Annotated in this window: 54 protein-coding genes and 1 pseudogene (2 of these 55 cut by a window edge); 21 read left to right on the top strand and 34 right to left on the bottom strand. The window is 64.5% G+C overall.

Annotation, left to right across the window (positions count from 1 at the left end; all coding sequences use genetic code 11):
• The 16 genes from DD542_RS19190 to DD542_RS19115 form a co-directional block, all read right to left on the bottom strand.
• Positions 1–682, bottom strand: the 5' portion of a protein-coding gene (locus DD542_RS19190) for a conjugative transfer ATPase (protein WP_241559602.1). The gene continues 2,303 nt to the left of window position 1, outside the view; only the first 682 of its 2,985 coding nucleotides appear in the window; the start codon lies at positions 680–682; its stop codon lies beyond the left edge, outside the window.
• A gap of 56 nt (positions 683–738) precedes the next feature.
• Complete coding sequence (locus DD542_RS19185) at positions 739–1,242, bottom strand: TIGR03751 family conjugal transfer lipoprotein (protein WP_241559601.1); 504 nt, start codon at positions 1,240–1,242, stop codon at positions 739–741.
• On the bottom strand, positions 1,229–2,671 hold the full coding sequence (locus tag DD542_RS19180; RefSeq protein ID WP_127806727.1) for a TIGR03752 family integrating conjugative element protein: 1,443 nt from the start codon (positions 2,669–2,671) through the stop codon (positions 1,229–1,231). The genes DD542_RS19185 and DD542_RS19180 overlap by 14 nt, the downstream gene beginning before the upstream one ends.
• A 15-nt stretch (positions 2,672–2,686) precedes the next feature.
• A complete protein-coding gene (locus DD542_RS19175) occupies positions 2,687–3,820 on the bottom strand; it encodes a TIGR03749 family integrating conjugative element protein (protein WP_241559600.1) in 1,134 nt (377 codons plus the stop codon).
• A 53-nt stretch (positions 3,821–3,873) separates the two neighbouring features.
• Complete coding sequence (locus DD542_RS19170) at positions 3,874–4,683, bottom strand: PFL_4703 family integrating conjugative element protein (protein WP_127806726.1); 810 nt, start codon at positions 4,681–4,683, stop codon at positions 3,874–3,876.
• Between the two features lie 23 nt (positions 4,684–4,706).
• Positions 4,707–5,204 (bottom strand): TIGR03750 family conjugal transfer protein, encoded by a 498-nt coding sequence (locus DD542_RS19165; RefSeq protein ID WP_127806725.1) that lies wholly within the window; start codon positions 5,202–5,204, stop codon positions 4,707–4,709.
• A 48-nt stretch (positions 5,205–5,252) separates the two neighbouring features.
• A complete protein-coding gene (locus DD542_RS19160) occupies positions 5,253–5,675 on the bottom strand; it encodes a TIGR03745 family integrating conjugative element membrane protein (RefSeq protein ID WP_127806724.1) in 423 nt (140 codons plus the stop codon).
• Between the two features lie 72 nt (positions 5,676–5,747).
• Positions 5,748–5,981, bottom strand: coding sequence for a TIGR03758 family integrating conjugative element protein (locus DD542_RS19155; protein WP_133156644.1), 234 nt, complete (start codon positions 5,979–5,981; stop codon positions 5,748–5,750).
• Positions 5,982–6,015: 34 nt separating this feature from the next.
• A complete protein-coding gene (locus tag DD542_RS19150; protein WP_241559599.1) occupies positions 6,016–6,375 on the bottom strand; it encodes an RAQPRD family integrative conjugative element protein in 360 nt (119 codons plus the stop codon).
• 104 nt (positions 6,376–6,479) lie between these two features.
• A complete protein-coding gene (locus DD542_RS19145; RefSeq protein ID WP_127807443.1) occupies positions 6,480–7,226 on the bottom strand; it encodes a TIGR03747 family integrating conjugative element membrane protein in 747 nt (248 codons plus the stop codon).
• 5 nt (positions 7,227–7,231) lie between these two features.
• Positions 7,232–9,556, bottom strand: a complete 2,325-nt coding sequence (traD, locus tag DD542_RS19140; RefSeq protein ID WP_127806722.1) for a type IV conjugative transfer system coupling protein TraD — start codon at positions 9,554–9,556, stop codon at positions 7,232–7,234.
• Positions 9,553–10,137 (bottom strand): PFL_4695 family integrating conjugative element protein, encoded by a 585-nt coding sequence (locus tag DD542_RS19135; protein ID WP_127806721.1) that lies wholly within the window; start codon positions 10,135–10,137, stop codon positions 9,553–9,555. Before DD542_RS19135 ends, traD begins: the two co-directional genes overlap by 4 nt.
• Positions 10,134–10,928: a lytic transglycosylase domain-containing protein gene (locus DD542_RS19130; RefSeq protein WP_127806720.1), complete on the bottom strand. Its 795-nt coding sequence runs from the start codon at positions 10,926–10,928 to the stop codon at positions 10,134–10,136. Before DD542_RS19130 ends, DD542_RS19135 begins: the two co-directional genes overlap by 4 nt.
• Positions 10,929–10,942: 14 nt before the next feature.
• Positions 10,943–11,527: an integrating conjugative element protein gene (locus tag DD542_RS19125; RefSeq protein ID WP_127806719.1), complete on the bottom strand. Its 585-nt coding sequence runs from the start codon at positions 11,525–11,527 to the stop codon at positions 10,943–10,945.
• Complete coding sequence (locus DD542_RS19120; protein WP_127806718.1) at positions 11,524–12,444, bottom strand: hypothetical protein; 921 nt, start codon at positions 12,442–12,444, stop codon at positions 11,524–11,526. The genes DD542_RS19125 and DD542_RS19120 overlap by 4 nt, the downstream gene beginning before the upstream one ends.
• Before the next feature lie 69 nt (positions 12,445–12,513).
• On the bottom strand, positions 12,514–13,035 hold the full coding sequence (locus tag DD542_RS19115) for a hypothetical protein (protein WP_127806717.1): 522 nt from the start codon (positions 13,033–13,035) through the stop codon (positions 12,514–12,516).
• Between the two features lie 559 nt (positions 13,036–13,594).
• Here DD542_RS19115 and DD542_RS19110 point away from each other — a divergent pair.
• The 8 genes from DD542_RS19110 to DD542_RS19075 all read left to right on the top strand — a co-directional run bounded on the left by DD542_RS19110 (position 13,595) and on the right by DD542_RS19075 (position 22,250).
• A complete protein-coding gene (locus DD542_RS19110; RefSeq protein WP_127806716.1) occupies positions 13,595–14,134 on the top strand; it encodes a hypothetical protein in 540 nt (179 codons plus the stop codon).
• 133 nt (positions 14,135–14,267) lie between these two features.
• On the top strand, positions 14,268–16,685 hold the full coding sequence (gene mobH, locus DD542_RS19105; protein ID WP_127806715.1) for a MobH family relaxase: 2,418 nt from the start codon (positions 14,268–14,270) through the stop codon (positions 16,683–16,685).
• A 431-nt stretch (positions 16,686–17,116) separates the two neighbouring features.
• Positions 17,117–17,977, top strand: a complete 861-nt coding sequence (locus DD542_RS19100) for a transporter substrate-binding domain-containing protein (protein WP_066160235.1) — start codon at positions 17,117–17,119, stop codon at positions 17,975–17,977.
• A 25-nt stretch (positions 17,978–18,002) separates the two neighbouring features.
• The gene (locus DD542_RS19095) at positions 18,003–18,704 is read left to right on the top strand and encodes an ABC transporter permease subunit (protein WP_127806714.1); all 702 of its coding nucleotides are present in this window, start codon (positions 18,003–18,005) and stop codon (positions 18,702–18,704) included.
• Positions 18,704–19,420 carry an ABC transporter permease subunit gene (locus DD542_RS19090; protein WP_127806713.1) on the top strand — a complete coding sequence of 239 codons (717 nt, stop codon included), beginning with the start codon at positions 18,704–18,706 and terminating at the stop codon, positions 19,418–19,420. Before DD542_RS19095 ends, DD542_RS19090 begins: the two co-directional genes overlap by 1 nt.
• A 21-nt stretch (positions 19,421–19,441) precedes the next feature.
• A complete protein-coding gene (locus tag DD542_RS19085; RefSeq protein WP_127806712.1) occupies positions 19,442–20,563 on the top strand; it encodes a succinylglutamate desuccinylase/aspartoacylase family protein in 1,122 nt (373 codons plus the stop codon).
• A 14-nt stretch (positions 20,564–20,577) separates the two neighbouring features.
• Positions 20,578–21,345, top strand: coding sequence for an ATP-binding cassette domain-containing protein (locus tag DD542_RS19080; protein WP_079365850.1), 768 nt, complete (start codon positions 20,578–20,580; stop codon positions 21,343–21,345).
• Between the two features lie 128 nt (positions 21,346–21,473).
• Positions 21,474–22,250: an EF-hand domain-containing protein gene (locus DD542_RS19075; RefSeq protein ID WP_066160220.1), complete on the top strand. Its 777-nt coding sequence runs from the start codon at positions 21,474–21,476 to the stop codon at positions 22,248–22,250.
• Positions 22,251–22,263: 13 nt separating this feature from the next.
• On the opposite strand, the gene DD542_RS19070 is transcribed toward DD542_RS19075, so the two are convergent.
• Both DD542_RS19070 and DD542_RS19065 read right to left on the bottom strand, forming a co-directional pair.
• On the bottom strand, positions 22,264–24,747 hold the full coding sequence (locus DD542_RS19070) for a penicillin acylase family protein (protein ID WP_127806711.1): 2,484 nt from the start codon (positions 24,745–24,747) through the stop codon (positions 22,264–22,266).
• Positions 24,748–24,814: 67 nt separating this feature from the next.
• Entirely contained in the window at positions 24,815–25,759 is a 945-nt protein-coding gene (locus DD542_RS19065) for an adenylate/guanylate cyclase domain-containing protein (RefSeq protein WP_127806710.1), read from the bottom strand.
• 382 nt (positions 25,760–26,141) lie between these two features.
• Here DD542_RS19065 and DD542_RS19060 point away from each other — a divergent pair, with 382 nt between their 5' ends.
• Positions 26,142–26,474, top strand: coding sequence for a hypothetical protein (locus DD542_RS19060; RefSeq protein WP_066160214.1), 333 nt, complete (start codon positions 26,142–26,144; stop codon positions 26,472–26,474).
• A 19-nt stretch (positions 26,475–26,493) separates the two neighbouring features.
• Here DD542_RS19060 and DD542_RS19055 read toward each other — a convergent pair whose 3' ends face one another.
• From DD542_RS19055 to DD542_RS19045, 3 genes are read right to left on the bottom strand one after another with little or no spacing between them, the layout of a single operon-like run.
• Entirely contained in the window at positions 26,494–27,423 is a 930-nt protein-coding gene (locus DD542_RS19055; RefSeq protein ID WP_127806709.1) for an LD-carboxypeptidase, read from the bottom strand.
• Positions 27,420–28,817 carry a tRNA adenosine(34) deaminase TadA gene (gene tadA, locus DD542_RS19050; protein ID WP_127806708.1) on the bottom strand — a complete coding sequence of 466 codons (1,398 nt, stop codon included), beginning with the start codon at positions 28,815–28,817 and terminating at the stop codon, positions 27,420–27,422. Before tadA ends, DD542_RS19055 begins: the two co-directional genes overlap by 4 nt.
• 34 nt (positions 28,818–28,851) lie before the next feature.
• Entirely contained in the window at positions 28,852–29,427 is a 576-nt protein-coding gene (locus DD542_RS19045; RefSeq protein ID WP_127806707.1) for a 2'-5' RNA ligase family protein, read from the bottom strand.
• Between the two features lie 528 nt (positions 29,428–29,955).
• On the opposite strand from DD542_RS19045, the pseudogene DD542_RS19040 reads away from it, so the two are divergent.
• The 8 genes and pseudogenes from DD542_RS19040 to DD542_RS19005 all read left to right on the top strand — a co-directional run.
• Positions 29,956–30,111 (top strand): annotated as a pseudogene (locus DD542_RS19040) (helix-turn-helix domain-containing protein); the annotation flags it as partial.
• Positions 30,112–30,323: 212 nt separating this feature from the next.
• A complete protein-coding gene (locus tag DD542_RS19035; RefSeq protein WP_241559597.1) occupies positions 30,324–31,025 on the top strand; it encodes an LPD7 domain-containing protein in 702 nt (233 codons plus the stop codon).
• A gap of 10 nt (positions 31,026–31,035) precedes the next feature.
• The gene (locus tag DD542_RS19030; RefSeq protein WP_127806706.1) at positions 31,036–32,274 is read left to right on the top strand and encodes a DUF1173 domain-containing protein; all 1,239 of its coding nucleotides are present in this window, start codon (positions 31,036–31,038) and stop codon (positions 32,272–32,274) included.
• A gap of 179 nt (positions 32,275–32,453) precedes the next feature.
• A complete protein-coding gene (gene hsdR / locus DD542_RS19025; RefSeq protein ID WP_127806705.1) occupies positions 32,454–35,864 on the top strand; it encodes a type I restriction-modification system endonuclease in 3,411 nt (1,136 codons plus the stop codon).
• 11 nt (positions 35,865–35,875) lie between these two features.
• The gene (locus tag DD542_RS19020) at positions 35,876–37,453 is read left to right on the top strand and encodes an N-6 DNA methylase (protein WP_127806704.1); all 1,578 of its coding nucleotides are present in this window, start codon (positions 35,876–35,878) and stop codon (positions 37,451–37,453) included.
• Positions 37,450–38,481 carry a PDDEXK nuclease domain-containing protein gene (locus tag DD542_RS19015; protein ID WP_127806703.1) on the top strand — a complete coding sequence of 344 codons (1,032 nt, stop codon included), beginning with the start codon at positions 37,450–37,452 and terminating at the stop codon, positions 38,479–38,481. The genes DD542_RS19020 and DD542_RS19015 overlap by 4 nt, the downstream gene beginning before the upstream one ends.
• Positions 38,474–40,351 (top strand): restriction endonuclease subunit S, encoded by a 1,878-nt coding sequence (locus tag DD542_RS19010; protein WP_127806702.1) that lies wholly within the window; start codon positions 38,474–38,476, stop codon positions 40,349–40,351. Before DD542_RS19015 ends, DD542_RS19010 begins: the two co-directional genes overlap by 8 nt.
• On the top strand, positions 40,335–42,308 hold the full coding sequence (locus DD542_RS19005; RefSeq protein WP_127806701.1) for a chromosome segregation protein SMC: 1,974 nt from the start codon (positions 40,335–40,337) through the stop codon (positions 42,306–42,308). Before DD542_RS19010 ends, DD542_RS19005 begins: the two co-directional genes overlap by 17 nt.
• A 32-nt stretch (positions 42,309–42,340) precedes the next feature.
• On the opposite strand, the gene DD542_RS24225 is transcribed toward DD542_RS19005, so the two are convergent.
• Positions 42,341–42,889 (bottom strand): ParB N-terminal domain-containing protein, encoded by a 549-nt coding sequence (locus DD542_RS24225; protein WP_277750675.1) that lies wholly within the window; start codon positions 42,887–42,889, stop codon positions 42,341–42,343.
• A gap of 513 nt (positions 42,890–43,402) precedes the next feature.
• Positions 43,403–43,795, bottom strand: coding sequence for an ATPase (locus DD542_RS18995; RefSeq protein WP_066161138.1), 393 nt, complete (start codon positions 43,793–43,795; stop codon positions 43,403–43,405).
• 383 nt (positions 43,796–44,178) lie between these two features.
• Here DD542_RS18995 and DD542_RS18990 point away from each other — a divergent pair, with 383 nt between their 5' ends.
• Positions 44,179–44,499: a YnfA family protein gene (locus DD542_RS18990; protein ID WP_066159809.1), complete on the top strand. Its 321-nt coding sequence runs from the start codon at positions 44,179–44,181 to the stop codon at positions 44,497–44,499.
• Positions 44,500–44,527: 28 nt separating this feature from the next.
• Here the strand turns inward: DD542_RS18990 and DD542_RS18985 are convergent, their stop codons facing one another.
• The 11 genes from DD542_RS18985 to DD542_RS18935 all read right to left on the bottom strand — a co-directional run bounded on the left by DD542_RS18985 (position 44,528) and on the right by DD542_RS18935 (position 54,600).
• On the bottom strand, positions 44,528–44,965 hold the full coding sequence (locus DD542_RS18985; RefSeq protein WP_066159807.1) for a MerR family transcriptional regulator: 438 nt from the start codon (positions 44,963–44,965) through the stop codon (positions 44,528–44,530).
• 357 nt (positions 44,966–45,322) lie between these two features.
• On the bottom strand, positions 45,323–46,591 hold the full coding sequence (gene ccmI, locus DD542_RS18980; RefSeq protein WP_066159805.1) for a c-type cytochrome biogenesis protein CcmI: 1,269 nt from the start codon (positions 46,589–46,591) through the stop codon (positions 45,323–45,325).
• Positions 46,588–47,067 (bottom strand): cytochrome c-type biogenesis protein, encoded by a 480-nt coding sequence (locus DD542_RS18975; RefSeq protein WP_241559596.1) that lies wholly within the window; start codon positions 47,065–47,067, stop codon positions 46,588–46,590. The genes ccmI and DD542_RS18975 overlap by 4 nt, the downstream gene beginning before the upstream one ends.
• A gap of 13 nt (positions 47,068–47,080) precedes the next feature.
• Positions 47,081–47,605 (bottom strand): DsbE family thiol:disulfide interchange protein, encoded by a 525-nt coding sequence (locus DD542_RS18970; RefSeq protein WP_066159800.1) that lies wholly within the window; start codon positions 47,603–47,605, stop codon positions 47,081–47,083.
• A complete protein-coding gene (locus DD542_RS18965; RefSeq protein ID WP_066159797.1) occupies positions 47,602–49,617 on the bottom strand; it encodes a heme lyase CcmF/NrfE family subunit in 2,016 nt (671 codons plus the stop codon). The genes DD542_RS18970 and DD542_RS18965 overlap by 4 nt, the downstream gene beginning before the upstream one ends.
• Positions 49,614–50,078, bottom strand: coding sequence for a cytochrome c maturation protein CcmE (gene ccmE / locus DD542_RS18960; RefSeq protein ID WP_066159794.1), 465 nt, complete (start codon positions 50,076–50,078; stop codon positions 49,614–49,616). Before ccmE ends, DD542_RS18965 begins: the two co-directional genes overlap by 4 nt.
• Positions 50,075–50,248, bottom strand: a complete 174-nt coding sequence (gene ccmD, locus DD542_RS18955) for a heme exporter protein CcmD (RefSeq protein WP_084397547.1) — start codon at positions 50,246–50,248, stop codon at positions 50,075–50,077. Before ccmD ends, ccmE begins: the two co-directional genes overlap by 4 nt.
• Positions 50,245–51,003 (bottom strand): heme ABC transporter permease CcmC, encoded by a 759-nt coding sequence (gene ccmC, locus DD542_RS18950; protein WP_127806699.1) that lies wholly within the window; start codon positions 51,001–51,003, stop codon positions 50,245–50,247. The genes ccmD and ccmC overlap by 4 nt, the downstream gene beginning before the upstream one ends.
• 3 nt (positions 51,004–51,006) lie before the next feature.
• Complete coding sequence (gene ccmB, locus DD542_RS18945; protein ID WP_066159845.1) at positions 51,007–51,672, bottom strand: heme exporter protein CcmB; 666 nt, start codon at positions 51,670–51,672, stop codon at positions 51,007–51,009.
• Between the two features lie 50 nt (positions 51,673–51,722).
• The gene (gene ccmA, locus DD542_RS18940) at positions 51,723–52,346 is read right to left on the bottom strand and encodes a cytochrome c biogenesis heme-transporting ATPase CcmA (RefSeq protein ID WP_206610693.1); all 624 of its coding nucleotides are present in this window, start codon (positions 52,344–52,346) and stop codon (positions 51,723–51,725) included.
• 109 nt (positions 52,347–52,455) lie between these two features.
• Positions 52,456–54,600: a heavy metal translocating P-type ATPase gene (locus DD542_RS18935; RefSeq protein ID WP_066159789.1), complete on the bottom strand. Its 2,145-nt coding sequence runs from the start codon at positions 54,598–54,600 to the stop codon at positions 52,456–52,458.
• A gap of 266 nt (positions 54,601–54,866) precedes the next feature.
• Between DD542_RS18935 and DD542_RS18930 the strand changes: the two genes are divergently transcribed.
• The 3 genes from DD542_RS18930 to DD542_RS18920 form a co-directional block, all read left to right on the top strand.
• Positions 54,867–55,049: a hypothetical protein gene (locus DD542_RS18930; protein WP_066159787.1), complete on the top strand. Its 183-nt coding sequence runs from the start codon at positions 54,867–54,869 to the stop codon at positions 55,047–55,049.
• A 33-nt stretch (positions 55,050–55,082) separates the two neighbouring features.
• Positions 55,083–55,745, top strand: coding sequence for a thioredoxin domain-containing protein (locus DD542_RS18925; RefSeq protein ID WP_066159784.1), 663 nt, complete (start codon positions 55,083–55,085; stop codon positions 55,743–55,745).
• An 83-nt stretch (positions 55,746–55,828) separates the two neighbouring features.
• Positions 55,829–56,213, top strand: the 5' portion of a protein-coding gene (locus DD542_RS18920) for a cation diffusion facilitator family transporter (RefSeq protein ID WP_066159781.1). It continues 260 nt past the right edge of the window; 385 of the gene's 645 nt are visible here — the first part of the coding sequence; the start codon lies at positions 55,829–55,831; its stop codon lies beyond the right edge, outside the window.

Below are 56,213 nucleotides of genomic sequence, written 5' to 3'. Positions count from 1 at the left end.
CTTCGGACAGGCGGGTGAAGCGCTTGTAGACCGCGCAGCGCACGCGCCGCTGCTGCCCGCGCCAAGGTTGGCCGCTGACCAGGGTGTCGGTGAACAGGCCCTGCGGGCGAGACACCAGTGCCAGGTGCTTCTCGAACTCCTTGAGCACCGCCTGGGTGTAGGGCGAACCCAGGATGGCATCGCGCCGCTCGGGGTAGCGCTCATGCACCTGGGCGATGTAGTCGCGCAGATAGGTGTTCAGGCCGCTGATGTCCCGGTCGTCGTTGACGAAGAACTGGACAATCCACGGGGTGTCGGTGGACTCGGGCAGCGCCTGCAGGGCCTCCTGCACCTTGCGGGCCTTGTCGATCAGGTAGGCCGGCGCCTGGGCCTCCGTGGGCACCGCACCCAGCTCGAACAGCGCGCCCAGCGTGGTGCCGTCGCCCAGGACGAAGGTTTTCGCATCGGCCTCATAGCTGACATACGGCAGCAGGTCGGTGAACGAAGGCGGACGCTGGGCCATGCCCTGGCGGCGTCCCACGGTCATGGGCTCGCGCGGTGCAGCGTCTTTGGGCTCTTGACGGGCAGCGCTGGGTTTCTTCGGCTCCGTGCCCGCAGCTTCTGCGGCACCAGCACGCCCCTTGGGCATCAGACCCAGGGCCTGGACCACGGACAACAGACCGAGTTTTTGTGTAGCAGCCATGGGCGGCATCCCTCTTGATGGGCGGGTGGATGAAATCGGTGAGGCCGTTCTGTGGCTCAGCGGGCCGGGATGAATCGGTCGCGCGCCTGGCTGTCTTCCTGCTCGATCTCGCCGGGCAGGGCGTACTCCACCGTCTCGTACATGGGAAACACCGTCACGTAGCCGGGCACGGGGTACTTGCCCTTGGCCAGGTGGGGGTAGACCACCATCACCAGGTCGGGGTTGGGCACGCGGGCAAAGCGCTGCTGCGTCGGATTGAGCGGGTCCCAGTACTTGCTCTGACGCGCATCGCGCCCGTCCACCGTGCGGGCGCGGCTGGCCAGGTGCAGGTTGTCGCGGGCCTGCAGGTTCCGACCCTGTGCGCCCTGACCCGACTGCTGGTCGCGGTAGACCTCGGTGACCGTGGGACTGCCCTCGGTGGCGCCGATCAGGGGCGACTCGCGCGGACCTGCGGCCGAACATGCGGCCAGGGCCAGTGGCAGCAGCACCAGCATGCCGAGCAAGGCCGGGCGCGGCGTGCGGTGATGAACGTGGTGGCGTGGGGTGTCATTCGAGACCATGGTTTCCTCCGCGTTGGGCGTTGCTGGTGTTCTGGGCGCGGTGCGCGATCTTTCGGGCGGCGACGGCCTTGTCCAGGCGCAGCTCCTGATCCAGGTGGATGACCACCTCGTGGCCCGATGGGGTGACCACCGCGTCGAAGGAATTCTTCAGGCGCGAAAGCAGCCAGGCCGTGAACTCGTCGGTGGCGCCGCTGACGGCCTGGCCCATGACGTAGCGGCTGGTATCGGTGATCTGGGTGGTGGTCGAGCCCAGGGCGTTCTGGGTGACCAGCTTGGCGGCGTCGGCGTAGGCCTGGCCTGCCACTCCCAGGGTCTTGGCACCGATGATGTCGGTCAGGTAGGCCGGCGCGTTGGTGACGAACTTGCCGACGATGCAGGGGTTGCCGCGCGGGTCGCTGATGAAGCCCAGGTCGCCGCTCGATCCGGCCGCAGCGCCTCGACCGCGCGAGGAAACCGTGCGGATCGTGCCGTCGTTGAACACGAAGGTGGCCGAGCGGATCTTGCCCTCGGAGCAGGACAGCGCCATGTCGCCGATGGCCACACCCGTGAGGATCATGCCGGCGATGTCCTCGGGCAGCTCCCAGCCGTTGGCCGCGAGATTCTCGCGTCCGACGATCAGCTTGAACTGCATCGGATCGGTCACCCGGCCGTCGATGGGCACACGACCGATGATGGCGGTCATGGCCTTGGCACCCACCAGCGTCGAGTTCTCGGGCAGCGTGAAATAGGCCTCGTCCTGTTCCGCCTCGGCGGCACCTGCCGCGCCCCCGGTGGTTGCGCCGCCTGCACCTGCCGGTTCGGCACTTGTGCGGGCACTGGCATTGGTGCGCACATAGCGTGTCGAGGGTGGTCCCTGATTGCGGTTGCGGGTGTCCTCGAAGGCCGCGTAGCCCATGGGCGCCACGGTCTTGTAGGCCACGGCGCCCGGCGCCGCCTCCTGCTCGCCCAGGTTCAGGTCCGCCGTGATGGGCGCTGCGGCACCACCATTGACCGTGCGACCGACCTGCGAACCCGGCGCAGGCCGCGAAGTCGGCAGGGTGGGCAATGCGCCCAGCATCGATTCAGCGGCCTGGCCAGCGGCGTCCACAGTCGCCCCGAACTCCCCGTCTTTCTGGCCAGACCCCGTGATGGGACGCGCTGCGCCGCGCCGGGCAGCTTCCTCTTCGAGCTTCTTGTTGCGCTCGACGATCTCGGCCACTTGCTTGCGCAACTCGGCGTTGCTGGCCACCACCGTGGCCAGGGTTTCGCCCGCGTTGTCGTTGTCAGCCCCTTTGGTGGGTGGCAGCTCGCTGGGCTGGGGCACCGCCTTCATGGGTGCAGCGGGTGCGCTGCCTTGCGAGCCGCTGAACTGCTGGTACAGGATGACCCCCACGATCAGCAGGGAGAGCACGCCCAGGACAGGCAGCAAGGTGTTCTGTTTGATGGCCATGTGCAGTTCCTCGGGTCAGAGACAGGCGTCAAAGGCGCGGTCACAGATCAGGTACAGCGCCGTGGTGTCCGTCTCGCTGCCAGCCGGGCCGATGCGCCCGTGCTGCGCTGTCACCGCCAGCCAGCGCCCACGCAGGTGCTCCAGCGGCAGCTCGAAGGGCTGTGCCGACTTGTTGGTCACGCGAACCGCCGTGACATACAGGCCGGCCGAGCGCCACTGACCCAGCGGCACCGTCTCGACCAGGCCACCACGCACCAGGCCGGGCACGGGCTTGGTGCTGACCTGCACCTCCGAGATGCCCGGCCGGGTGGTGGCCAGGCGACGTGGCGCATACAGCATGCGCGAGGCAAAGCGCGTGAGTTCGACCATGTCCGAAGCTGGTGGGCCGGCCTCGGTGGCCGCTGCAGCGCCGGTAGAGGCCTCGCGGCTACCGGTCCGGTCTAGGAACACCTCCAGCTCGGCGCTGGCGCCCGAGGTCTGGGCGTTGGCCACCAGGTCCAGCGGGATCTGCCGGCCACCGTCGATCAGCTCGGCCACGATACGGATCGGTGCGAAGGGCACCAGCGCGGTGACGTAGATGGTGCGGTCGATGGCCTCCACGCGAGCCACCGACTCGATGTCGGCGGGCACATGCAGGGCGGCTGGGCCGGGCAGCGTGATCAGGCGCTCGCGCTGGACCGGCAGGCCGACCCGCACCGACTGCCGGTTGAAGACCGCCCGCTCCACGCCGGGGCGATCCGACGCAGCAGCGGCGGCGGACGGCGCACCCGCGCGGTTGGCGTTCCTGGCGGCTGGCTTGGCCCTGGAGATGGGCGCGACCTGACCTGACGACGCCGACGTTCCCGAATCGCGGGCCGCAGCGGCCGCGCGCGCGGCCACGCCCTGGGGCATGGGAGCGGGTGAGGCGCCGGCAGCGACCGTGCCGGCCTGTCCCAGGTCCACATCGGCGACCACGGGTGGGGAGGAGGTGCTCGATGCCGGCGCCGGCTTCTGGCCTGCCGCAGGCAGGGCGATCAGCGGTGGCTGGGCCGCAGCAGGCGCGATGTCCTGCACCTGCTGCGCCAGCGTCGGCACGGCTGCGAACACGGCCAGCGCTGCCAAGCTGGCGCGCAGGGCATGGCCCGCAAGGGTCGGGGTGTGATCAGGCATGGGTCGTCCTTTGGGTGGAATGGCCCGCTGCAGCGCAGCGTGGGTATGGCGTTTCATCGGCTCGCTGGCGCTGCGGAGGGGGCGGGCGCGGGCGCGCCAGTCGCGGTGTTTGCGCTGTCGGCAGCGGGCGGTGTCGTGGTCGGCGATGGCGTCACCGCAATCGGTGCCTGGGCGCTGATCGCCGGCAATGCAGCGGGGGTGAGTCCCTGAGCGGCGCCGATGGCGCTGTCCTTGATGTCCAGCCGAGCGGGTGCGGCAGAGCCGAAACAGTCCACAGCCAGCCTGAACGGATTGCGCTCGCGGTCAACGTCGTAGCGCACCACGCGAACGGGATAGCGGATGAAGGCGTCCTTGACCGCCTGGCCCCGGAAAGTTTCGGTCACCTGCATGTCCAGCAACACCGTCCAGGCCGAGGGACCTTCGCCGATCACCCGGTTGTCCTGGAAACCCAGGCCGGGAATCTCGCTGATCTGGCGCGTGCGCTGGTGCAACTCGCCGGCCCGGTTGCGGTTGTCGATGTCGCCCTGCAACTGCGCCTGGCAGCGCGGGGTCAGGTAGGACTGGAAGTCGTAGATCTGCTTGCCGTAGTCCTTGCCGCCATCGCTCTGCCAGCGGTTGATCTGCTGCCAGACGTAGTAGGCGAAGCTGTACACGTTCGGATTCGGCACGGGCGCCACGCCACCGGTGACCGACACGCGCTCCCCGGCGCGCAGGTCCGGGTTGATGTGCAGGTCGATCTGGCGCGGCCTGGCCCACAGCAGTGCCATCCCGACGACGGCCACCAGGCCGATCACCACCAGGGCCCGGAACAGGCGGGCGTTGTGGGCGCGTTCGGCGGCAAGGGCATCAAGGTATCTGGACATGGTGATCAGCTCGTTGTGAAAACTCAGGATTCATGGGGTGTGCGGCCCGGCCGAGCCAGCCGGCGCCAGAGGGAACGGCCGGCCTGCGGGTCCAGGGGGTGACTCAGCGAGAACGGCAGAGAGCGGCCCAGGGACCACTGCCCGTGATGGGTGAGAAACCGGCTCTTGCTCAGGCCCTTGTGCGCAAACCACAGGTGCAGCGCCTGGGTGTAGTAGCCGTCGGGACGACCGCGCTTGAGGTCCTGCAGCTTGGCCGATCCGAACCACAGGGCGGCAATCGGCCCGAAGATGGCGGGCAGAAGCATCAGCTGCCACAGGCCCGTGAACAACAGCAACACCACACCCAGGAGCAAGCAGACGGGGATGGAGATCGCCGCCATCACCTTGGCCTCGGTCACCGTCATGCCGCGAAGCACAGACGGCTCGACGTTGACGCGGTGGGTCAGTGGCACCCGCTCGGGAGCGTCGCTGCGCTCGGCGCTGCGCTGGGTGTCGTCGGACGCCGTCGGTGTGCCGCTCATGACCTGTTCCCTTGCTTGAGCCTGGATGTGCTTTGCTGCGCTGGCCGATCAGGTCTGACCGATCACCTGGAAGGCGTAGGTCACCAGGATCACGAGGAACACCGTGAGGATCATCCCCATGATGAAATACTCCTTGAGGTCGGCGATCTGCGCGCGGCCGGCCGTGTACTCGCGCCACTTGGACAGGGCACCGCCGACCACGTAGAGAAAGCCCAGGGCGACCAGCACCAGGCCCAGGATGGCCATGCCCGCCTTGAAGTAGGCGCTCATTGCACACATCCAGTCGCCAGCGGCGCAGGTGGCGCCGTTCATGTCCGTGCCCGGCGTCGGCATGGTCGGCAGCGCGGCCAGGGCCGGGCTGCACATCACGGCCACGACCGTTGCCAGCGCCCAGCGCTGCAGGCGGTCGCGCAAATGTTGGAACCCTGAGGCAGCGGCCTGCCGGGCGGGTGGGTGTTGACGCTGGGTCATGGGTTTGCTCCTTGAAGAAGTGATGGAGATGAAGGAAGAAAAACCGGTGGATGGGTCAGAACATCACTCGCGTCACCGGAACACCGCGAAGAACAGAACCGCCAGGATCACCATCACCTTCAGCGCCGACCAGGTGGCCGACATCAGCGAGGCGCGCTCTTCCTTGTAGGCGTTGAAGATGGCCAACATGGCCCAGGCGAAGACCAGCAGGATCACGCCGCTGGCAATGAGCTGGACCGTGGTCCGCAGGGCTGTGGGCGAGACACCCGATCCCGCCTCGAATGCCAGACTCATCGTGGGGTCCATGCAGCAGCTCCTGTGAAAAGTGGAGTGGGTGGGCTCACTGGCGGTAGTCGCCACGCAGCGGCGGCACCGGGCGTGGCTGGCGCGGCGCATCCACATGGGAGGTGATGCCCTCGCGCAACTGGCCCAGGTCGCGCAGCAGCCAGTCGTAGCGGAACTTCACCCGCTCGCCCGTGGGAGCGGTCTGTGCGGCTTCGGAGACCATCACTTGCACGCGCTCGATCTCCGAGGCGATGCGCGCCAGGTTCTCGCGCTCGGTGTCGGCGTCGCCCGCCTGGGCGTTGGTGGCGCTCAGCGCCACATAGAGCACGGCGAGCACCCAGCTGCGGCGCACGCGCGTGCCTGGGGTGACCTGCTGGGGTGCTTGGGACGGGAGCATGGAAACAGAGGTGTTCATCGGGACTCCTTGGGGTGAAACAGGGGTGGTCTGCGCGGCGCCGGGCTCGAAGAGCGACGGGATGCGGTGCGACGTGATTCGGTGGGCTGGGTAGCTGGGCTGCATCAGACGTACTTCTTGAAGGTGGCCACCGTGGTGGACATGGCGAACGCGACCAGCACGGTGAAGACGATCACCATGTGGGACGGGTTGAAGTTGCCGAACGGCCAGGCCAGGTACAGACCGAACCCACCGGTCAGCGCCCAGGCCGTGTAGCGCTTTGCGTGGTGGTAAACGAAGGAGCTTTCGCGCCCGCCCCCCCAGCGGCGCAGGTCGCGGCGCACCAGGCCATCGACCACACCCACCAGGCAGGCCAGGATGAAGGCCGGGGCGGCAAACGCCGCCACCGACAGGCGCAGCAGCACGTCCTGCAGCACGTACATGGAGGTCACCGCCCAGCGGCTGAGCAGAATCTGCATGGAGCGGTTGGCGCGGGCGGCGTTGTGGCGCAGATCGCCCGAGGGCGCATCCTGCGCGGCCTGGAAGATCGCCTGCTGACGCTCGTACCAGGCAATCACCCCCAGACGCTCGTAGGGCAGGCGCACATTGCGTACCAGCTGCTCGGACCAGGCCACGGTGTCGTGCACCAGCAGGCTGCGCGGCGCCTGGGCGATGTACTCCAGGTCCTGCTCCACGATCTGCTGAGCGTGGTTCTCCTGCAGGTCGCGCCAGAGCGTGAACGAGCCCACGATCTCGATCATCATCCCGATGAACCAGGCGAAGAGGGTGATGAACAACAGACCAAAGCCCATTTCCAGACCCAGCTCGACCGGACCACGTGCGCGCGGCCGGCCCGGCGTCTTGGCCACCATGGCACTCATTCCAGCACCCCCGTGGCGTTGGCCGAGCTGTTGAAGTCCATCTCGCGCGGCTCGGTTCGCGTGGCCAAGCCGTCATCGCCGTCCGAGTCTTCCTGCTCGTCCTGGACCTGGTCGCGCAGCGCCAGTGCCGTGTCGATCACCCCGGCGCCGGCCAGGCCGATGGGTTGGTTGCCCAGCCAGTCGGTCTCGCGCGCCCACTGCTCGGAGGTCCGGTAGCGCGCCTTCATGTCCAGCGCCACCTGGCGGATGGACTCGGGCACGAACGGGTCGGCATCCTTCCTGGGCAGCGGGATGCGAAGCTTGAAACGCCGGTTGCCTTCGAGCAGGGCGAAGGCCTGACCCTGGGGCAGACTCAGGATGTCGGCCGGCTGGATCATCGGCACCTTGGTGCTGGTGACGATGTCCACGTTGCGCGAGGTGAAGTCCACGCCGCTGCCATCGGCCGCGCTGTCGCTCACGCCGGTACTGGGTGTGATGTGCACCACGTCCACCTGCGGTACCTGCTCGGCCAGCAGGTTGGCCGTGTTGACCGAGCGCACCCGCAGCATCACCAGGTGGTTGAAGTTGTCTAGGATCTGGCCGGCCTTTGCCTTGTCGCCCACCTTGGCCTCGATGTCGAACATCGACTGGGTATAGGCCGTGATCCGAAAGCCCGAGCCACCGAGCTTGTTAACCATGGGCACGAACTCGGGGCCGGCGATCTCGTTGACCTCGTCGAAGTGGCAGCAGATCGTGGGCAGCACGATCTTGCCCGTGGGGTGGTGCGGGTCCAGACCGGTCTTGTAGAGCTTGCCGCCGACGCTGACCAGATCGGCCAGCATGCTGTTGCCCACGGCCGAAGAGACCACCGAGTCGGTCAGCGCGTCCAGCCCGCAGTAGACGATGCCGCCCTGGCGGATGACGCTCATCCAGTCGAAGATCGGGCGCTTGTCGTGGGGGTCGAAGTAGTCCGGGCTGATGAGCTTGCCCACGGCGCCGGAGGTCAGCTTCTCCAGGAACGGGCCGAGGCTGGCAATGATCTTCTCGTAGAAGGACCGCTCGTAGGACACCGCTGCCGCAAGGCCCGTGAGCACCTTGTCCGGCACCCGCAGCTCCTTGATCAGCGAGATCATGGCCACCAGCGGCGGATCGCGGTCAGACAGCGCCCGCGAGACTGGGTACTTCTTCTTTTCGATCAGGCCCTCCAGATGACCCAGCCGGTCCTGGTAGTCCGTGTACTGACCCTCAGACGCCTTCTGGCGAAACACCATGTGGGCATAGTCCATGAACAGAGGGTCGATACCGGTGACGTCGGCCAGCAAGCTCTCGTAGGTCGGCACGCGGCCGAGTGCGACCTGGGCCTGCGCCACCAGGTTGGTGAAGCGCCAGGAGAACTCCTTGAACGCGGCCGAGTTGCCCGAGGAGGGCAGGGCGTTGGTGGCGCGTGCGGCCACCTCGGTGATGCGGGAGAAGTTGCCGATGCCGTTGTACCGGGCAGAGATGTCGGGATAGCCCAGGTGGAACAGGTAGAACTGGTTGCCACGCCCCGCACGGTGCGCTTCGGCGTACAGCCGCATCATCAGATCGGCGTCCCCCTTGGGGTCGATCACGATCACCACATGGCCCGCGTGAATGTCCTGCGTGGCCAGCACTTCGAGCAGCCGCGACTTGCCCACGCGCGTGGTGCCCAGCACGATCATGTGGCCCGTGCGCGAGGCCTGGCGCATGGTGATGGGACGCTCTTCCATGGTGCCCACGCCATGGAGCACCGGCGAGCCGCCCAGGTCGTCATAGGCCTTGAGCGGGTTGAGCCAGTGGTCCCACTGAACCATCTGGGCGGTCAGGCCCGCCACACCCATGCGGATACCGGTGAACTTCGAAGGCGGGGCCTGATCGGCGGCGGCAGCCGCTGCGGCCTCCTCGCTCCAGGCGGACAGGCGTGTGCCCAGCTGACGCAGGGCTTTTTCTCTCGCTTGCGGCTTGACGAAGCGCTCGGCGTCCGGCCGGCTGGCCTCGTGCTTGCGCTGGGTGTGCTGCTGGGACCACTCGAACCCGTGCCCAAGGTAGAACTGCCCAGGCTCGACGGGGATTTCGTGAGGCACCATGCGCGTCACCGGGTAGTACTTCATCCCGTGCTGGTACTTCAGGATGTGCAGCGCCTGCTTGCAGCGCACCCACCCGAAGTAGCCCGCGATGGCCGCGAGTACCCAGCCCATCCACGGCGGCATCATCAGCGCCCACGGCGCCACGATGGCCACCAGGGCCACGCCCCAGACGGTCATCGTGCTCCACAGCTCCACCGGAGGCCGCAGCAGGGCTTCGAGTGCGTCATCGGGCTTCACCGCCTGGCCTCCTGCATCGGCGCCACAGAGGGCGAGGCGCCCGCCGAGCGAGGGGGAGAGCTGGTCAGGCGCCCATCGGCGAGCACCAGCAGCGGATAGGTCTGCACGCCCGCCCGTCGCAGCGTGGTGGTGAGCCAGTCGCCCACCATGGGGGCCAGCGATGCGCCACCGGCGAGCTGCTGGACCTGCTTGAAAGCGCGTTCGGATTCGGCCTGCACCACAAGACCGGACGCTCCGAGGGCAATCAGGGCCTGACGGTACTGCGACAGCCATTGGCGGCTGAGCGGATCGGTGCCCACCAGGAACACCGGATGAGCCAGCCATTCGGGACGAAACAGCCCGCTTGCGGCCTGAGCCTGTGCTTCGGAGAGCACGCCCGGCACCATGCCCGAGCGGATCGGGAAGCGCACGCCTTCGAGCACACCGGCCTGATCCACACCGACCACCAGGTGACCCAGGTAGGTCCCCATGGGCACGGCGCCGGGACCGGCGTGGATCACCACCGGTTGCGACAGCGCAAACAAGGGTAGAACCGCGCCGATCAGGCACAGGCGGGTGGCACATTTGCGCAGCGCGTTCATGTCGGCCCCCCTGGCTCGGGTGTGCCTTGACCCGCGCTCTGGTAGGCCCTGGCCAGACTGAGCACCCGACGCACGTACTGGCGCGTCTCCGGGTAGTTGGGCACCCGGTGGCCCGCCTTGATGACCGCGCCCGGCCCGGCGTTGTAGGCAGCGATGGCCAGCTCGACATCGCCGCCGAATCGGGCCAGTTGCTCGGCCAGGTACTTGGTGCCCAGCACGATGCTCACGCGCGGGTCGGTCAACAACTGCTCCACCGACAGACCCTGCAAATCCTGCAGTCCCAGATCGCGAGCTGTTGATGGCAGCACCTGCATCAGCCCGATGGCGTTCTTGGGACTGACGGCACGGGGATTGAAGGCCGACTCGGCGTGGATCACCGCTTTCACCAGGTGGGCATCGACTGCGAAGTGATGAGACGCTCGCTGGAGCATCTGTGCCATCTCCGGTGTCATCTGGCGCCCGCGTCTGTTGGCTTGCACGGGCCGCTGCAGCAGCTGCTCAGCCACGGCTGCCGCCTTGTCGGAGGTCGCGGAAGGGAGGGTTTTGCCCACCGGCTCAGGCTCAGAAACACCTCGTGCGGCCGTGTGGCTTTGTGCTGCGGGCTGCTTGCTCATCCGGGGCAGGATCACGCGCTGGTGTTCCGCGCCGCTGATCCAAGCTGCACCCTGCTCGGGCTCCTGCGCATAGGGTTGCGTCACCACCAGGGCCGATCCGACGCACAGCGCCCACGCGCCCAGGTGCCTGAACACTGGGCGGTTCGAGAGGGACGAAAGGTGGTGCTGAGCTTGCATGTCCGTTTTCTGGCTCAGCGGCGAGGTGCGGCCTTGGCTGGCGCCAAGGGACGGGATGGGTCCTTGACCAGCTTGCGCGGGATGCCCAGCAGGTCGGCGGCAGAGGTCGGCCCCTCCACCATGGGAAGGCCCTCGAAATCCACGACCTTCTGGTTCGGGTACAGGCGCGACTGGGCCTGCTGGAACGCGCGGTTCCAGGCCAGCGAGCGCTCCACATCGGCCTGTAGGGCACGGGCAAACATCTCGGCGTAGCGCTGGCGCTCCGCTTCATCGCGTGCGTGGATGCCCAGGGCCTCCACGGGAGAAAGGTTTTCGACGGAGAACGCGGCCCGAGGCCCCTTGAGCAGGACCTTGGCGCGGATCATCTCTTCCTCGCTCAGGCCCCAGATTTGAGCCACCAGCAGATCGTTGGCATCCAGGCGCGAATGCGCCTGGGCGATGCGCTGCGCATTGGTCTGACCCAGTTGCGTCTGGGATTCCTGAATGCGTGTGGTGGCGGTTTGCGCCCCTGCCGGCTGCACCAGCACCCACATCAGCAGGCTTGCGGCGCCCAGCACGCCCACATAACCCAGCACCGGGCGAAGCAGCGGGGTCCTCATGGCTGACGCTCCACGGCGATGCTCACCGAACGGGCACCGTCACTGAACGTCGCGCGTTGGCCAGCCACATCCACCGAGGTAAGCGTCACACCCTGGTAGGAGTCGCCGGGCGAGAGCACGCGCACGTGCGCCGGGTTGCCTCCGACCTCACCGACCACCACCGAAGGCCGGCCGTCCCACATGTCTACGCTGAGCACCTGGTGGGTCGGCCGGGGAGCCACGGCAGCGACCGGGCGGCGCACTGCGGGTTTGCGCGGCGCCGGACGGCTTGCCGCTGGTGATACGACCGGCTGCGGTGCGGCCGGCGGCGGCAGGATCGAGGGGTGAGGCAGGAAGTCGGCCACCTGCAAATCGGCCCCATCCTGACCGGCCCCCTCCTTGATGTAGCCCTGGGCCTTGAAGCCGGCGACCAGCTGGTCCAGGCGCTTCTCCAGACGCTCCAGCTGTTCCTGCAGCTTGGGGTCCTGCGCGGCCGGTGCCGCAGGCACGGCCTCAGCCGGCGCTGTGGCCGGCAAGGCAGGCGGCAGACCTGCGCCGGCCGGCGCGGTGGGGTCAGCCAGCGCAGCCGGTGCGGGCGATGCCTCCTTCTTGCGAGCGAATGGCAATCCGCCTGAGGACCACATCATGAACGCGGCCACCGAGCCCAGAATGAGCAGCAGAACCACGGCACCGGTCAGCACCGGCTTGCCCTTTTTGAGCGGCGCGGCACTCGCAGGCGTGAGGCGCTCAAAGGTCGCGTCGGCGTTGCTGCGCACCGCTTCGGTCGGATCGGGCAACACGCCATCAGTTGGATGGTCAGCAGCCCGTGCGCGAGGCGAACGCGACGTGCGTGTCTGCTCGGCGTCACGGCGTTTGGTGTCCCAGAACTCATCGTCCTGCTGGCGCTGAAACTCCTGCATTTCTGCATCTGGGTCCATGGCGGTCCTCACGGCGAATATGAAAAGTGGTCGAAAGGGAACTGAATGCGCGGCGCGGTGAGCAAAGGCTCAGGGCGAGCCGAATGCATCGGCGTGACGTTCGGCCTCTACGGCTTGCGCCTGGGGTCCGGGCGGTTGAGGCGCCGGGGTGCCCTTGAAAGCCGAGCGGGTGAACCAGACCTGGCGGCTCACCGGATCGCTGTGCAGTTGCCAGGCGGGACCCAGCAAGGTCTTGAGCAGGTCGCTCACACGGTGCGGTCCCATGCGCCGCTGTGACTCGGGCAAGGGCAGGGCAAGGAAGTTGCGTGCGGCTTCATCGAGCACCTCGGCTGGGACCAGCCGAAACCCCGTGCGCACCAGGGTGTGGGCCAGCGCCTCGCCCACGGTGTTGACCGTCTGGCGCGGGTAGCTCAGTTGCGCAAACACCGAAAGCGGGTCGGCCAGGCTTTCGGTGGGCGCGCCCGCCTGCGTGGTGTAGCGCCCCACCTGGACTTGGCTGCCGTCGGGGGTGACGGTCTGTGCAAAGACGGGATGGCCTGCGACGGCCAGCACCGCAAGCATCACCAGGGACAAAAGTGCTTTGAATGACATGGACCCGCCTCTTCACTGGTTGAAATCACTGGACGCGCCTGGGACCTGTTGGGAAGAAAGCGCCTGGTGACCCGCGAGGGCCACCAGGCAAACATGACGCCCCAAGAGATGCGTCGCCAGTGCTGGGCAGTTTCTGAATCGGGCGGGTTTGTCGCCACCGAAAACCTGCCGCAGAAAAGGCAGGTTTTCGCTTGACAGGGCAATGCTTAAGCGGTACCTGCGATTTCCAGTCGTGGCAAAGCGACGAAAGAGGTGCGCTGCCCCGAGGGCGGGGCAGGGACGGGCAAAGGCGGTTTACCGGTTAATGGCCCTACCCAAAGGGCGCACCCCTCCCAAGGCCTCGGGGTGCAAAGGGCTTACTGGAACGGGCAATGCGGGGGATACGGGCACAGGAAGCGCTGCCGCACGGCGGGGCGTGCGGCAGCGCCTGGATGCGGGTAGCAAATCAGCGCGCGGGCGTCAAGCGAAAACCTGCCGCACATGCTGGCAGGTTTTGAGTTGAATGAAAGGGCTGGTGTGCCTAGAGTGATTCGGTCTCTTTTCGCACGGATTCACAACAATGACCACGCGCCAGCCGCTCTCGCCCAAGGTGGGTTTTGCCAACACCCTGCACATGGCCGATGGGCGCAGCGTCCATGATGCTCAGCACGCACCTTATCTGGTGGCGGCCTCGCTGCAAGAGTTGGGCATGGTCGACTGGTTGCCGCGCGTTTTCGGCTTCCTACGCATGTACGACGGCGTGGCACGGTGGATGGAGACTGGCATGCCCGAAGCGGCCTGCATGGCGGATTTGGACCTGCGCGAGGAGGTCATGCGCAAGCGCAGCGGCGCCACCCCACCCGAACAGGACCCCGCGGCGTTGCGGTTCCGGCTCGCCGTGTTGCTGACCAATTCGCCTGTGACACTGTTCGGCGCGCGCTGGAAGCTCGAACGCAGGTTCAAGGATTTGCCCATGGACATCCCGTGGAATCCGCTGGAGCAGCCCTGGCTGACGTTCCTGGGGCAGCACATCGCCCTGCCTGACCACGCCACCTTGCATATCAACCGCAAGGGACGTCAGATCCGCCAACAGCTCATGGCCTACCTGCTGGAGCGCTAAGGCATTGGTCATGATCGGTCACTGCATGCGCTGGATCAAACGCTGGGACCCACGTTCGCCACGTCCGGCATCCGGCGGCGCACCAGCCACCGCCATCCCGCCGCGTGCGGCACCCGATGAGGTGAATCCCCCCATGCCGGTGGTCCGTGGCCACGCCGAGGGGTGGCTGAGGGTTCTGCCTGCGACAGACCTGCTGCGCGTGGTGCATGGCGGCAAGGCACTTGACACCATGTGGCGCCAGTCGCGTCTGGCGCAGATCGTCTGGGAGCGGGACTTGTTGCCAGCGGTCCACCGCTATGCGGAGTTTGTGCAGCTCATGCCCGCTTCCGAGTCGCATCACCACGCCCATGTCGGTGGGCTGCTGTCGCACACGCTGGAAATGACGCTGGCGGCGATGACTTGGCGCAACGGTCACTTCTTCCCGGAAGGTGCGAGCGTCGAGGAGATGGACGCTCAGCGCGACGAGTGGACCTATGTGGTCTTCTTCGCAGCGCTGCTCCACGACGTGGGCAAGATCATGGCGGACCTTCGCATCAACTGGATCTGCACCGGCATCGGAGCGCCGCTGCGCTGGGTCCCGATGTCCGGGCCGCTGACGGCCATGGTGCAGTCGCGGCCTGGCGGTGAGTATCTGGTGGAGTTCACACCGAAGTCGGCGCGAGACTATGCGGCACATTCCCGCTTGGCCACGATCCTGCTGCAGCAGGTGGCGCCGGCCACGGCACTGAGCTTTCTGGCGCACCGACCGCAGGCATTCGAGGCCCTGACGCAGTACCTCTCTGGGAGCGACAGGGCGAGCATGCTGGCCCAGCTGGTGCGCAAGGCCGACCAGACCTCGGCGCAACAGGCGCTGGCCAACGGCAGCCGCGAGCGCTTCACGACCGCCACGAGCATCCCGCTGATCGACCTGCTGATGCAATCGGTGCGCGAGATGCTCGGGAGCGGCACCGCCTTGCCTCTGAATCGTTCCGGTGCCGCTGGCTGGGTCTACGACGGCAGCATCTGGTTCGTGGCCAAGCGATTGGCCGATGCGGTGAGGCTGCACATACGACAGCACCACCCGGATGAAACTGTGCCAGGCGAGAACAAGAATGATCGGCTGTTCGATACCTGGCAGGAGTACGGCTGCATCCAGCCCAACCCGCAAAGCGGACAGGCCATCTGGTATGTACTGGTGCAGGGTTCGGCCGTGGACGGTTCCGAGTCTGTTGCAGCAGTTCCTGTGCAAGGGGCAGGGGAGAACGATGGGGCCTACAGTCACTCACTGACCATGCTCAGATTTCCGCTGGACAAGGTGTTCGAGGAATCAGTGGCATACCCACCCCCGATGCGCGGGCGCATTGTGGTGCAGGTCAAGCGCGGAGCAGCTGCGGTCGAGGCGGCCAACGAGTCTTCTGCTGAGCCAGAGGTTCGACAGGAATCAGGATCTGGAAACCAGTCGGTGCCGAATGATGGTGCAGGCACGCCATCCAACAGAGATCTCGGTCAGGCCACCCGGTTACCCACTCCCGGCGCAAGTCATCAGGAGTTATCTGGCGCGCCTAAACAGGCAAAAGCCAAGACCGAAACACTGCGAGCGCCTGTCTTCAAGCGGCCGGGAAAGCCGGCCGAAGCGACCATGGCGGCGGGCGGCCCCAATCCTGACGGTCCGGTTCAAGGCACACCACGGGCAACAAGCGCCCCCTCGCACACGCCACCGCGTGGTGAGCAGCGCCCGGCCGAATCACAGCACGCACCACTAACCTCATCTCCTGCGGCGGTTGCGAGTGTGGAGCCTCCGCTGGACAAGTGGCTGGACTTCGAGGACGACGCTTCAGCGTTCAAGGACTTACCGAAGCTGCCGCAGCAACCCCTGGAAACGCAAAAAGCCGCACCGCGAGGGCCGTCGGTCGTGACCGCACCGCCAAAGGCACGTGCATCAGCGGCCAAACGTGCATCCAAAGCTGGAGCTGACGCGGCTAAATCGCCCGACACTGGCGCAAACCGTACCAGAGAGGCGCTTCCAAGCCTGCCTCCGCTGCCAGCAGTTCGACCGCTGCTGGCTCGCTCTGGGCAGCCGCCCGAGGTACTTGCCAGGGCGGCTCCCACACAGTTCCAGACTGCGCCAGTCATTCTCAGTCCATTCCTGCCAGAGCTGCCGCACGAAACTGCCAGCAGGCCCAGCGAACCCACACCTGCGGCAGTCGGCTTCATCGAATGGCTGCAGAAAGGCCTGTCCAGCCGGGCCTTGAAGTACAACGAGACGGGCGCGCTGGTGCATTTCGTGGCCGAGGGCATGGCGCTGGTCTCACCGCTGGTATTTCGTACCTACGCCGCAGAAACTGTTGCAGCCAGTGATGCCCAGGTCGACGCACAGGCGCTGCAGGTGCAGCGCGAAGTGATCAAGTCGGGATGGCATCTGATGGGGCCCGGCAAGGTCAACATCCTGAAGTACCAGGTCATGGGGCGCGGTGGCGTGCCCGTAGGCAAGCTCAGCGCCGTGGTGCTCACTCAGCCGGACCGTTGGGTCGTGCCCGTGCCACCGGTCAACCCGGTTCTCAAGCTCGTTTGAACCGCAGGTGCTGGATGGCTGGTAGATCTGACAGGGAGCGTTGAAAAAGTTTGACAGAGTCAGTCATGATGACTACATTGCAACCGTGCATCAGGGGAAACCAACTTGCTTGGGTCCTGCGAAGGGCGTCACATATCAGTTGTGGCATCTGATTAAAAGTTGTGCAGACAGCGTGGAAAGTTGAACGGGCTCAGGCCCGTTTTTACGGCCTTCTCAATATTCCACGATGTATATTATGTTAAGTTATTGAACCATCAAATCCCTGATTCAAGGTTCGGCCCAAATGTTGCTCCTGCCCTCGTGAGCAGCCCCATGCATCCGGGGAAACACCAGCTTGGTGCGCCGGCTAATTGGACTGCCCACACCTACAATGTCGCCCACCGGCAGGAGTCCAATCCGGCCAGTTCCATTCAACCCTCTCAAGGACGTTCATGAAGCATCTGTTTCTGACCCTCAGCATGATCGGCGCCGCCACCCTGGTGGGCTGTGGCAAGACCGAAGCCCCCGCGCCGGCCGCTCCGGCGCCAGCGCCCACCGCCGAAGCACCGGCACCCGCTCCCGCCAGCCAGTGGCCAGAATTGCGCGTGGCCATCGACCCCACCTACAAGCCCTTCACCTACAAGACCGACGCGGGCGAGCCCGCTGGTTTCGACGTGGACGTGGCCAAGGCCCTTTGCGACGAACTCAAGAGCAAGTGCGTGTTCGTCGAGCAGGCCTGGGACGGCATGATTCCCGGTCTGCTGGCCAAGAAGTACGACGCCATCATTTCCTCGATGTCGATCACCGAAGAGCGCAAGCAGTCGGTTGATTTCACGGGCAAGTACTACAACACGCCGTCCTGCGTGGTCGTCAAGACCGCACTGAACCTGGGCGCCGAAGCCGCGGGTTTCAAGGGCAAGAAGCTGGGCGTGCTGAAGGCTTCTACCCAGGAAAAGTACGCCATGGGTGAGCTCAAGCCCGCAGGGGCGACCGTCGTGCCTTACGACGCCCAGGATCAGGTCTATCTGGACATCAAGTCCGGCCGTCTGGACGGTACCGTGGCCGACGTGGTCGAAGTCCAGGGTGGCTTCCTGTCCACACCGGACGGCAAGGACTACAGCTGCGCCGGTGGCCGCATTCCGGTCGAGTTCGACGCCAAGTACTTCGGCGCTGGCGCCGGTGTGGCCATCCGCAAGGAAGACACCGCTCTGCGCGACGCGCTGGACGCGGGCATCAAGGCCATTCGCGACAACGGCAAGTGGAAGGAACTGTCCGAGAAGCATGTCCCTGGCGTGGATATCTGGGGTTCCTGATCACTGAGCTGAACCGCGAGCGCCGATGACGACCTATTTCATCCAGATCCTCCAGGGCCTGCTGGTCACCCTCGGCGTCTCGCTGGGCGCGCTTGTTGTCGCCGCCGTGCTCGGCCTGGCCGGCGCGGCGGCCAAACTCTCGCCTTACCGCTGGCTCAACTGGGTCGGCGACATCTATTCCACCGTGATCCGGGGTGTCCCGGATCTGGTGTGGATGCTGCTGCTGTACTTCGGCGGGCAGATCCTGATCAACGACATCTTTGAAGCCATGGGCTACCGCAATGGCCCGCAGATTAACCCCTTTGTGGCAGGGGTGCTGACCATCGGTTTCGTCTACGGCGCCTACATGACGGAAACCTTCCGGGGCGCCATCATGAGCGTGCCCAAGGGACAGTCGGAGGCCGGCTGGGCCTACGGCATGAACCGGTTCTACACCTTCCGCCGCATGGTGCTGCCGCAGATGGTGCGGTTCGCACTGCCCAGTTTCACGAACAACTGGCTGGTGCTGCTCAAGGCCACCGCCCTCGTTTCGGTGATCGGACTGGCCGACATCACCAACCTCGCCAAGCAGGCCGGCGCGGCCGCTCGCGGCGACATCCCCGGTGCCGCCATCATCTTCATGGCCTTCGCCGGTTTCCTCTACCTCCTGATCTCCACCATCAGCCTGATCCTGCTGCGCAAGGCCGAAGCCCGCTACTCCGTGGGCGTGAAGCGGGGTGAGTTCTGATGGACAAGTTTGCGATCATCTTCCAGCCACAGAACCTCGCGCTGTACTGGACCGGCTTCCTGGCGACCATGGAACTGCTGGCCATCAGCCTGCTGGCCGGTGGGCTGCTGACGTTGCCACTGACGCTGATGCGGGTCTCGCGCAACCGCTGGGTCTCCACGCCGGTCTGGCTGTTCACCTATGTGGTGCGCGGCACACCGCTGCTGATCCAGGTCTATTTCATCTATTACGGCATCGCCCAGCTGGAGTGGGTGCAGGCGATGTGGGACACGGTCTGGCCCTGGACGATGTTCAAGGACCCGTTTTTCTGCGCTGTGGCGGCGTTTTCGCTCAACACCTGCGCCTACACGGTCGAGATGCTGGCGGGCGCCATCAAGGAAACGCCCGCTGGTGAAATCGAGGCCGCACAGGCCGCCGGCTACAGCAAATGGAACATGATGTTCCGTCTGGTGCTGCCCAGTGCGCTGCGCCGCACCCTTCCCGGCTACTCGAACGAAGTCGTGATGATGCTGCACGCCACCTCGCTGGCCAGCGTGGTACCGGCGCTGTACGACCTGACCAACGCCGCCTACGCGATCTACAAGACCTACTACTTGGCCTTCCAGCCGTTCATCGTGGTCGCGGTGCTGTATTTCATACTGACCTTCGCCCTGGTCTACGTGTTCCGGCTGCTGGAAAAGCGCTTCTTGGCCTATCTGCGCCCACGCACTCACTGATCCCGTTTTCTCTTCCTCCGGATGCGACAGCTCCAACACCCCCTGCTCTCTCCGTCGCTTGGCACCCAACGCCAGGTCACCAGCCTGCACTTTGGTCAGGCCACCAATGGCCGTAAGGCCTACATCCAGTCCAGCCTGCACGCCGACGAGCTGCCCGGCATGCTCACCGCGCACAAGCTGCGGGGCCTTCTGGCCGCGGCCGAGGCGGCCGGCGAGATCCCCGGCGAGGTCGTGCTGGTGCCGGTGTGCAACCCGATCGGGCTGGACCAGAGCCTGATGCACCACCAGGTCGGCCGCTTCGAGCTGCTGACCATGGAGAACTTCAACCGGAACTACCCGGACTTCTTCAACCTGGTGAAAGACCGGATCGCGCCGAAGCTCACGCAGGATGCGGAGACAAACAAAGGCATCGTGCGGGCCGCCATGCACGAGGTGCTGCAGGAACAGCCGGTGACCACCGAGCTGGAGAGCCTTCGCCGGGTGCTGATGGGCCTTGCCTGCGACGCCGACGTGGTGCTTGACCTGCACTGCGACTTCGAGGCCATTCTTCATATGTACGTCGAGCAGCCCATGCTCGACCAGATGGCGCCGCTGGCGCGACTGCTTGGCGCCCAGGCGCTGCTGTGGGCGCGGGGCTCGGGTCCTTCGATCTCGTTCGACGAGGCGCTGTCCGGCCCATGGTGGCGTTTGCGCGATCACTTCGCCGACCAGGCGCCGATCCCCCTGGGCTGCGCCAGCACCACCGTCGAGCTGCGCAGCCAGACGGATGTGTCGGACGCCCTGGCCAGCCAGGATGCCCAGGCCATCGTCGGTTACCTGCGCCATGTCGGCGTGATGGCTGGCCCCACCCCTGCCCTGCCCGATCCGCGGTGCGAGCCGACACCGCTGGCCGGCACGGAAGCCTCCCACGCGCCGCACCCGGGCGTGATCGACTTCGTAGCCCAGGTCGGCGAGCGTGTGGCCGCTGGCCAGCTGCTGGCGCGGGTGGTCGACCCGCTGACACCGCGCGAAACCGACATCCGCAGCAGCATCGATGGCATCGTCTACGCCCGCCACAGCCTGCGCTGGGCCACGGCGGGCATGGAGCTTTGCCGTGTCGCCGGCCGAACACCGATCCGCTCCGGCAACCTGCTGAGCCCCTGACAGACCCACGCACCATGACCACCAAACTCGAAGCGATCGACATCCGCAAGAGCTACGGCTCGCACGAGGTGCTCAAGGGCATTTCCCTGACGGCCAAGGCCGGCGACGTGATCAGCATCATCGGCTCGTCCGGTTCCGGCAAATCCACCTTCCTGCGCTGCATGAACCTGCTGGAACGGCCGCAGCAGGGCCGCATCGTCGTGGCCGGCGAAGAGCTCAAGCTGGTCACCGCCAAGGACGGCATGCTCAAGGCGGCCGACGAAAAACAGCTGCAGCGCCTGCGTGCCAAGCTGGCCATGGTGTTCCAGCACTTCAATCTCTGGTCGCACCTGACGGTGCTGGAAAACGTGATCGAGGCGCCCATGCACGTGCTCGGCAAGGGCAAGGACGAGGCCATTGCCACCGCCCGCAAGTACCTGGAGAAGGTCGGCCTGCGCGACGTCGAGGGCAAATACCCGGCCCACATGTCGGGCGGCCAGCAGCAGCGCGTGGCGATCGCCCGTGCGCTGGCGATGGAGCCCGAGGTGATGCTGTTCGACGAGCCGACCAGCGCGCTCGACCCCGAACTCGTCACCGAGGTGCTGCGCGTGATGCGCACCTTGGCCGAAGAAGGCCGCACCATGGTGGTGGTGACCCACGAGATGGGTTTTGCGCGCGAGGTCAGCAACCATGTGCTGTTCCTGCACCAGGGCCGCATCGAGGAACAGGGCAACCCGCGCGAAGTGCTGGTCAACCCCAAGTCCGAGCGGCTGTCCCAGTTCCTCTCGGGCAAGCTCAAGTAAGTCGGCGGCGAGGTTCGCCAATCGGCCGAACAGCGGGGTTTCCGTCCCGCTGTTGGCGGGTTTCTGTGGGGTCCGGATGGGAGAGCATTGCTCCATCCCGGAACCACCCGCCAGAAAGGAACCTCTCCATGAGCACCGTCGACACCAGCAACTCCAGCGCCTGGTCCCAGACCCTGTCGTCCCTGAGTGGCGCCATGTCCAGCTACCTGCAGGACAAGATGCACAAGAAGATGGACGCCGACGGCGATGGTGGCGTCAGCCAGAGCGAGTTCCAGGCGGCGCTTGAAAAGGTCGCTGGCAAGCTGGGCGTCGAAGTCGGCCAGGGCGCCTCGGAGCTGTATGCCTCGCTCGATGCCAACAAGGATGGCGCGCTGAATGGCGCCGAGGTGGGCACCCTGCTGCAGAACCTGTTTTCGTCCGCCTCAAACACCCAGGCGTTTGTCCAGCAGCGCGGCGATGAGGCCCGGTTCGCCGAGCTCGATGCCGACAACGATGGCCAGATCTCGATGGCCGAGTTCGGCATCACACCCGCCATCGAAACCACGGTGGTGCAGACCACGACCGTGATCACGACCACACAGGAAGTGATGTCCGGGGGGGCCGGCTCGCTCGTTGGCGCCACCAACCCCACGGCACCGGCGACCAAGGCTCCCGTGCATGCTGTCACCACGCCGGAAGAAGGCCCGGAGTTCGCCAAAACCGAAGAGGCGACTGCCGAGAGCGAGGACGCTTCCTTGCAGGCCCTCATGCAGACCGTCGACACCGATGGCAGCGGCGACATTTCGGGCGCCGAGCTGAATGCCTACGTGGCCAAGCTGAGCGCCCAGGCCGAAGCCGCCAGCAAGCGCTACAACGACACCACCCTCGCCTCGCTGAGCGGCGGCAGCCTCCACGAATCCGCCTGACGCCTGGCGGCGATCAGGGCTTGAGCTCCAGGCGGCTGCGCCACTGCGCGGGCGCCATTTGCAGTGGCCGGTATTCCACGGCAGCCCAGGCGTCGCTCATGTCGCGGTAACGGCTGGAAAGCGCGTTGCCGCTCTGCCCCGTCTGGTAGATGAACAGCGAGTTCTCCGGCTCCGCCAGGTCGTAGATGGCGCGCAGGCTGGCGGCATGCCGGTTGGCAAACGGCGCATCGGCCTTGTCCAGGTGGTACTGGCCGACGTTCACGGTGAATGGGTCACCGCCCGTTTCCTTTCGCACCTCGAACATGGGTGCCAGCGCACCGACGTTGCTGAACGGACGGTGCACGGAAATCGCCGGGTGGGCCGTGCCCCAGCGCCAGCGCGACACATCCCTTCCCTGCTGCGCACTGATGCGGTCCAGTGCCCGGTCCAGCGCCGCCGTGCTGGCCGCAGCGCAGCCCTGCGGGCCACACCAGTCGTGGTCGTCGCGCTCCAGAATCCCCTCGACCGCGTTGCGGAACAGGCGCTTGCCATAGAGCTTTTCGAACCGCTCCACGCCCAGGCGCTGGCCCACCACACCGCGCGTGAACTCGTCGATCCAGACGCTGTAGACCAGCGGCGCAGCCGCATCGGCAGACATGCCGCCGTTGAAGTCCTTGAGCGAAGCCAGCGCCGCAGCGGCGAGCGGGTGGCTGGACGCGGTCTTGCTCAGGTGGGGCAGCAGGCGCAGCGTCGCCTCCGAATGCAGATCGCCGTGCATGGCGCGGAAGCTGGCCGCGTCGTGCTTCTCCGTCTGAGCCAGCAGGGCCTCGATGCGTTCCTGGCGATACGGCGCCGCCCAGTCCTGGGTCAGAAAATGCGGGTAGTCGGCCGCATGGATGCGCTGATTGGCGGTGGCAATCCAGCCCTTGGCGCCGTCGTCCTGCGGGGTGTCTTCGTAAGGCAGGTAGCCCGCCCAGTCGTAGCGGGCGTCCCAGCCCGGCGAGGGAGCCACACCGCGGATGCGGTTGTCCGGCGACCGCAGGGGCACCTTGCCCACTGCCTTGAACAGGATGCGGCCACTGCGGTCGGCCATCACCGCGTTCTGCATCGGTGCGTGGAAGTGGCGGTACGCCTCCAGCAGATCGTCAACCGAGCGCGCGCGGTTGGAGGCCAGGGTGGCGTCCACATTGCGGTTGTCCGCCTCCAGCGCGGTCCAGCGCAGCGACAGCGCGAAGCGCCCGGTGTCGATGAGGTCACGCGCACGACCCGGTGCATCGCTGAGCACGGGGCCGTGTCGGCTGCTGCGCACCGTGTGCACCACGTCGGGCTCGCCCTTGACGCGGATGGTTTCGACGCGCTCGTCAAAGCGCGCCCAGGCTTCCTGCCCCGCGGGTGCCGGGAGGCGATAGCGGGTCGGGTCGCTGGGGTCCAGCTGCTCCAGGTACAGGTCTTGCACATCGGGGCCGGTGTTGGTGAAGCCCCAGGCCACGTCGGGTGTGCGCCCGAGCACCACGAACGGTGTGCCCGGCAGGGTGGCCCCGATCACATCCATGCCCTTGAGTCCGGGCACGTCGGGCGCCTGCAGGCGGGCGAAGTACCAGATCGCCGGCGCGCTCAGGCCCAGGTGCGGGTCGTTGGCCAGCAGCGGCTTGCCGCTGGCGCTGCGCGCGCCCGACACCACCCAGTTGTTCGAGCCCTTGCCCTCCACTTCTCCAAGGGAGCGGGTCCACTCGATCACCCCCTGTGCCAGGGCATCCGCAGCAGGACTGCTCTCGATGGCGCGGGACTGTTTGCCATCAGCAGCCGGAAACACGCGCATGACACGGTACAGCTCCGCCAGATCGGCCGACGCTGCGGGTGCTTCGCCCGGATAGGGCGGAAACAGCTGCCACAGGGACGGGGTGTCCAGCACCTGCAGCGCGGACAGCCGGGCCAGCTCGTTGCCCCAGTTGCCGCCCAGGTCCAGCGCCATCATCAGGGCCCAGCCAGCGCTGTCTTCGGGCTCCCAGTAGCGGCCGGCGGCCGCCTCTTCCCGTGGGTCGATGCGCAGGATCTGGAACTCGGGCGACAGCGCTTGCTGGCGGCCAGCAAAGAACGCGTTCACGCCGTCGCTGTAGGCCTTCAGCGCTGCACGCCCCTCTTCGCTCATACCAGCAAGTTGCGCCTGGGCCGCCTGCCGGATGCCCAGCGTGCGCATGAGCAGGTCGGTCTCCAGCGTGGAGCGGCCAAACACCTCGGACAGCTGTCCTCGCATCAGGCGGCGGTTGAACTCCAGCTGCCATCCGCGTTCCTGCGCGTGCACATAACCCATCGCCATCCAGGCGTCCCGCGGGTCGGTGGCCAGAATGTGCGCCACATCGCTGCCGTCGCGTTGCACCTGCACGGCACCGCGCAACCCAGGCAGGCTCAGATCCCCATCCGTCTGGGGCTGGCTGCGCCAGGCATAGATCGACAACGCCACTGCTCCGAGCAGGATCAGCAGCAGCAACAGAAAGAAAAAACGGGTCAACCAGCGCATCAGCACCTCCAAGGCTGGAGCGATGGTAGCGGCGTCGTGCCGCTCGTGCATCGGACGTGCGACTGGCTCAGACGCGAGTGCGACCGTGCCCGAGCACCATCTGGCCATCCACCAGGCGGAAACTCACTGTGGGTGCACTGATGTCCGTGAAGGGTGCACCCATCGAGAACTCGCCATCGCTGTGCAACAGGCACTCCTGCCGCCTCAATGCAATGGCATTGTCCGTGCCGGCAAAACGAACCCAGGTGCCGTAGCTGCTGGTGTCTTCAAGAAGGTAGTTGCCCGAGCGGATGTCGATGGAAGCATGCATCCGGGAGACCCGCGGATCGTTCACCACAAAATCGGCCTCGGGCACCCGGCCGATCTTCAACGGCAGGTCCGTGAGATTGAAAGACTGGCTGGTGTCGAGCCAGCCCAGCTCAATGCCCCCGAACACCGATTCGGTGCTTTTTCTCAGGGCGTGCAGGTCGGCTGGAAGCGTCAGGAACTCCGACAGCATCTCGGTCTGCCACTCGATGCGGAAGACCTCTGTGGGCTCCACGCGCCCCTTGATTCGGATCGGCCCGAGGCTGCGGCTGCGCACGTTATGCCCCTTGCCCAGCTTGCGAATCACCAGGTCGTTGACCAGGATCTGCTCCGGCCCTGCCAGATCGCTCAGACGAGACGCCACGTTGACCGCATCGCCGAAGCAGTCGCCATCGACCTGCACCACCTGCCCGCGCGCCATGCCGATCTGCATCATCAGCTTGAGCCGGTTGGGCCACTGGACCACCCGTTGAGAGTGCTCCTGCTGAATGGTGCTCATGCACTCGACAGCAAGCCGGTTGTTGGTGAACGAGAGCAGAACGCCGTCGCCCAGCATCTTGACGACCTTGCCGTTGTGTTCCAGACCCATGGCCCCGATCCACTGGGTCAGCTTGGTCACCGCCTTGGCGGCGCGGTCGTTGCCCAGTGTTTCAAACACGGAGACGCTGCCGGTCAGGTCCACGAAGGCAATCGTCAGTTCGGCCATGAAAAATAGTAGAAATCGGCCTGGGCGAGGCCGGGTGCTGGTGGTGTCAACCGAAGCAAGGACAAGCTGGTGGATGGTAACAAGGTGTGTGGTTTATCACACATCCAGTCATTTGAGCACCAGAAATGACGTGACCCAGGACCGCTGTTGGACGTTTCCACATGGCTGAGCCCAAAGGACCTAAACGAACCGGCCGTCATTGAACACTTTCCGGGGCAATTACTGGCATCGTCACCAGACCTGTACACGCAATATCTTAAACAGTCTTTCTAACCGCTTGATTTGGCTGTTGTTTTCTTGACTTTCCTCAAGCTCAAGGCCTTGCCCGAGGGGCTCCCCGGACGTATCCTGCCCCCATAACTTAATATCGTTGGGATCGCAAATGCGCTGGATCAAACCCACCATTCGCCACAGCATCTCCGCCTTGCTGGGCACCGAGGTGCGCAAGCATGCACCGGAGTCGCTCGAGCCGGTCCGCCAGGCCATGCTGTCTGTTCTGGGTGAAGCAGGGGCCCAGGCCAATCCCAGGCTCAAACACCGCCTCATGTATGTGCACGATGTGCAAGCGCTCTGGTATGCCCGGGCCGAGATGGTGGCCGTACTCAGCCGTCTTCATGGCGAGGCACGGGCGGTCGATCTGGTCCGCAGCGTGACCCCGGTGTTCAATGGACTCCTGCCCAAAGGTCTCCTGGAATCCACCCGCTCGGCACGCTGAGGCGTTTGCGAGCCCAAGCTCATCCCCAGAACATCAGCGCCTCGCGCCCCTGCACCATCACCTCCACGTCCCGGCCCACCGGCAACAACACCTTGGTGGGAACGTGCCCGAACGGCAGGCCCGTCAGCACAGGCGTCCGGGTCTGACTCCGAAGCCAGTCGACCACCGTCTGCAGCTTGAACCCGCGGTCGTGTGGAACCGGCTTGAAGCGGTTGAAACTGCCCAGCACGATCAGCTTCTGACGTCCCAGGATGCCCGCATGCAACAGTTGCGTCAGCTGTCGTTCGATGCGGTAGGGATGCTCGTTGACATCCTCCAGAAACAGCACGCCGCCCTTCACATCGGGCAACCAGGGCGTGCCGACCAATGAACACAGCACCGACAGGTTGCCGCCCCACAGCTGGGCCTTGTGAAGGTGCAGCGACGGGGCTTCTTCCCTGGCGGTCGTGGGCAGACAGGGCAGGTCCTTTTTGGGCAGCACCCAGCCTGCGCCCTCGCCATGTCCATCGAGCAGGTCGTCAAAGCAGGCTTCCATGATGTCGTCAGGCTCTTCGGCGCCAAAGTCCTCCCCCAGTGCCGGGCCCGCCCAGGTCACGGCGCCCGTCTTGGCCAGCAGCGCGCATTGCAGCGCGGTGAAGTCGCTCAGTCCCACGAACTGCGTGCCCTTGCCGATGGCTTTCGCGAGCTGCTTGTAGGGCAATTCGGGCAGAAGGCGCGTGAGGCCATATCCGCCGCGTGAAATCAGCGCCACGTCGGCACCGCTGGCCGCTGCACGGCCGATGGCCGCGATGCGGGTGGCGTCGTCGCCCGCAAACCGCATGTGGCTGCTGAGCGCAGCCTCGTCGATCTCGACCTCGTGGCCGAGTTGCTGCAGCCGTTTCACCCCGCGCCGGAAGGCGGCCTTGTCGCGCACGGCGCTGGAAGGAGAGTAGATGTAGATGTGGCTCATGGCTCGTTGAAAGAAACGGGATAGTTGGAAAAGTGTTGACAGGCCGCGCGTGCAATCTGCTCGCCCCGCTCGGGAACGAAGTGCCCTGCGTCGGAAATCAGCCAAGGTGGCGGGCAGCCCCGGATGTTGCGTGCCAGGGCTTGCATGACAGGCTCACCCAACACGGGGTCGCGTGCTCCGACCACCATCAGCGTCCGGCCCTGCCAGCGCTCTCGCCAGAACAGCAGGGCCTCGCGGGATATGGCTGCGCCTTCGTCTTCGGCGTGCTCCGGCACCAGATTCGGAAAGGCGCGCAGTGCGGCGCGATGGCCCGCGTCGGGAAACGGCGCGTTGTACGCCTCGCATTCGGCGGCATCCAGGTGCGGGTTGCCGCGCGCGAGCAGGCGGCCGACGTCGTACAGCGGCTTCTCTGCGCACATCTTGCGCCACGCCAAGAACCCCGGAGACAGTGTCTCGCCGCCAGTGGCCAGCAGGGTGTTCATGACGAGCAGGCCGGCGTAGCGCCCCGGTGAGGCCATCGGCAAGGTCAACCCGAGCAGCCCACCCCAGTCCTGCACCACCAGCACCACGTTGCCCAGGTCCAGCCGATCAACGAACTCGAGCAGCACGTTGCGGTGCCAGTTGAAACGGTGGAACGCGTCCTTCTTGGGTTTATCGCTCTTGCCAAAGCCGATCAGGTCGGGCGCCACCACACGATCTCCCGCCTCGGTGAAGACTGGAATCATTTTGCGGTAGAGATAGCTCCACGCCGGGTTGCCGTGCAGGCACAGCCAGGTGCGCGGCGCGTCCGACGGCCCTTCGTCCAGGTAGTGCAGGCGAAGGCCGCCCAGCGACGGGAGATCGCTCAGGTAGTGCGGCGACCAGGGGTATCCCGGCAAACCGTCGAAACGGCGTTCGGGCGTGCGCAGCGCGTCGTCTCGCAGAGGCTGGCCCTCGCGACGCTGCTGGTCACGGCGGGACCTGAAGAAATCGCTGAGCATGCTGCCGCACTCGTCGGCCCGCACACCGCCCAAGACCTGGGTGTGGTGGTTCAGCTGAGCCTGACCGAACAGGTCCACCACCGAGCCGGCTGCACCGGTCTTCGGATCATGTGCACCGAAGACCACCCGCCGCAGGCGCGAATGCAGCAGCGCGCCGCTGCACATGGCGCATGGCTCCAGCGTCACGAACAACTCGCAGTCGTCGAGGCGGTAGTTGCCCAGGGTCTGCGCTGCCGCGCGAAGGGCGACGATTTCTGCATGGGCTGTCGGGTCGTGCGCAGCGATGGGCGCGTTGCGCCCGACGCCCACCACCCTGCCCTGGTGCACGATCACCGCACCGACCGGCACCTCGCCCGCGGCGCGAGCGGCCTGGGCTTCTTTCAGGGCCAGGCCCATGTACTCGGCGTCGTTCATGCCGTCATTGTCCCGCACCCTTTGGGTGCCATCGTCAATCGAACAGCGACGGCTGCCGGTCCTGCAGGGGCCAGCTTGCCAGCACCTCATGGAGCCCCTGCCCATAGAGACTGTCGACAAGCCGCACTTCGGTCACGTCCCAGGCCAGAGGGGTGATTCGCCGGGAACCGACCGGCGCCCGCCCGTAGTCCAGCGTGATGTGTGGATAAAAGCTGGGCCGTATCCAAGCCTCGGGCCATCCGAGCGAGCGCAAGGCCGTGACCAGTTGCCGTCGCAGAAGGAACAAGGGCCGAACGCCGACACCGTGACCTGCCAGCTCGACAGTGCCGACCTCACGCTGAGGGCCGCGCGACTGCACGGTGTCAAAACAGACGCGGAATGGCGCCGCGTCCAGCTGCGGGCCCACACGCAAGACAAGCGCCAGGATTTCGGGAGGAATGCGGTCTTCGTACGACCCCAGAGGCACCAGTGTGGTGTGCAGCCGCTCAGCGGCCATGGGCTTGGAAGGTCCGTGGTACGAGCGGTTCAACAACTGGTACAACCGGTCAATGTCCTGTGCGACGGCCCAAGGCAGGTGAAGCATGTAGTAAAGATCATGGCGGATACCCATGCAACACCTCCTTGGGCTGCGATTGCGGGGGTACCATTCTGCACAACTACTGTTCATTTGTACAGTAGCTGTATCGACATCACTCCCACTCTATTGTCAATAGCTGGTCGCGACTCAGAGGGAAAGCGAGTTGCGTGACAGCCGCGAACGGGCTCGATACCGACAGATCTACCGTCGCATTCTGGAGCCCATCACGAGGCTCATCGCTCTCGGACTCATTCGTTGATGGTTCGCCGCAGCGATTGGAATGCGAAAGTGGCATGTTCTGTGGCGCGATGACGGTATCGGATGCTCTCACCGGAGGGAGAAGACGGTACTGTATGGGTGGATGACGGTATCACAACCTTCTTTGCTCGGACCTGCTCGGTGCACGCTGATCGTTGGATCACTGATGCACGATTTGAGCCTGAATCCAGCATTGGTGTTGATTCATTTCCAAAGCTGGGCCATTTCGGGACGTGTTCACGTTGAAATCTGAGCCACGTTGCCGCTCTATCGTGCTGAGTTTTTCAGCACGGGGGAGCAGGAGTGATCAACGTGAGCACATTGAGCAAGTTGCGCCGCCTCGTGCTGAGGCAGGACGTGTCGGTGCGCGAGGCCAGCCGCAGGCTGGGCATCTCGCGCAATACAGCCACCAAGTGGCTCAAGGACGGACAGATGGTCGAGCCCCGATACCCGCAACGGGTGTTCGCGGGCAAAAGTCCTTCGTTCACAAAATCGACGGCCAATGGAAGCGGGACGGATCCCGTGATGTCCAGCCGCCGACAACAGGCCCGCATGCAAAACCAGTCAAGACAAATCAAACACGCCCGACAGCTGAGTCGAACGTCATCCCCCTGCCCGCCAAAGACAAGGAGATCGTCCCCGAAGCATCCGACCCGCAAGCCAGCACCCGCATGGACACCCAGGCCGAGCGTGAAGCCCTCGTCGCCCGGCTGGAGGCGGCGCTGATGGACCGCTACATCATCAAACGCGCTCCGGTCACCCTGGGCGATGTGAGCATTGGCCTGACCGAATACCGTTTCAGGGGAGACACCTCACGCGTCGCGTTCACCGAATCCACCTTCCGGTTGGCCACCGACACGAACAGCCCCTCTGTGGCTCGTTCCATGGTTGATGTCGCTGAGACCCGCAGCTGGCACTCCTTGCGCATCACGGGCAGTGAGGATTTCAGGCGCCTCATCTGGCTGGAGGCCGCAGCACGCGGTGTCAAAACCCTGGGCTACGAGCCCAACCCGGCCGACCTGGAACGGCTCAAGGTGGAACGGGAACAACGGTTGAGCAACCGCATTGAACCCGCCCGGGACGCCTCCACCGCGCAAGGCGCCAACACCTCAGACAAGCCCTCTGGCCGCGGCAGCGGCGGACGCAAGACCGTTCTGGCAGCCATTGAGGCCATCTTGGTGGCCAATCGGGTACCTGAAAAAAGGCGCGAGGCCATCATGGTGGCAGCAGCCGAGAAACTGGCCCAGCGCACACGCGACGGGCTGGTGCACAGGGTCAAGGTCTACGACAAGAACGCCCCCTCTCAGCGTCCTGTCGTGGCACCTCAGCTAGAGCCACAACGTTCGCGTGACCGGGCGGCTCCCACACGCTGAGGCTTGCGCGGTGGACGATGCCCCCGAATCAACGGCCACCTACTTGATAGGTGATCGCCGCTGGGCATTGCATGCGCCCGGTTTTGCCGACGCCATTGCCGAAGCCTACGCGAACCACCAGCGCCCCCGCTGTTTGTGTCGCCCAGACGGCAAAGGCATCGAGATGTACGTGGCCCGCTTGATGAACGGCTACATCGTCAAGCGCATGCCCAATACCGGGGGTCAGCATGCCACTGCATGCCCTTCCTATGAATTACCTGCTGATCTGTCTGGTCTGGGCCAACTGGTCGGCACCGCCATTGTGGAAAACCCCGCCACGGGTGAAACGGCATTGAAGCTCGATTTCCCCCTGTCCAAACTGCCCGGCCGATCGTCCCAATCTCCAGCCGCCAGCACCTCGCCCAACATCTCGTCCCAAGGTCAGAAGCTCAGTCTGCGTGCCCTGCTCCACTACCTGTGGGATCAGGCCGAACTGACCCACTGGCACCCGGGTTTCACGGGCAAGCGAAACTGGTGCATCGTCCGCCGGCACCTGCTTTCAGCCGCAGCGCACAAGTTCGCGCGCGGCAGCGCACTGCAGAACCGCCTGTATGTGCCCGAAGTGTTCTCCGTGGAGCATCGCGACCCCATCAACGCCCGCCGCCTCGCCGAATGGACCAGCGCCTTGGCGCATCCAGGAAAGCCCAGCCAGCTCATGCTCCTGATCGGCGAAGTCAAAGAGATCGTGCCGTCACGGTACGGTTTCAGAGCGGTCATCAAACATGTCCCCGATCAAGCCTTCGCCATCGACGAGCGCTTGTTCCGTCAGCTGGAGCGGCGATTCGCAGGCGAGCTGGCACTTTGGGGCGCCTTCGATTCCATCCATCTGGTCATGATCGGAACCTTCTGCGTCAGCTATTCGGGCCTTCCCACCATCGATTCCCTTTCGCTGGTCACTTTCACACCGGAGTGGATTCCGGTGGACAGCCCCCATGAGGCCCACCTCGTCCGGTCCCTGGTCAACTGTCGGCGAAGCTTTGTGAAGACCCTTCGCTACAACCTGTGCGCGGGCACCGGCATGGCCAGCGCCGTGCTCACCGATCTGGGCGATCCGTTTGAGCTGTACATCGCAACGGAAAGCGACACCACCGAAGAATGCCCGGTGGAGCCATCCTCCGCTCCTGACCAGCCTGCCCGCCACTGGGTATGGCACCCATTACAGCACCCTATTCCCCCGTTCCCAACCGTCAGAACGGAAGCCCTCGCCTGATTGGACGCAGCGCAATCGAATTGCGCCGGATTGATCCCGCGCATCTCAGAAGCCGCCGGCAATCTGGGCGAATTCACCCCACGCCCGCCAGCCCATTGCGCCCATGCCGAGTCCACTAAACTCAGAAGCAATCTGTTTTGCAACGTCTGCAGAATTCACCAACAAAACGACGGCTGAACATGCAAGGGAGCAAGCGTTCCAATTTCGATCTGCTCAAACCCTATGAGCAGCAGCTCTGGCGTCTCGGCGCCCTGGCGGAGCGGTACTTTTCAGACGACCCCAACACCAGTCTGCTGAAGCTTCGCCAGCTCGCCGAACTTCTGACCCAGACGGTCGCCGCCCGGATCGGCCTGTACACCTCGGCTGAAGAGTCCCAATACGACCTGATCCGGCGCCTTCAGGCCGATGGTTTCCTGCCTCGGGAAATCAAGCAGCTGTTGGACCAGATTCGTGTGGCGGGCAATGCCGCCAACCACGCACTCGAAGGCAACCACGCCAAAGCCCTGACCTCCCTTCGGTTCGCCTGGCAATTGGTGCTCTGGTTCCACCGCACTTTCAAAGATCCCGGATACCGATCCGGCCCGTTCCTGCCGCCGGCGCCGCCTGCTGACGAGGGCGCCGAACTCAAAAGCCAGCTGGATGAGCTGCGCCAGGCGGTGGTCGAATACCAATCCAAGCACGAGCAGGTTCAAAACCAGCTGACACAGGCCCAGTCGCAACTCTCCACTCTGGCCGAAGAGCGCACGGTGTGGGAACAGGTCGCCACCGAAGCCGAAGAAGCCAAGACACAACTCGGCCAGCGCCTTGAAGCCCTGCAGACCGAAGTCAAGGCGGCACCACAATTCAACAAGACCCAGCTGCTGTCGTTTGCCACCGCCGCCGCGTCGCAGGTGGTGCTGGACGAATCCCAGACTAGGCGCCTGATCGACGAACAACTGCGCCAAGCTGGCTGGGAAGCCGACACCGAAGTTTTGCGCTACAGCAAAGGCACCCGCCCGGAGCGAGGCCGCAACATCGCCATCGCCGAATGGCCCTGCGAGGGCTACTCGGCCGACTACGTGCTGTTCCAAGGCCTCACCCCTCTGGCGGTGGTGGAAGCAAAACGCGAAGCCAAAGACGTGTCGGCCGCGTTGCAACAAAGCAAGCGCTACAGCCGCACCTTCGGCGCCAGCTCAGAGACCTTTCTCCACGAAGAAAACTGGGGCGAACGCGGCGAGTTCCGCGTCCCCTTTGTGTTCGCCACCAACGGGCGCCCCTACCTGCGCCAGCTGGCCACCAAGAGCGGCATCTGGTTCTGCGACCTGCGCCGCCCTGAGAACCTGGCCCATGCACTGGACGGCTGGTACTCGCCCCAGGGGTTGCAGGTCCTGCTATCGCGTGACGAAGCCCGCGCAGACCAGGAACTGAGCAACACCGCTTTCAACTACGGTTTCCCGCTGCGCCACTACCAGCAAACCGCCATCCAGGAAACCGAGCGCCGCATCAGCCAGGGCCAGCGCGAAATCCTGCTGGCCATGGCCACTGGCACCGGCAAAACCAAAACCTGCGTCGCGCTCATCTACCGCCTGCTCAAGGCCAAGCGCTTCCGTCGCATCCTGTTTCTCGTGGACCGTTCAGCGCTGGGCATCCAGGCCGCGAACGCCTTCAAAGACACCCGCATGGAACGCCTGCAGACCTTTGCAGACGTGTTCGGCATCAAGGAACTGGACGAGCAGATGCCCGACGAGGACACGGGCGTCCAGGTGGCCACCGTGCAAGGCATGATGAAACGGGTGCTGTTTCCGGCCGATGGCGTGGCGCCGCCCACCGTGGACCAGTTCGACTGCATCGTCATCGACGAATGCCACCGCGGCTACACGCTGGACCGCGAGATGTCAGACACCGAAATGGCCTTTCGCGGGTTTGACGACTACATCTCCAAATACCGCCGGGTGCTCGACTATTTCGACGCCACCAAGATCGGCCTGACCGCCACCCCGGCGCTGCACACCACCGAAATCTTTGGCGCACCGGTCTATTCGTACACCTACCGCGAGGCCGTGGTCGACGGCTTCCTGGTGGACTACGAGCCGCCGATCCAGCTCTACACCGAGCTGTCCACCCACGGCATGACCTGGCACGTGGGCGAAGACGTCAAGGTCTACGACGTTACCAAGAACCAGATCGACCTGTTCAAGGCGCCCGACGAGATCAAGCTCCAGGTCGAAGACTTCAACCGCAAGGTCATCACCCGCCCCTTCAACGAAGCGGTGTGCCAGTACCTGGCCCAGGAGCTGGACCCCAGCGGGCGCCGCAAAACCCTGATTTTCTGCGTCAGCAGCAGCCACGCCGATCTGGTGGTCGAAGTCCTCAAAAAAGCCTTCGAAACTCAATACGGTTCGGTGGAAGACGACGCCGTCATCAAGATCACCGGCGACGCCGACAAACCCCTGGAACTCATCCGCCGCTACAAAAACGAGCGCCTGCCCAACGTGGCGGTCACGGTGGACCTGCTCACCACCGGCATCGACGTGCCGGAAATCTGCAACCTGGTCTTCCTGCGCCAGGTCAACAGCCGCATCCTGTTTGACCAGATGCTCGGCCGCGCCACCCGACTGTGCGACTTTGACGGCGAAGCCAAAGACAACTTCCGGGTCATCGACGCCGTCCGCGTGTTCGAGAACATCGGGAACATGACCGCCATGAAACCTGTGGTGGTCAACCCTAAGCTCAGCTTCTCGCAGCTGGAAGGCGAACTGCTCACCGTGGCTCACGACGCGGCCCGCGAACTCGTGCGCGACCAGTTCCTGGCCAAGTTCCAGGTCAAGAAGCGCCACCTCAAAGGCAAAGACGCCCAGGACTTCGAGACCAAGGCCGGCATGTCGGCCGATGACTTCGTCAAAAAGGTCCGAGCCCTCCCCTTGAACGAGCTGGCCAGGTGGTTTGCCCAGCACCCCGATCTGGGTGAAATCCTCGACCGCAAGCACGAAGGCAATGGCCAGGGCATGTACGTCTCTGACCACCCGGACCAACTGAAAACCGTCGAACGCGGGTACGGCAAGGCCACCCGTCCCGAGGATTACCTCAAGGAATTCAAAGCCTTCATCGAAAGCCACGGCAACGAGCTGCCAGCGCTGCTCACCGTGCTCACCCGCCCGCGCGACCTCACCCGCCAGCAGCTCAAAGAGCTGGTGCTGGCGCTGGACAAGGCCGGCTACACCGAGGCCCGCCTCGCCACCGCCTGGCGCGAACTCAGCAACCAGGACATTGCCGCCCGCATCATTGGCTATATTCGCCAGGCCGCCGTGGGGGATGCCCTGCTTCCCTACGCCGAGCGCGTAGACCACGCCCTGCAAAACCTGCTGGCCAAACCACCTGGCGGCGTGCCTTGGACCAGCCCGCAGCGCGACTGGCTCAAACGCATCGCCGCGCAAACCAAAGCCAACCTGCTGGTGGACCGCGCCGCCCTCGACGACCCCGACCTCATATTCAAACGCGAAGGCGGTGGCTTCAACCGCCTCGACAAAATCTTCAATGGCCAGCTCCAGCCCGTGCTGGAAGCCTTTAACGATGCGCTGTGGGCACCGCCGCCCCAGTCTGCACAACGCTGAAACCGAATCCCATGTCCAACCCCAATGCCGCGCTCGACATCGGCGCCAAGCTCTGGTCGCTCTGCAATGTGCTGCGCGACGACGGTGTCACCTACCACCAGTACCTGAGCGAACTCACCTACCTGCTGTTCCTGAAAATGATGCAGGAGACCGGGCAGGAAGAACGCCTGACCGTGTTCAAGTCGCCCAAGAAGGGCGAACCCAAGTTGTTGCAGCCCGGCGTGCGCTGGGCCGACCTGATCAGCGCCTCCGCGCCAGACCGGCTCGACACCTACAAGGAAATGCTGCTGGACTACGGCCTGCACGGCCAGGGCGCGGTGCAAGCCATCTACGCAAACGCCAACACCTTCATCACCAAGCCAGCCACGCTGAGCAAGCTCGTCACTGAAATCGACGCGCTCGACTGGTACAGCGTGCAGCGCGACGACCTGGGCGACCTTTACGAAAACCTGCTGGAACGCAACGCCACCGAGAAGAAAAGCGGCGCCGGCCAGTACTTCACGCCCCGCCACCTGATCGACAGCATCGTCACCGTGCTCAACCCCCAGCTGGGCGACGTGATCCAGGATCCGGCGGCCGGCACATGCGGCTTCCTGATTGCGGCCAACAACCACCTGCGCAGACACAACGACTTCGACAGCCTCAAGGAAGAAGCCCAGCGCCGCTACCGCCACAACACCTTCTACGGCATGGAGCTGGTGCAAGACACCCACCGCCTGGCGCTGATGAACATGCTGCTGCACGGCATTGAAGGTGGTGTGGACTATGGCGACACCCTGAGCGAGGACTACCGCAAGCTCCCGCCCGCCACGCTGATCCTGTCGAACCCGCCCTTTGGTACCAAAAAGGGCGGCGGCCTGCCCACCCGCACCGACCTCACTTACCTCACTAGCAACAAGCAGTTCGCTTTCTTGCAGCACATCTACCGCAGCCTCAAGCCGGGTGGCCGGGCCGCCGTTGTGCTGCCCGACAACGTGCTTTTTGAAAGTAACGTGGGCACCGAAATCCGCCGCGATTTGATGGAGAAGTGCAACCTCCACACCATCCTGCGCCTGCCCACCGGCATCTTTTACGCGCAGGGCGTCAAGACCAACGTGCTCTTCTTCACCAAGGGCGAAAAGGACAAGGGCAACACCAAAGAAGTCTGGGTGTACGACATGCGCGCCAATATGCCCCAGTTTGGCAAGCGCACCCCCTTCACGCGCGACTACTTCCGCACACCGGCAGACGCGCCCGCCAGCCAGCCGCGCGACAAGTTTGAAGACGTGTTCGGCGACGACCCGAAAGGCGGCCCCGCAGCACTGGCCCAACGCGTGGACACCGGCGAAACCGGCCGCTGGCGCAAGTTCACCCGCGAACAGATTGCCGCGCGGGGCGACAACCTCGACATCGCCTGGCTCAAGGACGACAGCGCCGAAACCGCCGAAGCCCAGCGCGACGACCCTGCCCTGGTGGCCCGGCTGCTGCAGCGCGAGCTGGGCGGCGCCATGGCCGAACTGCGTGCCCTGCTCGAAGAACTGGGCGAAGACCCCGACGCCGCGCTGGACGACCTGTTGATCGACGAAACCGGGCAAGAGGCCCAGGCATGAGCCAGCTCACGCCCACCCCGGCCGACAGCCTGCACGCGGAACTGCGTGCGCTCATCGCCAGCAGCCGCCAGCGCCTGGCCAGCGCCGTCAACGCTGAACTCACCCGCCTGTACTGGACCGTAGGCCAGCGCCTGAACGCGGAAGTGTTGGGCGGCGAACGTGCCAGCTACGGCGCCCAGCTGCTCGACCAGCTGGGCAAGCAACTGTCCAGTGAGTTTGGTCGCGGCTTCGAATCCCGCAACCTCCGCCGCATGGTGAAGTTTGCCGAAGCGTTCCCCAGCGCCGAAATTGTGTCGACACTGTCGGCAAAATTGAGCTGGAGCCACCTGGTGGCCATCGTGGCCCTCAAAACCCCGGAAGCCCGCCAGTTCTACGCCCACCATGCCGCGCAAGACGGCTGGAGCGTGCGCGAGCTGGGCCACCAGATCGAGCGCAAAGCCTTCGAGCGCACGGAGATCGCCAGCACCCAGGTGCCCGCGCTGGCGGCCACGCCCCCCCAGATCTTCAAAGACCCCTACTTCCTGGACTTTCTGGGCCTGCGCCAGGGCCACGACGAGGCCGACCTCGAAGCTGCCATCCTGCGCCAGCTCGAAGCCTTCATCCTGGAGCTGGGCCGGGGCTTTGCCTTTGTCGAACGGCAAAAGCGCATGGTCATCGATGGCGAAGACTTCTACCTGGACCTGCTGTTCTTCCACCGCCGCCTGCGCCGGCTGGTGGCCATCGAACTCAAGCTCGGCCGCTTCAAGGCGGCGCACAAAGGCCAGATGGAGCTGTACCTGAAGTGGTTGGACAAACACGAACGCCAGCAAGGCGAGGAAGCGCCCATCGGCCTCATCCTCTGCGCCGAATCCAGCCGAGAACAGGTGGAACTGCTGCAGATGCACAAGGACGGCATCACCGTGGCCGAATACTGGACGGAGCTGCCGCCCAAGGCCGAGCTGGAACAGCGGCTGCACGAGGCGCTAATAGAAGCGCGTGAACGGCTGGCACGGCGCGGGTTGCTGCTGGAAGGGGGCAGTGATGAGTGAACTGCCGACGGGCTGGGTCACGGCACCAATTGGCAGGTTGTGCACCCTGCTCAACGGCCGAGCATTCAAGCCAACAGAATGGGCAGCGACTGGGTTGCCTATCGTTCGAATTCAGAACTTGAACAACCCAGAAGCCTCGTACAACCACTATCGTGGTGAAGTTTCCGAGCGGCACCAATTGCAAGGGGGTGAACTACTTTTCGCGTGGTCTGGCACGCCGGGCACATCCTTTGGTGCGCACATCTGGCATGGAAAGGAGGCGGCACTCAACCAGCACATCTTTCGCGTTGATTTCGATAGTGCCGTGCTGGACAAACGGTTCTTTCGCTTTGCCATCAATGAAAAGCTGAACGAATTGATTGGCGTGGCTCAAGGCGGAGTCGGACTGAGGCACGTCACCAAGGGGGTCTTTGAAGGGACTGAAGTTGTTGTTCCGCCGCGCCTCGAACAGACCCGCATCGCTGATCAGCTCGACACACTGCTGGCACGGATCAGAACCTGCAAGTTGCGCCTTGAAGCCATTCCATATCTACTCAAACGTTTTCGGCGTGCGGTGTTGGATGCAGCAACTTCTGGGCAACTCACTTCCGATTGGCGAGACAACTCTGGCGGCTGTGCGCCATGGTCGCCCATCACTGTTGGAGAGGTACTTGTTGGAAAGCCCCGGAATGGCTATTCGCCCAAGGCTGTGGACTTTGAAACGCCAGTCCGGTCACTGACCCTGTCGGCCACCACCTCTGGAAGATTTCTGTCCCAACACACCAAGTTCATAGACGAGCAGATTTCAGATGATTCTCACCTGTGGCTGGAGCCTGGAGACATCCTGATTCAAAGGGCGAATTCACTGGACTACGTTGGCGTAAGCGCAGTTTTTGATGGTCCACGTCGCACGTTCATCTACCCGGATCTGATGATGAAGTGCCGACCAAACGAGCGTGTTCTTGGAAAGTACCTGTACTACGTTCTTAGCGCGGAGCGAACCAGAAAGTACTTCCGCGACAACGCCACGGGTACGGCAGGCAACATGCCCAAGATAAACCAGCAAACCGTCATGTCGGCGCCCTTCGACCTGCCCACTCTCGAAGAACAAGCAGAGATTGTTCGTCGAGTCGAAGCCTTCTCCAAGCTCGTCGAACAAATCGAAGCCCGTCACTCCGTTGCCGTTTCGCAAGTCCAGCGACTCCCCTCTCTGACTTTGGCCAAAGCCTTCCGTGGCGAGCTGGTCCAGCAGAACCCGCAAGACGAGCCAGCCAGTGTCCTGTTGCAGCGCATCGCTGGAAAGCAGCCCGAGAAACTGGAAATCACGCGCGGTCGGCCACGGATCAAGAAGCTGGAAACCGTAGAGTTTTTGCCGGTCGCCCTGCCCGACTGGTCCACCTTGCCCGCTGGCGTATGGGCCGCACAGGTGCCCGCCGACGAACACACGGCCACTGCTCTGCTCACTGCGGTGCTCAAGGCCTGGAACAAGCCCATGCCCCAGGACACGGCGCGCCTGGCCACCCTGTTGTGTCTACAGCCACGCCTGTTGACCGCAGCGCTGCCGGCAGAGCACGCCACGCAATGGCGCCGGCTGGTGGGCGATGCTGCAGCCCCCTTGCCGGCACGGGTGGTCACCCTGCAACCGGCCTTCAACACCCCCTGGCGCAATGCCATCAGCAAGATGCGGGCGCGAGGGGACCTGGTCGAAACCGGTTCTGGTGCGCAGGGCACCTGGGCGCTGGGGCCAGATGCAAAACGGGTAGACACAGTGGGTTGGCCCGATGGCCGTGCAGGCTGGGTGATGCACTACTTGCAAACGCACGGTGTGGAAGCGGTGTTGCCCACGCTGGCCACCGAGGTGCAGGAGTTTGTTCATGCGCGTGCAGCCTGAGCTGTTTGAACCCATGCCCCTGTCCGTCACGTTGCCACCCGGCGGTGAAGAACCAGCCCTCTGGGTGCGTCGGCTCACGATCTGGAAAGAACCCGGCCAACCGGTGCGCAGCATTGAACTGCGGCCCGGCCTGAACTTCATCTGGTCGCCCGACCCGGCCGACATGGGGAACCAGAGCGAAGCGGGTGAACTGGGCCACGGGGCCGGCAAGACCCTGTTTTGCAGGTTGCTGCGCTACTGCCTGGGTGAGGACCGTTTTGCGCCAGAAGATCAGCGGCTCAGCATCGGCACGGCCTTTCTGAACGGTTGGGTATCGGCCGAAGTGGTGCTGAAGGGCTCGCCATGGGCCGTGCTGCGTCCGCTGGGTGTGGGGCGCGGCCACTTTGCGGTGCAAGGCGTGATGCCAGAGCAACTGTTCGAGCGCTTGAACGAACCCACCGGCATGGCACCACTGATCGATGCCATCGAACAGCAGGTGATCACGAAGAAGGTCACCGCCTTGATGCCCGTGGACCAGTTGCACGATGCCTGGCGCGTGGCGCTGGCTTGGCTGACGCGGGACCAGGAATGCCGGTTCGACCATGTGCTGGACTGGCGTGCGGCGGAGTCCAACTCGGAATCGCCCACGCGGTCCATGTCGCGCGGCCGTTTGCAGGACGCGATGCGGGCGCTGATTGCCGCCATCTCGCCGGACGAAATGCAGCTGCAGGCCGAAGCCAACGCACAGGGCGAAGAACTCAAGACCCGACAGAACGAGGCCGCCCACTGGCAATGGTCCTGCGAGCACTTGCGCACCGATGTGTTGCGTTCGCTGGAACTGCCGCCAACGGCGGTGCCCGAAGGCCGCCTGGGACTGGAAGCACTTCGCCACGCCGCGCGGCAGAAGCTGGCGCAAGCCGCGAAAACGGACGATTCCGTGGATGTGTCCAATCTGGAGGCTTTGCGGCAACGCGCACGCGAAGCGGCCAAGGTGGTGACGGATCTTGAACAGCAACTGGCCGTGGCAAACAGCAACCTGCCCCTGCACAAGAGCCTGCTGAAAAACCTGCAAGCGGAACTGCCGGCCACTTCGGTTGAGGTACGGGACGCCGAGGTGCCCGCCTGCCAGATTTGCGAAGTACCCATTGACCGGGCTTTGGCCGAGGGCTGCAAGCTCTCACACAAACTGCCTGACCTCGACAAGTTGCGGCAACGGTACAAGGTGTTGCAGAAGCAGATCAAAGAGAAGTCGGCTGAAGTTGACGCCACTCAGGTGAACATCAACAGCACCAGGCAACAGCTACCAGCAGCGCGCACGACAAGTGACACGTTGCAGCAGGCCGTGAAGAAGGCAGAACGGCTGAGCGACAGCCGCTCGACAGCCTGGAGCCAGGGGAAAAAGAACCTGGACGACATCCAGCGACTGGAGCGCGACTGGGCATCGTGGGAGCTGGCTCAGGAAAAGGTCGCGAAACTGCAGGAACAGATCGACAAAAAGCGCGAGAGTCTAGCAGCGTTCCGCGACCAGCAGGTCGAGGTGTTTTCTGGTCTGTCCATCTACTTCAACGCGATCATCAGGGCTGCGGTGGGGCCTACCGCTTCCGGCAAGGTCACGCTCGACGGCAATGGCATGAAGCTGGCGGTTCAGCTGGGCGGTGAGCGTTCCACCGCCGCAATCGAGTCACTGAAGGTGATTGCCTTTGACCTGGCGGTGATGTGCATGAGCATGCAGGGGACCACCCGCCTTCCAGCGTTTCTGTTGCACGACAGCCCCCGCGAAGCCGATCTGGGACTGAGCGTCTACCACCGCCTGTTCGATGTGGTGAACGGGCTGGAAGGCACCTTGACATCGGCTTTTCAATACATCGTCACGACCACCACGCAACCCCCACCCGCGTTCCAGCAGACACCGTGGCTGCGCGAGGTGCTGCGCGGCGCGCCCCCGCAAGAGCGCCTTCTGCGCTGCGATCTGCCTTGAGCGACACCTGAAGGCTGGCAGGGCCTTGGCCCTCAGCGGGTCGGATGGATGTCGGTTGACGGTGTGGGTTGCTGGCGCGTTTGCTGTTGTTCGGTTTGTGGCGTCGGGTGTTGCCTGCTCTCTTGCGGCCTCTCGGGTTTCGTCTGCGCATCGGCCGCCTTGTTCGAATCGGTCACGCCCCTCACGAAGCTGGCAATGTGTTTCGCCAGTTGCCTGTCCGTCGCCTGATCCGATCCGGCGAGGGCCAGCCCGATCTGCACCCAGGCATCGACAGCAGCAGCCCTGGAGGCACGCAGCTTCGGTCCTTCGGTCTGGCTAGATCGGACCTTGCGCAAGCGTCCATCGTCTTGTGCCTTCAGCCGCCGACGCCCGGCCACCACCTCGAACCATTGCCCATCGGGCGAGGTGATGACGGTCAGGTTCTGCAGCAAACCCACGCGGGCGATGGATGCGGCAAGTTCAGGAATGGCCGTGCCGCCGCTCTGGCGCACGTTTCGGCTGGAGGGCCGCAGCCGCGACAAGGGGATCAGGTGCAGCTCGTAGGGAGCCACTTCCGGCACGGTGACGGAGTCACCGGTCATTGCCGCAGAGCTGACGGCTGCCGCAGCAGCCACGGCGCTCAAGGCCAGGGTTTCGGATTGGGTAACGGTGTTCATGTGAAATCTCCTGTCCCACACGGGGACCTTGTTCAAACAATGGAAGACATCGAAAACGGGTCGGAAGTCAGTCGGTGTTGTGCATCGGCGCTCTCCTTGGGTGTTGGGCTCCGCAGGGGCCGCGAAGCCCTTCGCGGCCATGGGCAGCAGCTGGGGCCGGCGCGGGTGCGCCGTCAAGGGAGGAAGCGAAGGCGCTGGTGCGGCCCGCAGGCGCAGCCGAGGACACGGGCGCCGCAGCGGCCCTTGACGGGGGGAGCGCCCGCAAAGGCCAGGCAAGTCGGTGAAACCGGCGCGCAGGGGGTGCGAATTGCGCAGCACCGCCGGAGAGAACAAGGTGGGCCCGTTCGGTCGAAGGCCAACACCAACAGCGCGGCGCAGCAACAGAAAAGCGCCGCTCCCGCGATCCACGGGGCGGCGCATCGAAGCCCCAGCGCAACGTCAATCCGTCGCTGGCACCATCGCCTGCAGTTGTTCGATCACGCCGGGTTCGACGAAGACACAGGGTTGCTCGGCCGCGACCGGGACGTTGAACACCCGGGCGAAGGCATCCCGCTTCATATGCGCCAGCCGCCCGGTGCGGTAGGCCTGCTCAGGTTTCATCAAGCCTGAACTCGATGGAGTGACGCTTCGCTGCGGGTCGCATTCGACCAGGGCCACGAAGCCCTCCGAGAACAAACGCTGGTGCTCGGGACACAGTCCCCAGCCCGTCGTCGTGTGGTGCTTCATGCTCGCGCGCAGGCGACGATCCAGCAGGATGTTGCCCGTGTCAAAAGAGGTGCCGCACACCAGACAAAGCTGCTGCTCCAGCGAAACGTGTGACTTGTCGTCCATGGTGATCTCCGATTGATCGGGCGGGATTGCCCGAGACCGGAACCGGCACGCCGCAGCGCAGCGGTCACAGGTTCGAAGACGGCCGAACGGCCGCCAGCGCCCACAGGGCGCGCAGACCTTGACGGCGAGAACGGTGTGCAAGGATGAAGGGATCAGCAAGCCAGCCCCACCACAACAGCAGGCGTGAGACAAGCAAGCGCAGCGCGCAGGCCGGGGGGATGCCAACGGCCGAAGGCGCAGGGATCGAAGCCGAATGGCCGTGACCCGGCATGGGGCGCGGGGCACAGCCCACAGAGCCCGACGGCGGCACGCCGGGACGCACCACCAGAAAAAGTCAAGCAGCACGTCTTTCTGGGTTATCCACCGGCCAGCACAATGCCATCATGAAAACCCTGCTGCTTTTCGTCGCCACCGCGCTGGCAGAAATCATCGGCTGCTATCTGCCCTACCTGTGGCTCAAGCAAGGCCGGTCCATGTGGCTGTTGGTGCCCGGCTTCCTGAGCCTGGCCTTGTTCGCCTGGCTCCTGACCTTGCACGACACGGCGGCCGGTCGCGTGTATGCCGCCTACGGCGGCGTCTACATCTCTGTGGCGCTTTTGTGGCTTTGGGCTGTCGATCAGGTGCGTCCCACCGTGTGGGATATCGCGGGCGTGGCGATGGCTCTGGTCGGCATGGGCATCATCATGTTCCAGCCGGCCCGTTGACCCCAGCCAGGGGGAAGGTGCTGATGCCTCAGGACAGCTTCACCGAGTGGCAAGCGCAGGCTTCACCATGTGCGGCGGCCACCAACTCCTTGAGGATGCCGCAATCGGCTGCGTCGTCGTCACAACGCCCGCAACTCGCTTTGAGCAGCAACAACTGCTTCTCCAATGCAAGCATGCTCTTGAGCCTCGCACGTACCCGCTCGATCTGCTCCTGCACCAGCCGGTCCACGTCCGGGTGCGGCTCGCCAGGGGCGTCCAGCGCACTCAGCAGTCGGCGGATGTCGGCCAGCGGCATCTCCAGCGCTCGGCAGTGCCGGATGAAGGCCAGTTGTTCCAAGTGGGCGTCGGTGTAGTCGCGGTAGCCGTTGTCTTGGCGCGCCGGTGCTGGCAGCAGGCTTTGCTTCTCGTAGTAGCGGATGGTTTCCACATCCACGCCCGTGGCTTGGGCCAGTTCCTTGATACGCATAGGGTCTTTCAGATCGTTTGAAGTGCAGACATGACTCTGGAACCGCTCCAGGGTTTTCAGTTCCCTCATCCTTTACCTGTAGGAGTTCCCATGTCAAAGCGCCGGTATTGGATCAATGAGAAAAGGCGATGGTTGTTCTTCTTCGTTGGTTGGGTCGGCTGATCGGTCCTTCGGGCAAAAGAACCAGCAACTAACCGTACTTGGACTGCGCTCAAATCCACCGACGCCCGCGTCCATGCTCGGTGCACACTACCGTCAGCTCCATGGCCTGGGGCATATCGCGAACAAAGAACAGCCCGCCACCATGGTGCGCCTGATCGATGAAAGGTTCGATTTGCGCGCTTGAACCGGACCGGCTCAGGGCACCACTGTGTTGATGTTGATCTGCAACTGGGAGCTGTTGCTGGCCACCGGCCCGCTGCTGCCCTGCAGGTCACCACTTTGCGGCAGCGCCTGAGCGGTGCGGCTGATGCGCGCCTCTACCACCACCTGCTCGTGCAGGGAGATGCGGTGCTCGGGCGTCATGGCCTTGCTGTCGTCCAGCGCAAAGGCCACCGGGCCAGCCGTGGCCGGCACACGCATCACGGCCAGCGGCATGCGCGGCCCTTGCACAGCACGCGCGAACACAAACAAGGTGTCGCCCGGCGCCAGTTTTGAACGCAGTTCGGGCGAAAGGCTGATCTGACCGCTCAAGCCAGGATGATCGACCGTCTCCGTGGTGGGTCTCTTGGCTACAGGTGCGGTTTTCTCCGCAAGGCGCTCCCCTTCCCCCTGTTGTGAGGCGATGCCGGCGCGCGCAGCCACCAGGCTGCTGTCCAGCCCCTGGGCAAACGGGCTTCCTGGCTCGGCCCGCTCGCGCGCACGCCGCCAGAAAGACTCGGCCAGCTCGAATTCCTGCCGGCCGTAGGCTGCGCTGCCGGCCAGCGCGAGCGCCTTGGGGTGGCCAGGGTCGATCACCAGGGCTCGATTGACGAGTCGCATGGACTCACTGCTTGCGTTTTGCCCTTGCAACAACGACAGCAGATCGGCCCGGTCGGCGAGCAGGTCGGGGTTGTCGGGGGTGAGTTCGAGCGCGCGTTGGTAGGCCTGATCAGCGTCGGCGAAACGTTGGCGGCTGGCGTGAGCGCGCGCCAGCATGGCCCAGGCGGGCGCATCCGCCGTCTGCCCCGGTGGCCGACTCTGGAGTTTCTGAGCCATCTGGCGGACCATGGCGTCCAGGTCCTTGCTCGACACTTCACCTTGTGCCTTGGCCAGTTCGGCCTCATAACGCACCGCATCGGGTTCGCCCAGATACAAGTACAGGCCGACGGCCAGCGCGGGAACAGCCACCATAAGTGCGAGCGCAGTGGCACTGCGAGGCGATGTTGGTTCGATGCGCTGGGTCGAGGCAGACTCCTGCAGCACCCGCCGCGCCAGTTCGGTCTGCGCTTGGGTGTGCTCGGTGGGCGAGATTTTTCCTTCAGCCAATTCGGTATCGAGCTGGGCGCGCTGCTCGCGCAGCAGAGCGATGTTGGTGCTTGATGCAGGCTGGCGGTCGGGCGTTGAGGACGGGCGCCACACCACCTTTACCAGAGGCCACACAGCCAGCGCCAGCATCGCCAACGCAAGGGCGTAGAACACGATCATGGAGCGCCTCCAGCTTCGTCAAGCAAGCGCTGGGCGCGCCGCAGTTCCGCCGTGCTCAGCGGCGCGGCCTCGGTCAACGGATCGCGCCGGCGGATGTTCATCAACAGCACTCCAGTGGCCACCAGCAACAACGCGAACGGACCGACCCACAACAGCACGGTGCTGAACTTGAGCGGCGGGCGATAGAGAACGAAATCGCCGTAGCGCTGTGACATGAATTCCAGAATCTGGGACTGTGTGCGGCCCTGCGTGAGCTGCTCGCGGATCTGCTGGCGCAGGTCCTTGGCCAGGTCGGCCTGCGAGGCAGCGACAGTTTCGTTCTGGCACACTAGGCAGCGCAGCTCTTCGGCGATCTTGAGCACGCGCGCTTCCAACTTGGGGTCGGCCGACAAGGGCGTGGCCTTCGACTCCAGCGGAGATTGTGCGACCACGCTGCCAGGCACCAGGAGCCAGCTCAACATCACGGCGATCAACATCAAACGCATGGGTTCAGGCACCGAGTTCGTTTATCAGCGGCAGCAGCTTCTCGCGCACCACCTCAGGCGTGACCGGGCCGGTGAACTTCATGCGGATCATGCCCTGCTTGTCGATCACATAGGTCTCGGGCACGCCGTACACACCGAAGTCCAGACCGACACGGCCGTCAGCGTCGAACAGCGTAGTTTTGTATGGGTTGCCGTGTTTGCCCAGCCAGCTCAGCGCTAGCTGGCGTTTGTCCTTGTAGTTCAGGCCGATCAGCGGCACGGCACTGGTTTTCGCCAGGTCCATGAGCACCGGGTGTTCCAGCTGACAGGCCACGCACCACGAGGCCCACACGTTGAGCAGCCACACCTGGCCGCGCAGGTCCTCGGGCGCGAACACCGTTTCGGGCACGGCCAGTGTGGGTAGGCGAAAGGATGGCGCCGGTTTGTCGATCAGTGGCGACGGCACGTCGCGCGGGTTGAGCTGCAGCCCCATGCCGAGAAAACCCAGCATCACCCCAAAGATGGCCAGTGGCCACAAATAACGTTTCATGGGCGTGCGCTCCGTACAGTCATCACCGGCCCCGCCGCGCCCGCGTTGTCAACGAGCGACGCGGCCGGTGCCACGGCAGCCGCCTTGCGGACGCGGTAACGCCGGTCCATCACGGCCATCAGCCCCCCCAGCGCCATCAGCAAACAACCGCCCCAGATCCAATTGACCATGGGCTTGTGGTGCAGGCGCACGCTCCACGCGGTTTCGCTCACCGGTTCACCGAGGGCCACGTAAACGTCACGCATCACGCCCCGGTCAATGGCCACCTCGGTCATGGGCATGCGGCTCACGGTGTAGACGCGGCGCTCGGGATGCATCACCGCCACCATCTCGCCACCCTGGCTCACGGTGAGCGTGGCGCGTGCAGAGGTGTAGTTCGGTCCCTGCACCATTTTCATCTCGTCCAGCCGGATGCTGTGGTCACCCACATCGGCGGTCTGGCCCACCTCCATGCGCACGTCGTTTTCGGTCTGAAAGCTGCTGACCACCGTGACACCGGCAATGAACACAGCAACGCCGAAGTGAGCAAGCAACATGCCGAAGTAGCTCCCCGGCTGGGTGCGAAACGCGCCCCAGGCGGAAGCCGGGTGCGAGCGCAGGCGCTGCACCAGGTTGAGCACCGCCGTGCTCGCCACCCACACCGCGAGCAGCAGTCCCAGGCCGGTGAGCGGTGACCAGCGCTGCAGCACTATCGGCGCGATCATCGCGCTGGCCACGCTCACTCCAGCGGCCCAACGCAGCTGGTGCGCGAGATCGCCCAGCGAGGCCTGCCGCCAGCGCGCCAGCGGCCCCACGCCCATGAGGAACAGGGCCGGTGCAATGAGCGGCACGAACACCGCGTTGAAGTACGGTGGGCCGACCGAGAGCTTGCCCATGCCAAGTGCGTCAATCACCAGCGGGTACAGCGTGCCCAACAGCACGGCGGCCGCAGCCACCACCAGCAGAATGTTGTTGGCCAGCAGCAGGCTTTCGCGCGAGAGCAGCTCGAACGCACCCCCACCGCCCACCTTAGGGCCGCGCCAGGCAAACAGCGCGAGCGAGCCGCCCACCGCGAGCGCGAAAAACACCAGAATGAACACGCCGCGAGCCGGGTCGGTGGCGAAGGCGTGCACTGAGCTCAACACACCCGAGCGCACGATGAAGGTGCCCAGCAGCGAGAGCGAAAACGCGAGAATGGCCAAGAGCGCGGTCCACAACTTGAAGCCACCGCGCTTCTCAGTCACCGAGAGCGAATGGATCAGTGCCGTGCCCACCAGCCAAGGCATGAAGGATGCGTTTTCCACGGGGTCCCAGAACCACCAGCCGCCCCAGCCCAGCTCGTAGTAAGCCCAGAAGCTACCCAGCGCAATGCCCAGGGTGAGGAAACACCAGGCCATGGTGGTCCAGGGGCGTGACCAGTGCGCCCAAGCCGCGTCAACGCGTCCAGCCAGCAGGGCCGACACGGCAAATGCGAAGGCCACAACAAACCCTACATAGCCCATGTAGAGCATAGGCGGGTGGATCGCCATGCCCAGGTCTTGCAGCAAGGGGTTGAGATCGCGTCCGTCCAGTGGCACCGGGTACAACCGCTCGAAGGGGTTAGAGGTAAGCAGGGTGAACAGCAGGAAGCCCACGCTGATCAGCCCCATAACGCCGAGCACACGCGCAAGCATCGCGTCGTCCAGTTGCTTCGAGAACTGGGCCACCGCCATCGTCCAGCCCGCCAGGATCAGCGTCCACAACAGGATGGAGCCTTCGTGATTGCCCCACACGGCGGTGACGCGGTAGATGAGTGGCGAGCTGGTATGCGAGTTCTGCGCCGCCAGCAACACGGAAAAATCGCTGGTAACGAAGGCATGCACCAGACAACCAAAGGCCACCAGCAACAACCCGAACTGCGCCTGCGCAGCCGGGCGAGCAATCGCCATCCAGCTGCTGCGACCCTGGTGCGCGCCCACCAGCGGAAACACGCTTTGCACCAGCGCCATCAGCAGCGCGAGTACGGTGGCGAAATGGCCAAGTTCGGGAATCATGGTTTCGCTCCTTCGGGGATCACGATGGATGTCTGTCCGGCGCGCGCGCGCGCCACGGCATCGGCGGCTTCGGGTGCCATGTAGTTCTCGTCGTGTTTGGCCAGCACCTGGTCGGCGCGAAACACACCGTCGGCCCCCAGCTTGCCTTGCGCCACCACCCCCTTGCCTTCCTGGAACAGGTCGGGAAGCAGGCCGGTGTAGGTCACAGGAATGCTCTTGGCCGTGTCGGTCACCATGAAGCGAATGGTCAGCCCCTGCGGCTCGCGCACTACGCTGCCCTGCTGCACCAGACCACCCACGCGAAAATTGCGCTCGCGTGGTGCTTCGTTGGCCAACACCTGCGTCGGGCTGAAGAAGAAAACGAGGTTGCTGTTGAAGGCGTTGAGCACCAAAGCGGTGGCGGCTCCAAGCGTGGCCAGACCCAAAGCGAGCGCCACAAATCGGCGGTTGCGGGGCTTCATGTCGTGGTCTCCTCTGCAGCGCGTTCGTCGCCCGCTTCCTGCGCCAGCAGGCGGCGGCGAAAGCGGATCACCATCAGCTCGGCAACCACCACCGCCGCGCACATGCCGAGCGACCCCCACACATACAGGCCGTAGCCCCCCATGGTTAGCAGCTCATCAAGGCTGTTCATGCGAGGCTCCCCAGTGTCTGTTGCGCCCACGGCGCGTGGCGTTCGCGCTCCAACATGATCAAGCGCACCCGGGCCAGCGCCACCGCGATGCAATACATCCAGCAGGCCACCGACATCACCAGCATGCCCAGCAGCATGGGCGTGGCCATGCTCGGCGCCTTGGTGATACTCACCGACGCGCCCTGGTGCAGCGTGTTCCACCACTGCACCGAGAAATAGATGATTGGCAGGTTGACCACGCCCACGATGGCCAGCAAGCCGGCGGCGCGGTCGGCGCGACGGGTGTCGTCGATCGCGCTGTGCAGCGCCATGAAACCGATGTAGAGAAAGAGCAGCACCAACTCGGAGGTGAGCCGCGCATCCCACACCCACCAGGTGCCCCAGGTAGGTTTGCCCCAGAGCGCGCCGGTCCACAGAGCCAGAAAGGTCATGAGTGCGCCGGTGGGCGCCAGCGCCGTGGCCATCATGGACGACAGGCGCGAGTTGAACACCAGGCCGATGGCCGCCCAGGTGGCCATGGCTAGGTACACCACCATTGACATCCAGGCCGTGGGGACGTGCACGAAGACTATGCGGTAGGCCTCGCCCTGCTGCGCGTCGGTGGGTGCCACCCATAGACCGAGGTAGAGGCCGATGGTGGTGAGCACCACGGCAAGCGCGCCAAACCACGGCACCAGCCTGCCGGCCAGCGAATAGAAGCGCTGCGGCGCAGCGTAATAGAACCAGTTGATTGAAAAAGGCGTGTTCTTACCCATCGGTCACTCCATCGAGATGCGCAAGGCGGCGCTGGTCACCAGCGGCGCGGCAAACAGGCTCAGCAGCAGCAAGGCGCCGAGCAGCGAAAAATGGCCACCCACACCCAGCCCTGCGTTGTGGGCTTCCACCGCGCCCGAGCCAAAGATCAGCACCGGAATCACCAGCGGCAGCGTGAGCAGCGACATCAACACTCCACCACCGCGCAGTCCCAGCGTCAGCGCCGCGCCAATCGCACCCACCAAACTCAGCACCGGCGTGCCGAGCAGCAGGGTGAGCAGCAGCACGCTAGTGGCCGAAGCGGAGAGGTCGAACTGCAACGCCAACAGCGGCGACACCAGCACCAGCAGCAGCACCGAGCCGCACCAGTGCGCCGCGATTTTGCCGAGCACCATCATGGGCAGAGGGTGTGTGGAAAGCAGCAATTGTTCGAGCGTGCCGTCCTGCAAATCGTCGGCAAACAAGCGTGCCTGCGGCAGCGTGCAGGCAAGGAGTGCTGCCACCCACACCACGCCCGGCGCCATGGTGCGCAAGAGAGCGGACTCAGGGCCTACACCCAGAGGAAACAGACTCACCACCATCACGAAAAAGACCACGGCGGTGAGCGTGTCGGCAGGCCGACGCAACGCTGTGCGAAGGTCGCGTTGGTAGACGCAGAGAAAACCATCCAGCCAGCCCTGCTGCGCGGCGGAATTGATCGGGAGTGTGGTCTCGCCGGAGTTCACAGGCTGAGAAACTGGTGCGGCGTGCCGTCGAGCGTCACGCCCTGGTGGCTGGTGAGCACCACCGAGCCACCGCGCAGCATTTGCGTGCGGATTAGGTCTTCGAGCCAGGCGGTGGCGGCGGTGTCGAGGGCATTGAAGGGCTCGTCGAGCACCCATAGGGGTGCAGTCCGCGCCAGTACCAAACGCGCCAGCCCACAGCGGCGGCGCTGGCCTTGCGAGAGGCGGCGCACAGGCGTGCGCGCGAAGCCGCGCAGGCCAGCATCTGTCAGCGCCTGCAAGGCTGCGGCCCGGGTGACAACCTGGCCACCCAGAGTGCAGGCAGTCAGAAGGTTGTCCAGCGGAGATAAATCGTCCTTGAGCGCGGCGGCGTGGCCCACGTACACCAGATCGCGGCCCCACTGTTCGCGCTGCGTCGCCAGCGGCTTGCCCCGCCACAGCACTTCGCCTTCAGTAGGGCTGAGCAGGCCACACATTAGGCGCAGCAGGCTGGTCTTGCCCGCGCCGTTGGCCCCACCAACGCGCAGCAACTGGCCCCCTGGCACCTGCAGATTCAGGCCGCTGAACAGGGTGCGTCCCCCACGTACACACGCCACCTGGTTCAGGGCCAGGGCGGCGCTCACGCGCAGACCTCGGGGTGGGGCGCCGGGGTTTTCACCGGTATGACTCGAAATTCGCATGTGAACTTGCTGTGATGCACTTGGCGCCAGACGTCTTGCGGAACAAACATGATTAGCGAAGATTCAGGGCTGTATTGAGTGCCGCAGGCTCTCCTTGGCCCTGTTTGACACGGCGCAGAAGGCGCAAGCCGTTTCCGACCACAAGCAGACTCGCGCCCATGTCCGCGAAAACCGCCATCCACATCGTTGCGCTACCCACCACGGCCAGCACGAAGAAAACAGCCTTTATGGCCAGAGCGAGGCTGATGTTCTGCCACAGAATCGCGTGCGTTCTGCGGCTCAGCTCGATGGTTTCGGCGATCCGGCCCAGGTTGTCGTTCATGATGACGATGTCGGCCGCCTCCATGGCCGTGTCCGTGCCGGCCCCACCCATTGCGAAGCCGATGTCCGCCTGCGCCAGCGCGGGCGCGTCGTTGATCCCGTCACCTGCCATGGCGGTGTGGCCATAGCGCTTGCGCATGTCTTGGATGGCCGTCAGCTTGTCCTCGGGCAGGAGGTCGCCACGGGCATCTGCAATGTTCGCCTCCTGCGCCACTGCCTGCGCGGTGGCCGCGTTGTCGCCTGTGAGCATGACTGCGGTGACACCCAGTCGCTGGAGATGTGCAACCGCCGCCACGGAGGTGGACTTAATCGTGTCGGCCACCGCGAACAAGCCCAGGACTCCGGTGTCGTCCGCCAGGAGGGTGACGGTGCGGCCTTGCGTTTCATGGGCGATCAACTCGGCATCCAGTTGGGCATCGGACTGCTTGCGTTCCCGGATGAGGCGGTGGTTGCCCAGAACCATGGCCTTGCCGTCGACCATGCCCTCGACGCCACGCCCCAGCAATGCGGTGAATCGATCAACGTCTCCTGCAGCGCCATCGATCCCCGCCGCAATGGCCTTGGACACAGGGTGGTCGGAGCGAGCGGCGAGGCTTTTCGCCCAACGCTGCACCTGGGCTTCTTCGGCTTGCCCCCACGCCCCGAATGCCACCAGTTTCGGTTTGCCTTCGGTCAGGGTTCCGGTCTTGTCCACAGCCAAGGCCTTGATGAGGCGGGCATCCTCCAGGTAGGTACCTCCCTTGATGAGAATGCCTCGGCGCGCAGCGGCGGCCAGTCCGCTCACCACGGTGACAGGGGTCGAAATCACCAACGCGCAAGGACATGCAATCACCAGCAGCACGAGCGCCTTGTAGATCGCCGTCAGCCAAGCCCAGTCGAGCAGCAGCGGTGGTACCACAGCGACCGCCAAGGCCATGACAAAGACGGCGGGCGTGTAAATGGCCGCGAAGCGATCCACGAAACGCTGGGTAGGCGCCCGGGTGCCTTGCGCTTCCTCCACCGCGTGAATGATTCGGGCCAGGGTGGAGTTGCTCGACGCAGCGGTCACACGGAATTCGAGTTCACCGTTTTGATTGATCGTGCCTGCGAAAACTGAACTGCCTGGCTCCTTATCGACAGGAATGCTTTCGCCTGTGACGGGGGCCTGGTTGATGCTGCTGTTGCCTTTGGTGACCATGCCGTCAAACGCAACCCGCTCGCCTGGTTTGACCCGTGCAATGGCATCGAGCGCCACCTCGGTCGCCTTGATGCGGCGCCAGCTCCCGTCAGGTTGCTGGATTTCGGCATCATCGGGCGCGAGATCGACCAGGCCCTTGATGGCGTTTCGGGCACGATCGACCGCGCGCTGCTCGATAAGCTCCGCGATGGCATAGAGGGCCATCACCATGGCGGCTTCCGGCCACTGGCCGATGACGAATGCGCCCGTGACGGCGACCGACATGAGGGCATTGATGTTGAGCTTGCCATGTCGAACTGCGGTCAGGCCTTTGGCATAGGTTTCGAGACCCGCCAACCCGATGGCAAGGGCAGCAACCGCCATGCCCACCAATTTCCAGGCCATGGTTTCAGGCGCGAAAAAGGAGATGCCTTCTGCGGCCATCGCAAACACCAGTGCTGCTGCGAACCGTGCGTAGCTCGTGCCGGTGCCCGATGCGTGGTCGTGCGAAGCATGGTCCGTGACATCCGTACCCGCTGAAGCTGTCACGGCTTCGGGCGCGAAGCCCGCTCGGCGGATGGCGGTCAACGCGGCGGTGACAGCCTCATTGCTGCCATCGATCCGCAATGTCCGTTGTGGGAGGCGGAAGTGCAAACCGCGAATCCCGGAGATGGGCTCCACGGCGCGGCGAATTTCCGACTCTTCGACCGTGCAATCCATCGTCGAGATACGAAAGGTGTTCGGCGCAATCACTTCAACGCCGCCCGAATCGGGAGCAGCATGGGTCGCGGGCGCACAACAAGAGGACCCGTCTGTGGGGTCCGGCCGAGCAACTGCGGCATGATTGGTCCCGCAACACGCTTCGTGATCGTGTTGTGTGTTGGGCATCGGCGGATTTTCGTGGTGGTGTTTTGCCATGGGTCCTTACTCGAAGCGAGAATTTCACACCCTGTACCAACTACAGAGTCAAGCTCTTTGTGACGTATTTGTTCGAGATGGCGGGTGTGTTCGCGATGGAGATTCGCGGTGCTGGCCCCAGAGAACCAATACTCACTGGGCAGATCGAAAGTCTGGCTGCCTTCAGCGCCACAGGCGCTATTTTTCAAGCCCCCGGACAGCAAGGTTTCTACCTGATGCAGGGCATGGCAACTGAGGTTGCCGCTGTTTGATTCCAAACAACCTCATCACTTCGAGGATTTCACATGACCCGCCGTCACATCGTCGTTCTATCGGCGCTGATCGCCTTGGCAATGTTTTCCGCTGCTGTCTTTCTTTATCAGCGCCATACCCTGCAGACTGCGGCTTTGCAGGCCTCAGAGCAGGCCGGTTCAATGGTGCGACCACACTCGCCAGTCATTGGTGCCACGGACGCACCAGTCACCATCGTGGAGTTCTTTGATCCTGCATGCGAAGCCTGCAAAGCCTTTTATCCCCGAGTCAAGCAGATCCTTGCTGCGTTTCCACGTGAAACGCGCCTGGTGATTCGGTACACGCCATTTCACCGGGAAGTGTCAGTGGAAGCGGTTAGGCTTCTTGAAGCGGCTCGTGCACAGGGGAAGTTTGAACCCATGCTCGAAGCTCTACTGGATGGGCAACGGGCGTGGACGGGTCAGGGGGCAAAAGCCATTGATCGCGCATGGGCCATTGCGCAGTCTTCCGGCCTCGACGTAGCGCAGGCACGTCAGCATATTGCCTCTGGCATGGTGGATACCGTGCTGTCGCAGGATGTCTCGGATCTGAAGGCTATCGGGGTACGAGCCACGCCGACCTTCTTCGTCAACGGGAAGCCGCTGTCTTCTACTGATCCGGAACAGCTCTACGAGTTGGTAAAAAGCGAAGTCGAGCGAATTCGGAAATCTCGGTGACCCTGGTCGTTTGAGGTGCAGACTTGACTCTGTAGTTGCTCCATGGTTTCCAATGCCCTCATTCTGTACCTGCAGGAGTTCCCATGTCCGCCCACTGCTGTGAGCACGAAACCCCAAAGCCCACCCAGATTGCCAACCTGACACGCTACCGCCGGGTCTTGTGGATCGCTCTGGCGGTGAATGCTGCGATGTTCGCTGTTGAACTGTCGGCCGGATTCACGTCTGGCTCCCTGTCTCTCATTGCCGATGCCATCGATTTCGCGGGTGACGCGCTGAACTACGGCGTGTCTCTTGCGGTGCTGGCGTCGGCACTGGCATGGCGGGCGCGTGCCGCCATGCTCAAGGCCGTCAGCATGATGGGCTTTGGGGTGTTTGTTCTGGGCCAGGCCATCTGGTCGATCTGGAACGGGGGAACGCCTGATGCGCCGACCATGGGCGTGGTGGCCATCATGGCGCTGGCCGCCAACG

It is taken from the genome of Hydrogenophaga sp. NH-16 (assembly GCF_004006415.1).
In the GTDB taxonomy this organism is placed as follows: domain Bacteria; phylum Pseudomonadota; class Gammaproteobacteria; order Burkholderiales; family Burkholderiaceae_C; genus Hydrogenophaga; species Hydrogenophaga pseudoflava.
The sequence above is the reverse complement of the archived record's forward strand: the minus strand, read 5'-3'. Positions and strand labels throughout refer to the sequence as shown.

Excerpts from the sequence above, each read along its gene's own strand:
- DD542_RS19185 (WP_241559601.1), bottom strand. The coding sequence starts at position 1,242 with ATGGTCTCGAATGACACCCCACGCCACCACGTTCATCACCGCACGCCG.
- DD542_RS19180 (WP_127806727.1), bottom strand. The coding sequence starts at position 2,671 with ATGGCCATCAAACAGAACACCTTGCTGCCTGTCCTGGGCGTGCTCTCC.
- DD542_RS19175 (WP_241559600.1), bottom strand. The coding sequence starts at position 3,820 with ATGCCTGATCACACCCCGACCCTTGCGGGCCATGCCCTGCGCGCCAGC.
- DD542_RS19170 (WP_127806726.1), bottom strand. The coding sequence starts at position 4,683 with ATGTCCAGATACCTTGATGCCCTTGCCGCCGAACGCGCCCACAACGCC.
- DD542_RS19165 (WP_127806725.1), bottom strand. The coding sequence starts at position 5,204 with ATGAGCGGCACACCGACGGCGTCCGACGACACCCAGCGCAGCGCCGAG.
- DD542_RS19160 (WP_127806724.1), bottom strand. The coding sequence starts at position 5,675 with ATGACCCAGCGTCAACACCCACCCGCCCGGCAGGCCGCTGCCTCAGGG.
- DD542_RS19155 (WP_133156644.1), bottom strand. The coding sequence starts at position 5,981 with ATGGACCCCACGATGAGTCTGGCATTCGAGGCGGGATCGGGTGTCTCG.
- DD542_RS19150 (WP_241559599.1), bottom strand. The coding sequence starts at position 6,375 with ATGAACACCTCTGTTTCCATGCTCCCGTCCCAAGCACCCCAGCAGGTC.
- DD542_RS19145 (WP_127807443.1), bottom strand. The coding sequence starts at position 7,226 with ATGGTGGCCAAGACGCCGGGCCGGCCGCGCGCACGTGGTCCGGTCGAG.
- DD542_RS19135 (WP_127806721.1), bottom strand. The coding sequence starts at position 10,137 with ATGAACGCGCTGCGCAAATGTGCCACCCGCCTGTGCCTGATCGGCGCG.
- DD542_RS19130 (WP_127806720.1), bottom strand. The coding sequence starts at position 10,928 with ATGCAAGCTCAGCACCACCTTTCGTCCCTCTCGAACCGCCCAGTGTTC.
- DD542_RS19125 (WP_127806719.1), bottom strand. The coding sequence starts at position 11,527 with ATGAGGACCCCGCTGCTTCGCCCGGTGCTGGGTTATGTGGGCGTGCTG.
- DD542_RS19120 (WP_127806718.1), bottom strand. The coding sequence starts at position 12,444 with ATGGACCCAGATGCAGAAATGCAGGAGTTTCAGCGCCAGCAGGACGAT.
- DD542_RS19115 (WP_127806717.1), bottom strand. The coding sequence starts at position 13,035 with ATGTCATTCAAAGCACTTTTGTCCCTGGTGATGCTTGCGGTGCTGGCC.
- DD542_RS19110 (WP_127806716.1), top strand. The coding sequence starts at position 13,595 with ATGACCACGCGCCAGCCGCTCTCGCCCAAGGTGGGTTTTGCCAACACC.
- mobH (WP_127806715.1), top strand. The coding sequence starts at position 14,268 with ATGCCGGTGGTCCGTGGCCACGCCGAGGGGTGGCTGAGGGTTCTGCCT.
- DD542_RS19100 (WP_066160235.1), top strand. The coding sequence starts at position 17,117 with ATGAAGCATCTGTTTCTGACCCTCAGCATGATCGGCGCCGCCACCCTG.
- DD542_RS19095 (WP_127806714.1), top strand. The coding sequence starts at position 18,003 with ATGACGACCTATTTCATCCAGATCCTCCAGGGCCTGCTGGTCACCCTC.
- DD542_RS19090 (WP_127806713.1), top strand. The coding sequence starts at position 18,704 with ATGGACAAGTTTGCGATCATCTTCCAGCCACAGAACCTCGCGCTGTAC.
- DD542_RS19085 (WP_127806712.1), top strand. The coding sequence starts at position 19,442 with ATGCGACAGCTCCAACACCCCCTGCTCTCTCCGTCGCTTGGCACCCAA.
- DD542_RS19080 (WP_079365850.1), top strand. The coding sequence starts at position 20,578 with ATGACCACCAAACTCGAAGCGATCGACATCCGCAAGAGCTACGGCTCG.
- DD542_RS19075 (WP_066160220.1), top strand. The coding sequence starts at position 21,474 with ATGAGCACCGTCGACACCAGCAACTCCAGCGCCTGGTCCCAGACCCTG.
- DD542_RS19070 (WP_127806711.1), bottom strand. The coding sequence starts at position 24,747 with ATGCGCTGGTTGACCCGTTTTTTCTTTCTGTTGCTGCTGCTGATCCTG.
- DD542_RS19065 (WP_127806710.1), bottom strand. The coding sequence starts at position 25,759 with ATGGCCGAACTGACGATTGCCTTCGTGGACCTGACCGGCAGCGTCTCC.
- DD542_RS19060 (WP_066160214.1), top strand. The coding sequence starts at position 26,142 with ATGCGCTGGATCAAACCCACCATTCGCCACAGCATCTCCGCCTTGCTG.
- DD542_RS19055 (WP_127806709.1), bottom strand. The coding sequence starts at position 27,423 with ATGAGCCACATCTACATCTACTCTCCTTCCAGCGCCGTGCGCGACAAG.
- tadA (WP_127806708.1), bottom strand. The coding sequence starts at position 28,817 with ATGAACGACGCCGAGTACATGGGCCTGGCCCTGAAAGAAGCCCAGGCC.
- DD542_RS19045 (WP_127806707.1), bottom strand. The coding sequence starts at position 29,427 with ATGGGTATCCGCCATGATCTTTACTACATGCTTCACCTGCCTTGGGCC.
- DD542_RS19035 (WP_241559597.1), top strand. The coding sequence starts at position 30,324 with ATGGACACCCAGGCCGAGCGTGAAGCCCTCGTCGCCCGGCTGGAGGCG.
- hsdR (WP_127806705.1), top strand. The coding sequence starts at position 32,454 with ATGCAAGGGAGCAAGCGTTCCAATTTCGATCTGCTCAAACCCTATGAG.
- DD542_RS19020 (WP_127806704.1), top strand. The coding sequence starts at position 35,876 with ATGTCCAACCCCAATGCCGCGCTCGACATCGGCGCCAAGCTCTGGTCG.
- DD542_RS19015 (WP_127806703.1), top strand. The coding sequence starts at position 37,450 with ATGAGCCAGCTCACGCCCACCCCGGCCGACAGCCTGCACGCGGAACTG.
- DD542_RS19010 (WP_127806702.1), top strand. The coding sequence starts at position 38,474 with ATGAGTGAACTGCCGACGGGCTGGGTCACGGCACCAATTGGCAGGTTG.
- DD542_RS19005 (WP_127806701.1), top strand. The coding sequence starts at position 40,335 with ATGCGCGTGCAGCCTGAGCTGTTTGAACCCATGCCCCTGTCCGTCACG.
- DD542_RS24225 (WP_277750675.1), bottom strand. The coding sequence starts at position 42,889 with ATGACCGGTGACTCCGTCACCGTGCCGGAAGTGGCTCCCTACGAGCTG.
- DD542_RS18995 (WP_066161138.1), bottom strand. The coding sequence starts at position 43,795 with ATGGACGACAAGTCACACGTTTCGCTGGAGCAGCAGCTTTGTCTGGTG.
- DD542_RS18990 (WP_066159809.1), top strand. The coding sequence starts at position 44,179 with ATGAAAACCCTGCTGCTTTTCGTCGCCACCGCGCTGGCAGAAATCATC.
- DD542_RS18985 (WP_066159807.1), bottom strand. The coding sequence starts at position 44,965 with ATGCGTATCAAGGAACTGGCCCAAGCCACGGGCGTGGATGTGGAAACC.
- ccmI (WP_066159805.1), bottom strand. The coding sequence starts at position 46,591 with ATGATCGTGTTCTACGCCCTTGCGTTGGCGATGCTGGCGCTGGCTGTG.
- DD542_RS18975 (WP_241559596.1), bottom strand. The coding sequence starts at position 47,067 with ATGTTGATCGCCGTGATGTTGAGCTGGCTCCTGGTGCCTGGCAGCGTG.
- DD542_RS18970 (WP_066159800.1), bottom strand. The coding sequence starts at position 47,605 with ATGAAACGTTATTTGTGGCCACTGGCCATCTTTGGGGTGATGCTGGGT.
- DD542_RS18965 (WP_066159797.1), bottom strand. The coding sequence starts at position 49,617 with ATGATTCCCGAACTTGGCCATTTCGCCACCGTACTCGCGCTGCTGATG.
- ccmE (WP_066159794.1), bottom strand. The coding sequence starts at position 50,078 with ATGAAGCCCCGCAACCGCCGATTTGTGGCGCTCGCTTTGGGTCTGGCC.
- ccmD (WP_084397547.1), bottom strand. The coding sequence starts at position 50,248 with ATGAACAGCCTTGATGAGCTGCTAACCATGGGGGGCTACGGCCTGTAT.
- ccmC (WP_127806699.1), bottom strand. The coding sequence starts at position 51,003 with ATGGGTAAGAACACGCCTTTTTCAATCAACTGGTTCTATTACGCTGCG.
- DD542_RS18935 (WP_066159789.1), bottom strand. The coding sequence starts at position 54,600 with ATGGATTGCACGGTCGAAGAGTCGGAAATTCGCCGCGCCGTGGAGCCC.
- DD542_RS18925 (WP_066159784.1), top strand. The coding sequence starts at position 55,083 with ATGACCCGCCGTCACATCGTCGTTCTATCGGCGCTGATCGCCTTGGCA.